The sequence below is a fragment of the Enterobacter sp. RHBSTW-01064 genome, assembly GCF_014103035.1.
Taxonomy (GTDB): Bacteria; Pseudomonadota; Gammaproteobacteria; order Enterobacterales; family Enterobacteriaceae; genus Enterobacter; species Enterobacter mori.
The window spans coordinates 229,684-278,004 of record NZ_JABXOU010000007.1 but is presented as its reverse complement, the minus strand read 5'-3'; the positions used below and the strand labels follow the sequence as shown (position 1 = coordinate 278,004).

The following is a 48,321-nucleotide window of genomic DNA, read 5'->3' as shown; positions in this document are numbered from 1 at the left end:
CCCACAGGGAGAGGGAGAAAACCGCGCTACTTTTTGCGCGAGAGCTTGAACGCCACAAACAGGAACACCACCCACACCGGCAGCAGCATCGCTGACAGGCGCATCTCATCCATGGTGCACATCAGCACCAGAATCAGCCCCAGGAACGCGATGCAGATATAGTTCCCCGCCGGGTAGAGCAGCGCTTTAAACTGCGTCTCGCGTCCCTTGCGGCGCATCGCCGCGCGGAAGCGCAGGTGCGCCAGGCAGATCATGATCCAGTTCAGCAGCAGCGTCGCGACAACCAGCGCCATCAGAAGGCCAAAGGCCTGTTTCGGCAACAGGTAGTTGATCAGCACCACCAGAGAGGTAATCGCGCCGGAAAGGAACAGCGAGTTGACCGGCACGCCGCGACGGCTGACGCGGGTGAGGAACTTCGGCGCGTTGCCCTGCACCGAGAGGCCAAACAGCATACGGCTGTTGGAGTAAACCCCGCTGTTATAGACCGACAGCGACGCCACGAGAATGACGAAGTTCAGCGCCGAGGCTACCACGTTGCTGTTCAGATCGTGGAAAATCATCACGAACGGACTGCTATCGGATTTCACCTCCACCCACGGATAGAGCGCCAGCAACACCACCAGCGAACCGATATAGAACAGGAGAATACGGTACACCACCTGGTTGACCGCTTTCGGAATGCTTTTTTGCGGGTCGCGCGCTTCAGCCGCGGTGATACCAATCAGCTCCAGCCCGCCGAAGGAGAACATGATCACCGCCAGTGAGAGGATCAGCCCTTTCCAGCCGGTTGCCAGGAAGCCGCCGTGCTGCCACAGGTTGTCGATTGTGGCCCGCTCGCCGCCGTGACCGGAGAACAGCAGCCACAGGCCAAAGCCGATCATGCCGATAATCGCCAGCACCTTGATCAGCGCAAACCAGAACTCGGTTTCGCCATACAGGCGCACGTTGACGAGGTTAACGGCGTTGATAATGATGAAGAAGGCTGCTGCCCAGATCCACGTCGGCACGTCCGGCAGCCAGTACTGCATGTAGATGCCCGCGGCGGTCAGCTCTGCCATCCCGACCAGCACGAACATGACCCAGTAGTTCCAGCCGGACAGGAAGCCTGCAAACGGGCCCCAGTATTTATAAGCAAAGTGCGCGAAGGAGCCTGAAACCGGCTCTTCAACGACCATCTCGCCAAGCTGGCGCATGATCAGGAAGGCGATAATCCCGGCGATAGCGTAACCCAGCAGAACCGCCGGGCCCGCCATCTGAATGGCGGGGCCGATGCCGAGAAACAGCCCGGTACCGATCGCGCCGCCAAGGGCAATTAACTGAATATGTCGATTTTGCAAACCACGTTGCAGCGTCGGATTCTGATCCGACGAAGCTTCAGCGCTACCATGGCCTGAAGCGGATGACGCGTCTTTCACGCCCTACCCCTGTCTCTTTTTTAGAAGGGGCACGTTTTAACACTTCATGCTGGAGGTAGCAAGTTTAACGCCGGGCCACTGCATGCCCCCGGCAGATAAAGGTCACGACCCGATGATCCCACCGTCCGCTTTGACGATCACCACCGTTGACGATCGCGGACGCCCGTTCGGGCTGGCGTCTGGCCAGTTGGAAACGGCGCGCGGATTGGCCGGATCGGTAATATCATCCCCACCCTCCCCCGGATGCTGAATGTTAATGAACAGCGTTCGGTTGTCCGGCGTAAACGCAATGCCGGTGATTTCACACCCGCGCGGTCCGGTCAGGAAACGGCGGTATTCATTGGTTCCAGGAATGGTGGCGACCATCTGGTTATTGCCCATCCCCTCGTACGCTTTCTTATTGATGGTGCTGGAAGAGACGTCGGTTTGGATCCACAGGACGCCCTGGTGATCGAACGACAGGCCATCCGGGCTGCCGAATTCCGCGCCCTGCATGGAGCCTTTGGCCTTCGGATCGTCGCCGTCGGTGCGCCCGGCCATGACCAGAATATCCCATTTAAAGCGTGCGGCGGCAGGATCGGCCCCGTCTTCATGCCAGTGCATAATATGACCAAACACGTTGTTGGCGCGCGGGTTGGCGGCATCGACCGGCGCCTTGCCCTCCTTGCCGCGATCGCTGTTGTTGGTAAGCGTACAGTAGACGCTGCCGCTGGCGTGCGGATCGACGGCTATCCACTCGGGGCGATCCATTTTCGTCGCCCCCACCACATCAGCCGCCAGTCGGGTTTTAATCAGCAGGTCGCCCTGGCTTTCAAATCCGTTGCTTTTATCCAGGCCGTTTTGCCCGAAGATCAGCGGCAGCCAGTCGCCGGTCCCCTCCTCGTTGAACCTGGCGACGTACAGCGTGCCGGACGTCAGCAGCTGCATATTGGCTTCACGGTTCGCAGGATCGTATTTGTTGTCCGAGACAAATTTGTAGATGTACTCAAACTTCTGATCGTCACCCATATAAACCACCACGCGCTTATCGGCGGCGAGCGTGACGGCCGCCCCCTCATGCTTGAAGCGGCCAAGCGCGGTGTGTTTGCGTGGCGTGGAGGTCGGGTCGTAGGGATCAATCTCCACGACCCAGCCAAAACGGTTAGGTTCATTAGGGGTTTTATCGACGCTGAACCGGTCATCCACTTCGTTCCAGCGGTAGGACTCGTCGCTGTCGCTGATGCCGTAGCGTTTTTCCAGCGGGTTAAGATCGGCCTTTTTGACAAAAATATCCGACCAGTTCTCCTCGCAGGTGAGATAGGTACCCCACGGCGTATGGCCGTTAGCACAGTTTTGCATGGTGCCCAGCACGCGTTCCCCCTGCGGGTCGGCGGCGGTTTTCACTAAGGGCTGATGCCGCGCCGGGCCGGTAAGCTGCATCGGAGTATTGACGGTTATACGGCGGGCGAGAGAGGACGGGCGAACCACCTGCCACTCACTGCCCGTTTTTTTCACTTCCACCACCGACACGCCCATCGCGTTCTGCCCCTTGCGGACTTTGTCGAGGTTCCAGTTCGCGGTGCCGTCCGTAAACAGCATTCCGTTGTCGATGTATTCATGGTTCAGCGCCAGCAGCCCATGCTCCGGGTTTTGCGCTCCCTGCGGCAGGCTAAACCACGCCATCCCGTCGTGGTGCATGCCCGCCTGCACCGCCTGCTCGTCCGTGGTGTTGCTGGCGTCCGGCTTAAAGGCTGGCATGTTGTTTTTAATTCCCGTCGGGTCACCCCAGCGATAAAACGGGCGAGCAATATAGCCTTCCGGCACCCTTACCGTATCTTCCGTGGAAACGGGGATGCTGCTAAACCCAAGCGACACCGCTTTCGCCAGCGAGGAAGGCTTCGATACCGCGGCAATGGCGCTTTCGGGTTTGATCAGAAAGGGGAATGAAACGGCAGCCCCCGCGACGGCGCCCATCTGCAAAAAACGGCGGCGGGAAAGGAACACCTCGGCAACCTCGGAGAAAACCGGGTTGGCGCTGCGGTTAGCGATATCGTCGCGATGTTCTTTTTTGAAAACGGATTTGAGGGGTCTGCCCATAGCGGCTTCCTGTCATTGGCCAATTGGTAAGGATGTGGCGACCAGTGTAAGAAGCTTTTGTTACAATTTTATAACACGATAACGGAAGGATGGGGCATCCATGCCCCGGATAACGAGGTGGAACGCTTAGAACTCGTAGCCAACCGAGACCTTAAAGGTCCGCGGTTCGCCCTGAGTGATGTAGGTGCCGGAATCGTCTACGCTGGCCCAGTAGTTCTCGTTGGTCACGTTGTCGATGCCCGCGCGCACGGTCATCTGGTTTGCATTGTGGTTTACCGCGAAGCGATAGCGCATGCCCAGATCCAGCGTGGTGTAGCTGTCCAGCTTTTTGGTGTTTGCCAGGTCAGCGTACTGCGTGCCGGAGTGGTTCACGCGGGCGGTCGCTGTCAAACCGTCAACGGGCTTGATGTCGTATTCCGCGCCCAGCACGGCGTAGAAATTCGGAATACCGATCGCATCGTTACCCTGATTGACGCCGTTTTTGGTTTTGGTCAGCTCGGCCTGCAGCCAAGTGGCGCTGGCGTTCAGACGCATTCCCAGCATCGGCTCGCCGAAGACGTTCAGCTCAACGCCACGGTTACGCTGCTCGGCGTCCAGGCCGTAGTGGCCGCTGTCGTCGAGGATTGCCGACGGCATTTTGATTTCGAACAGCGCAAGCGATCCGCCCACGCGGCCGAAGTCCGCCTTCACGCCCACTTCGTTCTGTTTAGAGTGCACGATACCGGTGCTCTGGCCGTAGTTGGTGGCGGTGTTAGGTGCGGTTTCGCCCGGCTGCAGCGCTTCGGTGTGGTTGGCGTAGAGGGAAATTTCCTCCCAGGGCTTGTAGACCACGCCGTAGGTGGGCATCCAGCGGCTGCCGTCGAAACCATCCGCCGCGTTTTCCGCACCGGTGATTTTGTTGTAGCCGCGGATGACCACCTTCTGATGGCGCGCCCCGACGGTGAACAGCAGCTTGTCGTCCAGTACGCCCAGCGTATCGCTCAGCAGCCAGCCCTGGGTGCGGGTGCGCCCGCTGGTCAGCGGATCGCTGTATTTCCCGCCAGAGCCGTTGAAGTTAGTGCTGTCCGGCATATCAACGCCGGTGTTGTGATAGATGTTGGTGGTCGGGTTATCCGCCGCCGCCGACATTTTCCACGCGATTTTTTCGTTTTTGGTCATCGCTGAATACCCGACGTTGACCTTGTGCGAGACAAAACCGGTGTCAAAGTTACCGCGAATGCCCGCCATCCCGCTGACGGAATCGCTGATGCGGTTGGTGTCGAGGCGGCTGACCGTGGCCTTGCCGCTCTTGTCCACCAGCTTCGGCGCGCTGTAGATCCCTTCCTCGCGCGCGTGCTGCGCGCCCAGACCGGTATAGGCGGTCCAGCCATCGGTGATGTCGTACTCGCTGCGCCACATCCCGAATTCGTTTTCGATATTGCTGTAGGCCCACTTCTGCGAGAAATTGCGGTCATTTTTCGGCGGCTCAGGGACGAAATCCACCCCTGAAATATTGACGCTGGTAGGGCTGCCGTGGAAGGTTTTCTTCTGATAGCCCATGTCAAGCGAGGTGCGGAAGCGGTCGCCTTTGTAGTCCAGGCCGGTGGAAAGCAGCGTGGTGCGGCGGCGGTCATTCGGTACGCCGGTTTCCCCTTCGCGATGGACGAGATTCACGCGCGCGCCAAACTGATCGTTATCACCAAAGCGACGGCCCGCGTCCAGCGTGGTGCCAATCTGGGAATCCGAGGTGTAGTCGACGCCCACTTTTGCCTGCGGCGTCTCGCCCGCATGTTTCGGCTCAAGGTTGATCATCCCGCCCACGCCGGAGCTTGCCGCACCGTTCATCAGCGAGTTGGCCCCTTTGAAGATCTCAATGCGGTCGACCATCTGGGCATCCACCACCTGACGCGGAAGCACACCTGACAGGCCGCCAAAGGTCATGTCATCGCCGTCGAACTTCAGGCCACGAATACGGAACGTTTCGGCGCTGTTGCCGTAGCCCTGAACATATTGCACGCCCGCGTCGTTGGCGACGACATCGGCAATGGTCTTAGCCTGCTGATCTTCCACCAGCTTCGAGGTGTAGCTGATGATGTTGAACGGCACGTCCATGGCGTTCTGCTGACCGAGCATCCCCATGCGTCCGCCATTTGCCACCTGCCCGTCGAGGAAGGCAGGCACCAGCTGGTCACCGCCGGGGGTGAAATCACTCTCCGCCGCAGCCTGGACGATGAGGGTGTCCTCTTTTTTCTCATCCGCCGCCAGAGCGGAATGGGTCACTGCGCCAATGGCAAGCGCCAGCAGCGTTTTATGCATTGTGGTGTTGTTCATAATTAACTCGTTTAAATGTGCGCGCAAAAATGACCCGTGGTCGGGCCTTAGAATGGTGTAAATGCAATGCAAATGAGAACTATACGCATTATCCATGCGTTATCAAGTGTAACCGCGCATTTCTGGTCGCGAAAAGAGGTTAATCAGAATGGAGGGATGATGACGAGGAGCAGGACGAGAACAGCCACCCCGCATTGGGGGTGGCTGCAATAACATTATTTTTTCTTGTAGATATCGGCGGTGCCGTGAATTTTGTTGTTGGTATTACCGGACGTCAGTACCAGCACATCAGCGCCTTGTTTGTCTGCTTTCTCAATCAGCTCTTTCTTCGCATCATCAATCGATACTTCATTTGAAGTATTAACAGTACCGATTTTTTCATACTGTGATTCTACTTTCTCAAATTCATTTTTCGTCAGCAGTTCTGCAGCAAAGGCATTAGTGGTAAACAGAAACGCGGTTCCCAACAAAATAGCAGTCGTTTTTTTCATAACCTTTTTTCCTTGAGATTAATCAGCAACTACGAAATCCTCACACACGATGATGAGGTGTATTGAGCATGGTAGAGAATCTCAGGAAATTCCACACGTACAGGAAAATTCTTCTATAACAACCCATTGCATGAAATAACTAACGAATATTAAGAATATTCAAAAACGCGTGCGACGCCCGCAATATCAATGCGCACCGCCGTGCCGGGGTTCCACCCAGCCTGACTGACCGTTTTCAGAACAACAGGCTCCTGTCGCCCGGCTAAGGCAAGGGTGAGCGTGGACAAATGGCCCGTGAAATCGACCTCAATAATCGAGATCGGGCTTTCATGCGGGGCACATGCCGTTACGCGCAGCTGTTCCGGGCGCATCATCACTCTGCCCTCTCCTGTCGCACGGGCATTGTCCGTGGGCACTTCACCCAGCGCGCACATCGCGTACCCGCTGGAGAGCTGGGCAGGCAGGATCACCGCATCGCCAAGAAACAGCGCGGTCTCTTCATCAACGGGCCGGGAGTATACCTCGTAAGGCGTACCCACCTGACTGAAGCGCCCGCCGCGCATCACGGCAACCTGGGTGGCAAAGGACAAGGCTTCGTTTTGGTCGTGCGTCACCAGAATGGAGGCCACGCCAGCTTCCGCCAGCAGGTCGGCGGTCGCTTTGCGCGTCATGGCGCGCAGCCCGGTATCCAGCGCAGAAAAGGGTTCGTCGAGCAGCATGACTGACGGACGCTGGGCCAGCGCGCGGGCCAGCGCAACGCGCTGCTGCTGTCCGCCGGAAATCTCATGCGGCCAGTGCGTTGCCAGCTGCCTGTCCAGAGAGACTTTCTCCATCAGCGCGCCCACCCGCTGACGTTTTTCATCCCGCGTGCCGTCCAGCCCCCAGGCGATGTTGTCAGCCACATTAAGGTGCGGGAACAGCGCCCCTTCCTGCGGGACAAAACCGATCCCACGCAGATGGGCGGGCACAAAATTGTGTTCATCAAACAGCGTGCGTCCCTGCATGACAATGCGCCCGCTGTCCGGCGTTTCGAATCCGGCAAGAATACGCAGCAGCGTGGTTTTTCCCGACCCTGACGGCCCGACAATCGCCGTTCGGCTCCCCGGTGCAACGCTCAGATTCACATTATCAAGCACCCGCGTATCGGAAAACGATTTCGAAATGGACGTTAATTCAAGCATGTCATAGCCCTGCAATTTTTTTAGACTGCATATAAAGAATGGCGGTTAGCGGCAGTGAGATAAGGATCATCAGCATGGCGTAAGGGGCCGCAGCCACATAATCGATCTCGCTGGTGAGAGCCCAGAAGCCGGTGGAGAGCGTACGCGTTCCCAGTGGCGACAGCAGCAGCGTTGCGGTCAGTTCATTGCTGACGCCGAGGAAAACCAGCGCCGCGCCCGCCGCCGCACCCGGTGCGGCCAGCCGCAGGGTGACGCGCCATAATGCTTCAGCGGGCGTGCTGCCAAGGCTGCGCGCCACGTTTTCCAGCTCAACCGGCGCCTGCGCAATGCCGGCCCGGAGGTTAACGAGCGCGCGGGGCATAAACAGCAGCAGGTAGGCGAGGAAAAGCGTCACTTCCGTCTGATAAATCGGACGGGCATAGTGGATAGTCACCGTGACCAGCGCCAGCGCGGTCACAATACCCGGCAGCGAGCTGGTAATATAAATGCACCCTTCCAGCATACGGAAAATACGGTGTGGATAACGGATCCCGAGCCACGCGATGGGGATCACGCACGCCGTCGTCAGCAGCGCTCCGCCCACGCCGAGCATCAGCGTCTGGCGCAGCGAGTGCCAGAGATCGGCGCTCATCCAGTTTTCCACACCACCCAGCCAGATCCAGCGACACAACACGATTAAGGGTACGCCCAGCGCCAGCAGCACCAGCGTCAGAAAAAGCAGCTGTCCCAGCCACGCCATAGCAGGCTCAAGCGGCCAGCGCTTCTGCTCGCGCGCGGCGCCTGCGCCAATCCGCGCATAGCGTGTTTTTCCGCGCGTGACGCCTTCAAGCATCAGGATAGCCAGACAGCATAAGGCCAGCACGCCCGCCAGCATGTTCGCGGCCGGGCCGCTGAACGTAGACTGGAACTGGTCATAAATGGCCGTGGTGAAGGTGTCGAAGCGGATCATGACGTACAGGCCATACTCCGCCAGCAGGTGCAGCGCCACCAGCAGCGCGCCGCCGCAGATTGCCAGTTTAAGCTGAGGCAGCACCACGCGGAAAAAGACCCGCCAGGGAGGCGATCCGAGCGAAGCGGCGACATCTTCAAGCGTGGGATCGAGACGGCGCAGCACCGCGGCAACCGGCATGTAGATAAACGGATAGTAGGCCAGTACAGAGAGGAACACCCCCGCAGAGAGGCCATGCATGCCCGGTACCACGCTTACCCAGGCATAGCTTTGCACAAACGCAGGGATCGCCAGCGGGGCCACCGCCAGCGCCGACCATACACCTCGTCCCGCAAGCATCGTGCGCTCCGTCAGCCAGGCTATCGCCACGCCCAACACAATGCACAGCGGAACCGCTAACGCCATCAGCCACAGCGTGTTGCTGAGCAGCTCAGCCACCCGCGGGCGGAACACCAGCGTCTTAATCGTTTCCCAGCCGGTCTCAATGCCGATGGCAATGATAAAGCCCAAAGGCAGAAGCGCCAGTAATGAAAACAAGACAGCTAACGCAACCATCGGCAGCGCGGGACGCCTGCGAACAGGCTTCCGCACGCGGTTTTTACCGATGTCGAGACTCAAACCAGACATAAGACATTCACTTTGCGTTCAGGATCACAGCAGGCCAGCTTGCGTCATCAGCTCGATAACTTTCTTACTGTTGAGCGTGGAAGGTTCCACTTTTGGCGCATCCAGATCCTTCAGCGGAACCAGTTTCGGGTTGGACGCGGCATTCACGCCGACGGCATATTCAAAGGCGTTGTTGGTACGCAGGCTTTCCTGACCTTCTTTGCCGGTGATGTATTTGATGAAGGCCTGCGCCTGCGCTTTATGCTTGCTGGATGCCAGCACGCCACCGCCAGAGAGGCTGACAAATGCGCCCGGATCCTGGTGTTTGAAATAGTAGAGCTGGGTATTTTTGCTGTTTTCACCCGTTTTGGACTGATCGACAAAACGGTAGTAGTGATAGATCACGCCGCCATCAATCTGGCCCGCGTTGACCGCTTTCATCACGGTGCTGTTACCTTTGTAAGCAACGAAATTGGTTTTCATCGCCTTGAGCCAGTCCAGCGTGGCCTGCTCGCCATTCAGCGCCAGCATTGCGCTAACGATCGCCTGGAAATCCGCGCCTGACGGAGACGCGGCCCAGCGCCCTTTCCACTCAGGTTTCGCCAGATCCATCAGCGATGCTGGCAGCTGTGTCTCATTTAATTTTTGCGGGTTATAGACAAACACGGTGCTTCGCGCGGCGATGCCTATCCAGCGACCGTGCGCTGGACGAAATTCCGCGGGTACCTGCTTTAACGTATCGGCATCTAAAGGCGCAAATAATTTAGCGTTATCAACCAATACCATGGACGGCGAGTTTTCCGTCAGAAATACGTCCGCAGGCGATGCGCTGCCTTCCTGAACCAGCTGGTTGCCCAGCTCGCTGTCACCGCCGTTTCGCAGAGTAACTTTAATTCCCGTTTCTTTCGTAAAGCCATCAACCCATGACTGCACCAGGTTTTCATGCTGTGCGTTATACACAACGATACCCTGATTATTATCAGCAGCAACTGATTGTGTAGAAAGGAAAAGTGATGAAGACAACAAGGCAAGCGAGAAGCATGACAGCAGGCGAGAATTCATGAACATATCCTTAATAGACCGACGAGATTCACCCATGAAGGGGTTGTGCGACAGGATTAAAGCATACAAAAACGCTAATGATAATTAGTATCAATCCAGTTTAGTCGTAAAAGTGGAAAATATCTTCACGCCGGGGTTTAAGGTGATAAAAATCTAATTTAGAAAGCGAGCTGGATATAAGATTAAGAAAACCTTAAGGCGGGAAATAACAGGTTTTAATTAGCTTTCTATTTATTATTCCGTTAATTAAAGGAACCCATCAGGGATAAGAAACAATAGGTACAGGGCTCAGGAAAGAGAAGAGGGTTGAGCGTGAAAACAGACGAAAATGAACATGCTGGAAAGACAGTAATGCGGAATGGTACGCCCTGTAGGATTCGAACCTACGACCTACGGCTTAGAAGGCCGTTGCTCTATCCAACTGAGCTAAGGGCGCACGGAGAAGCGTGAACTTCGCGGTGGTGAAACGCGTGGAATTATACGGTCAATGACAGGTGAGTCAATGCCTTTTCCCCGATCTGTATCGATAACGGCTAGCTGATTGTAAATACGGCTGTTTTTTCAACATTTTCACTACATCCCACGTAGAATTTACCGCTGCGAAAAGGCTTAGCTGCTTTTAAGTAACGCCTGCTGTTTTCCTGTAGGCCACCTCGTCACACTGGTGCAAGGTATCCCGGCCGCCTGGAGGCTGACAGACAACAGGACAATGGAGTGACAGCGCAAAACCTGACCTATACGCCTCCCCGGCTAAAGCACATTTCTCATGATATCACCGGCATCAAACTTGAGCCCATCGTTGCCCTCGCCTCTTCACACAGGATCGGCGTTGAGGTGCTCAGCGTTCTGTCACCCACGCTGCAAAGTGAAGATTTTTTCCGCGAACAATCGGCAGAACAGTCGCTTATGCTGCTGGAAGTGCAGCTCCGTGTGCTAAAAAACGCGCTCGCCTGTCACAATATTTTCATCAATCTGCCGATAACCGTACTCATGGTGCCAGAACTTTTTCAGCGTCTGCTGCAACTGCGAAGCCCACCGTTGAATATTGAGATTGTCGACCCTGTCGACTTTTTCACACTCTCCGATACACAGCGGCAGGTGGTGGCCCAGCGCCTGAAGCAGCTGACCATGAAGGGTCACCGCATCTGGCTGGATGACGTTGACGATAGCGTTGTCCAGCCCTTCTTATCCTGGCCGCTGCCACTCAGCGGCATAAAGATCGATAAAGAAACCTTCTGGCGTATGCGCGCCACCCCTGCGCTGGGGGAACTGGTTTCCCGCTGTTTTCGGCTTGCCGGGAAGGTGCTTATCGAAGGTATTGAGACTGAACGGGATCGTTCCTGCGCACGCCAGGCAGGGGCACAACTCGGCCAGGGGTATTACTGGCCATCCTGGACATGGCCGGAGGATTAAACAGCCATCTCCAGGAGGGAGGCCATGGGAATGACAGTGCGCCGTTACCGTCGGCGTCGTACAGGAAGTGACGCACTGGGATTTACACGCTCGCCTTTTGCTCCCCCCTTCTTTGACCGACTCGAATTTTTGAGCCAGTCCACCAACCTGACCCATAAAACTGACGCCCCGTTTATCATTCTGGTCACGGAAGATCATTACCTGCGCACCGGAATGCTGAACGGGAATTTCCCGCTAAGCTGTTGCTCTGACTATCCAGTGCTGGAAGATGCCTTAAGCGCGTTGAATCAGTGGCCATCCGCGCGTCTGGTGGTCGATATCGACAGCCGCGCCACGGCTCTGATCGACAAACTGGATCAGCTAAGACGATATAGTCTCTACCCGCCTTTTCTTACCCCTCATCTGCTTGTCAGGGCAGATGATTACGATACCCGCCTGTTCTGCAAAGCGGCGGGGCCCTTTCATGTGCTTGAACGTCAGTTGCCCGCTGCGGCACTGCAGCAGTACCTGCTGGAAACAAAGCCGCCGCAAGGCTCGGTGAAAGAGTGGTTCACGCGCAGTGAATGGCCCATTTTACAAGAGCTGTCTCGTGGCAAAACGTTACGTCAGATTGCTCTGATTCAAAACCACCCCTATAGCCGCATTATCTATCGTCTCGGCTGCATTTTGACCAAGCTGGGGTTAAACCACCGCCAGGAATTGCTGCACCTTCTTAATAATCTCTCAGACTGCACGTTTTGACTTAGGCATTAACCCGTTCATTCCTAAAGACCTTTAAGAAATAACTTACCGATAATGTTAATTTTTTGTTTTAATTTAACAATTTCATCGAATTTGCAACTATTCCTAAATTATCCTCTTGAACCACGTGAAATATCACTGAAAATGCCTATCTCAGCACTTTCCACCATCCGTTAAGCGATGAGGGAGTCCGTTAAAAAGATGATAATGATGTAAAAACAAGCGACTGATCTGTACGGGTCAGGTGCGGTAAGCGCAGGTTACAGCATATCCTGCTGTTCAATTTTAGGTTTATCTTGCGGGCCACTCCTGGCTTTCAGATGAAGATGCCACGCCCGATCCCGCCTATTTTTTGCGCTTGCCGTGCACGCGCCGCACCACTTTCCCCACCTCGTTTTGTTAACAAACAATTAACATAAAGTGATATATGTCATTTTTTGTTATTACATAAAGATGAAAAAATGTGGTAAATGGAATAGCAGGACATTTGCGCTAAATTTAAAATAATAGCGATTCAGATCCAGAAGATAATACAAAGCAATGGACCAGGATTAATTTACAGGGTTTTCGGAGAAAACTTACACGGTATAATAAGATGCGTTGCAAATATGAATAAGAAAAACCTTTTTGCCACACCAGCCAAATGAGATAACCGCGCTGAGGCATTAATTTACTCGCTACGTTAACAAGGATGCTTTCGCTCTTTCCAGGGAATTACTACCGTATAAGGATCACCATCTATATCCTTCCGGCATTTCGAGAGTTTGAACAAAACTCCGCATAACGCTTTTAACAATCTGAGGCATTAAAAATGAAACCGGCATCCGTTATCATTATGGACGAACACCCTATTGTCAGAATGTCGATAGAAGTCCTGCTACAGAAAAATAAAAATATCATCGTCAAACTCAAGTCTGGCGATAGCCATGAAGTGCTTGATTGTATTCGCAATCACCCCATCGACCTGGTTATCCTGGACATCGAACTGACGGGAACCGATGGGTTTTCATTACTCAAGAGAATCAGAAACCTAAACAAAGACATCAAGGTTCTGTTCCTCTCGTCAAAATCAGAGTCGTTTTACGCAGGACGCGCCATTCGCGCAGGGGCCAATGGCTTTGTCAGTAAGCGAAAAGATTTGGGTGAGATCTACAACGCGGTGGAAATGATACTGATGGGCTATTCTTTTTTCCCGTCAGAAACGCTGAACTTTATAAATCATCTGGGCTCCGGGAAAGGTATCACGCCGGATATGCCATTATCGAATCGCGAAGTCACGGTGTTACGCTATCTGGCGAATGGATTATCCAATAAGGAGATTGCCGAGCAGTTGCTATTAAGCAACAAAACCATTAGCGCGCACAAATCCAATATTTATTCCAAGCTCGGCGTCCAGAGCATTGTAGAATTAATAGATTACGCGAAAGCACACGAACTGCTATAAACTGAATTCACTCCCCGCAACTTAAGTGAGTTGCAGGGAGTGCGGTCAGCGCTAATTATAATTGATCATAAACGTGGCATCCGCATCTGCCCGTCCCGGCTGAGGGTTATCCGCTGTGGCAATATAATTGGCATAGAACGACAGTACCGCATTACCTTCTGCATCGACCGTCACCGGCTGGCTGGCCTGCTGAAGATCCAGCCGTGTTTTATCCGCATCGCGGATCTCCACGGCAACCTGACCCGCCGTACTGCCATCATTGAGCGCCAGCAAACCGCTGTCGCTGCCGTCTGCTTTTCCCGAAAACGTAATGGAGGCTGCGCCAGGAGGACAGCCGGTCAGCTTCAGCGTAAACGGCATGGGCTGCGTGCGGCTCCCCGTGGTTCTTAGCTGTTTCGTCGGCCAGGTGCCGAGCGTGACGACCTTATCGCTGTCATTGCCTTCGGCCACGCAGGTGAAATCGACGATGTTGCCGGACATCTCAATATTGATTTCCCCCAACGCCGTGGCCGCCTGAGCGCCAGCGTGAAGCATCATCAGTACTCCCGCAGCAATGTACCTGCTCCAGTGTCCCATTGCTCCTCCTTAATCGTAATCCACGCGAAGATAGCCGCGCGAGGTGAAACGGCCCTCGGCAGGCTTGTTGCCCGTCACGCTCACAGGCCAGACCCGAATGCCGACCTGTGCCTGAGCGCTGTCATCCAGGCGGAACGGAATTTTGCTGGTGAGCGTGTTAGGCGTCAGCGGCGTGCCGCTTTCGTTAGCGACCACAAACCCCAGATCGGGATTATTAGAAACCAGCGCATTACCGGACACTTTCTCCGCTTCGATACGCATCGTCAGATACGCATTGGCTTCAACGTTTGTGCATTTAATGGCAATGGTTTTGCTTTGAGGCGTAACCTTCTGCGGTCGATTTCCGGCACCGGCCTGGCTAAACAACGACGCACCAATATCGCCAAAATCAAACTCCACGACCTGGCCTGCGTTGATCGCACAGCTTTGCGGCACCTGAATCGTTCCGCTGTAGCTGATGGTATAGACCGGCGTATTAAGCGGATCGGCGGTTGTCGTCGTGACATAGACCCTGAACATGGTCTGCTGCGGGATCACCACCATATTGATAAAGCGCCGCGTTACCCTCAGACGGAAAACCAGCTTGGAATCGGTTACCGGAAAAGCCTTGTTATTCGGTACGTTGGGGTGCTGCCCCATCTGAATATAATTCGCGGGAGGGTAGAACGTGCCCGCAAAGTCATCGTGGATCTGCATGGCGCCGTCGAGGTACTCATTCAGCTTCACATATTTATAGCTGTCGATCACCGTGGTAATGGGCAAGTCGGTGACATAGCTGCGCATGGTGGATTTACCGGTTGTCCCGCGGGGACAAATGGCATTCACCCCCACCAGTCCAGATTTTTGCGCCAGGGTGACAATCTCCCCCGGCCTGTTGTTAGAGCTGTTAAACACGTTGGAGAGATCGTAGGAAATATCCTTCGCCACGCCGGTGGAGTTCTGGCACACCGTGGCCCATGCGGGCAGTGCGCTGCACAACACTGCCGCGCCAACTATGCTACGGATAATGGTCATGATTGGGTTCCTGTTAGCGTTCACAGCGTGCCCCCGCCAGCGTAATGGCCTGGTTCAGGCTTTCCGGTGGTAAGTGATAGCTTGCACGGCACTGGGACTGTTTTCCGTCGCCCCACTGGATAAGTAGCTCACCTTCCAGCGGCAGCCCGCTGAGGTAAATCTGCCCGTCATCCCCCACCATGCTGGTGACACCGCTTTGCGTTTCACGTACCACCGCGCCAAACGGCACGGGCTGGTCGCCGCGCTTGACGGTCAGCAGGGCGCGCACGCCAATACGGGTATCGAAGCTGGCGCGCACCAGCGCCCCTTTGGTCGGCACCACGCTGCTCACGTTATTTTCGATGTCGGTGTTGTTGCTCATGGTATTGGTGTCCAACGCCACGCGGTTGTAGCGGTAGACGGTGGCATACGGCATCACCGCGTAGCCTCGCCAGTCGGTTTTCACCCCGATCTGGTTTTCAATACTGACGCCTGATGCCCCCGGCGCTTTGATCAGCACGTTGGTGTCGCCCAGCGGCTGGCTGAAGGTCACCCCGTCTGAATGCCCCACTACGCCGCCGGAAAGCTGCCAGTTGAGATCGTGCTGGTCGCGGGCGTAGTTGTAGCCCACGCCCAGCGTGCCGTAGGTCGCCTGCCAGTTGGCGCTGGCGCTGCCGCTTGCACCGTTATTGCTGGCGTGCCCCTGCGTGACGCTGTAGTTCAGGTTGCGGTCTTCGAGCAGCGTTCCGCTCACACCGGTCTGCCAGCTGGTATCGCCGTCGCTGTTACGGCTGGCAGAAGCGGTAGCGTAGGCTCTGTCGATGGCGCTATCGCGGCGATAGCCGTGACGGGTAAACAGGCTGAACGGCACGGAGACGTTAAACGACGCAATTCGGTCCGTACCGTCGATCCCAACGGCCTTGTTCCACGACCAGGACACGGAGTAGTTGATCCCCTTCACGCCGCCCGCATAGCCCAGCTGATACCAGACGTTAGATTCGCTGGTGCCCCAATAGCTCTGCTGGCTACCGGAGAGATAAACCGAGCCGTAATCCCCCAGCGACTGGGAAATGTTGAGCTGGAAGCGCCCCTTTTTGTTCCACGTCAGGTTGTGATAACTCTGCACGTCCGGCACGCCGTCATCGTCCTGACCTTCGCCATACTGGTAGCCTTCCATTGAGCGCCACGCCACATCGTCCAGTGTGTAGAACCCTTTGGTAGAGTAGCGATAGCCCAGCAGCTGGAAGTTGGTGCCGAAGCCGTTAAGGGATTTTGCGTAGAGGAAGCGCAGGGACTGCCCTTCATGGCGGCTGTCATCCGCGAGCTGGCTGCGGGCATGGGTGAGATCGAGCGAGACCGCCCCCCAGTCTCCGAGGTTTTTCCCGGCCCCGAGGGCAATCGCGGTATAGCGTGACGCCAGCTGCGTGCCGCCGTACAGCGTATAGCCGTCGGCCAGGCCGGTAATGAGCGTTCCCTGAGCGAAGAACGGCGTGTCCTGCTCGCTGTTGCCGCTGCGGTAATCCCCTGCCACCAGGTCATATTTCCAGCGTCCTTCACGCTGCAGCAACGGCACGGTGGAGTAAGGCACGGTGTAACGCTGCTGGCTGCCGTCCTTCTCTTCTACCGTTACCTCAAGATCGCCGCTTGATGAGGTTGGGTTAAGGTCGGTAATGGCAAACGCCCCAGGCTGGACATAGCTCTGGTAAATGACATAACCGTTCTGGCGGATCGCTACCTTGGCTGGCGTGCGGGCAATACCGCGCACGGTAGGCGCGTAGCCCTGCATGCTGTCCGGGTACATGCTGTCGGAGGAAAAGAGCCGCCCGCCCCGAAAGCCGACGCTGTCGAAAACATCGTTACCGGTATTGCTGTCGCCCAGCACCAGCTCGCTTTTCAGCGGAATGACGGTGCGCTGAGCCCAGGTGCCAATATTCTGCCAGTTGCTGTGACGCTGACCGTTACTTTGGGTGTAACGCCACGCGCCGTTATTGCGTAATCGCCAGGCACCATAGTTCAGCCCGCTCTGCAGGTTCAGGTAATAGCTGTCGTCATCGCTGCCGCGGTTGCCGGTAAAGCTGTAATTCAACAGGGCGGCGGGAATGCCTTCATCCCACTGTTCAGGCGGAATGTAGCCCCGGGCGCTGTTTTGCATGGCCACCTGCGGCAGGCTCACGTTCAGGCGCAGTGACGCAAAGTTGAAGGCCGTTTCGCTGCCGGGAATAGCCGTCGTCATCGGAACGCAGGTCTCCCCCTGCACGTTTGCCAGTTCCGGGAACGCCGCAATGTTGACGCCGAAACGGTCGAGCATCGCGCGCGTAATGCACGGCGCTAACCCGCCCGCGACGGGTGGCGTGTTTTCGGCTTGTTCAAAACGCACGTCCTGCGTGCCGATAAACTCATCGTTGCGCCAGATGTCCACGCGATAGACGCCCGGTGCCTGCTGGTGTCCTTGTTCAAAACGCGACAAATCCGCCACGCTGGCGGCGTCGTCGGACAAAAAAGCCGGGTTGAAGTAGCTTTCGCTCCAGCCGGCGTGCGGCCAGAGCGTTGTCATCAATGCCAGTGCAACCGGGCAGTAACGCCATTGAGTGTTCATCGCCCTGACTCTGCTCACAGATTGACGCTACGCGCCGGAGTAATAGCGCCGTAATCATTGACGCTCTGCCAGGAGAGCGTGCCGCTGGCTGCGGTTGGCAGCACCTGCTGTGCGGAGTTTTTCGGCGCGATCATCAGGTTTTCCAGCGCCTGACCGCCAAGCTTCAGGTTGACCAGCGTGACGTAGTAGGGCGAAGCATTGCTCACCTTCAGGTGGTTCCCGACGCGCTCAAAGCGCAGCTGGGAGAGCGCCTCTTCCGGCGGCATCGACAGGTTAGCCGGGCGCACAAACAGCTTGATGCGTGACAGAATGGCCAGCTGCAGCACGTTATTGTTCTCTGTTTTCGCCTTACTCACTGACGGAATTGCCTTCACGTTCATGTAAAAAAGAGATTCGCGATCGGCGGGCAGCGTCGGCCCGGCATAAATAATGCGCAGTGTGTTTTCGCTGTCCGGCTCGCTCACAAACAGCGGCGGCGTGACGGCAAAGGTTTTTTCTTTTTGCCCGCTGGCGTTTTCAATCCACGCGTTAATTAAATAACGCTCCTGCTTGTTACTGTTGGTGATCGCCAGCGATGTCTGTTTTGCATCTGCCGGATAAATCACGCGTGTCGCGCCCAGCGCAATTCCGCCGGATGCATTTGCACAGGCAGAAACCATCATCAAAATAAAAGATAAAAACAGTCCGGGTTTAATCAGGGTGTTCATCACAACCGTACCTTTAATAATGTGTTCGCAGGCGTCAGGGATAAATCAACGTAAACCAGACATCCGACTGAATATTGCCTGGCACGAGGTGTTCGGAAATCGCCCGGTAGCGAGCGCTGAAATGAAACGCCAGCTCGCGGGTATCAATGGGCAGCCAGCTGACCGCCGTGGCGTTCGGGATAATCTGACGTTGTTGTTCGTCGAAAAGCGCCAGACCAACGCCGCTGCTGACAGGAGCTTCACCTGGCCGCGATGTCGCCAGGAAAACCTGCGGATCTTCTGCAGGGGTTGCGCCCTGAAACTGGATCCCCACGGTACGAGAAACGTCCACGCTGCAGTCGAGCAGCCGTACGGTGAAAGGCACGTTTACCGTGGAAAAACTGCCGACGCCGGAAAATGAGTTGGTGCGGTACTGCCCCATATCCACGCGCATATTCTGGCTATCAGGCGCCACGGCGCAGCCGCCGTTGACCAGTTCCCCTCTCAGGTGAACCTTGCCGCCGTCGATTACCACGGTATGTGCGTTTACCGCTGAGGCAATCGCAAGGGCAAAAAACAGTATCCCAGTCCTTGTCATCCTTCGTTCCCGGCATTAGCGATTAAAAGACCTCCTCCCTGAGGTCGACCACATCCCTGTACTCAGGCATTACTCGTATTTCATCACGAAGGTTGCGTCAGCGTTCGCCTGGCCTGGCTCGGTGGTCGCAGCAGTGGCTTTATAGCGCGCGGTGAAGTTCAGGGTGTTCGTGCCTTCAATCAGGTTCTGCGCGGCAGAGAAGGTGGCACCGTCTGGGGTCAGGACGCTGGATTTGCTGTCGAGGATCTCGATACCCACGCCTTTCGCGGTGTTGTCGTTGTTGCCAGAGGTGACCGCCAGCAGGGTTTTATCCGTCGCGTCGATCTGACCGGTGAATGCCACCGCAGCGGTTTTCGCAACCAGCGGATCGCAATCGTTCAGTTCGATGGTGAACGGAATATTGGAGGTGGTGTCACCCACTTTGGTGAATTTCGCGGTACGGTACTGACCGAGATTAACCGTCTGCTCGGAAGAATCAGTATTTACTGAACACGCAGCATTCACTAATTCACCTTTGAAATGCACGGTACCGCCATTAACGGAAACAGGCGTTGTGGTATCTTCTGCATGAGCGGCACCCGCGACCAGGGCCAAAGTTGCAATAACAGTAGAAGCAATGTTGCTGAGTTTCATGTCTATTCCTTTAAAATGTAAATAACCCTTCCCGCGGATAATCGGGAATAAGAAATACGTTCAATTGATTAATTGAAAGCTTATTTCGGAGGAGACAAAGTAGCTCAGGAAACTATTTTAAAATATGTCAAAACACTGCCATTTTACCAGGTCACATCCTATTCCCGCCTAGGAAATTGACCATACCTTCCACAAGGTTTTGCGGCCCCGTGATGAAATCTCGCAAAGGGTGACTGACAGCGGCGCTCGCTTCTGACAAAATATAGGCAATCCCCCCTTTCAAACGTTACAGACGGAATCTTCTCTCTGATGGCAGCAAAGATTATTGACGGTAAAACGATTGCGCAGCAGGTGCGCTCTGAGGTCGCTGAAAAAGTGAAGGCGCGTAAAGCCGCCGGAAAACGCGCCCCCGGGCTGGCCGTTGTGCTGGTTGGCAGCAACCCGGCATCGCAGATTTATGTCGGCAGCAAACGCAAAGCGTGTGAAGAGGTGGGGTTCGTCTCCCGCTCTTACGATTTGCCTGAAACCACCAGCGAAGCGGAACTGCTGGAACTTATTGACACCCTGAATGCCGATAACGAGATCGACGGCATTCTGGTACAGCTGCCGCTGCCTGCGGGCATCGACAACGTGAAGGTGCTGGAACGTATCGCACCGGATAAAGACGTGGACGGTTTCCATCCGTACAACGTGGGTCGCCTGTGCCAGCGCGCGCCGCGTCTGCGCCCGTGTACGCCGCGCGGGATTGTGACGCTGCTGGAGCGTTATAACATCGACACCTACGGTCTGAACGCCGTGGTGATTGGTGCCTCTAACATCGTGGGCCGTCCGATGAGCATGGAGCTGCTGCTGGCCGGCTGCACCACCACCGTGACCCACCGCTTCACCAAAAACCTGCGTCACCACGTCGAAAATGCCGATCTGCTGATCGTCGCGGTCGGCAAGCCGGGCTTTATTCCGGGCGAGTGGATTAAAGAGGGTGCGATTGTTGTGGACGTGGGCATCAACCGTCTGGAAAACGGCAAAGTGGTCGGCGACGTGGTGTACGAAGATGCCGCGGCGCGTGCCTCATACATTACGCCGGTCCCGGGCGGCGTGGGCCCGATGACCGTTGCAACACTGATTCAGAATACTTTGCAGGCATGCGAAGAGTACCACGACGTAGAGGAAGCATAAGATGGCCACATTTTCATTAGGCAAACACCCGCACGTAGAGCTGTGCGATCTGCTCAAGCTGGAAGGCTGGAGCGAAAGCGGTGCGCAGGCCAAAATCGTTATCGCCGACGGGCGAGTGAAAGTCGACGGTGCGGTGGAAACCCGCAAGCGCTGCAAGATTGTCGCGGGTCAGACCGTGAGCTTTGAAGGTCAGAGCGTGACCGTTACGGCCTGAGCCGTTTGATGCCCGGTGGCGCTGCGCTTACCGGGCCTACGTACTCTCTCCGTTTGTAGGCCGGGTAAGGCGAAGCCGCCACCCGGCAATTTCACTCACCATCCCCTCACACCCATCACGGTTATTTATCGATCAACTTCAAATAATCACTATTTCATCTGTTGAAAGGTGAGATTTCAGTTGCGCGTTTTTCACTCTTTCCCCACGATAAGTAGAACGTTCTACTAAAACGTTCTACTTACAATAACAGCGCCAAAAAAGCGCTACTCGGGGGAAATCAGCATGAGTCTGATATCAGGGTTTGTTAAATCGCTGTCTAAGTTATCGATGATTGGTCGCGCCTTAATGCTGCCAATTTCACTGCTTCCCGCTGCGGGCCTGCTTCTGGCCTTCGGCGATAAGTTCCACCTGCCGCTGATGATGAACGCAGGCGGGGTTATCTTTGATAACCTGCCGATGCTGTTTGCCATCGGCTCTGCCGTGGGTCTGGCGTCGGAGTCCGGCATCGCGGCGCTCTCTGCGGCAGTCTCGGTGTTTGTCACCAATATCACCATCAGCACCGTGTTGAGCATCACGCCGGAAATGGCCTCTCAGGGCGGGAAATACGCCATGGTGGTCGGCATCCCGACGCTGCAGATGGGCGTCTTCGGCGGCCTGATCTGCGGTATTCTCGCGGCCTGGTGCTATAACCGCTTCCACACCATGCAGCTGCCGGAGTTCCTCGGCTTCTTCTCCGGTAAACGTTTTGTGGCGATTGCGACGGCGTTACTGTCGTTCCTGCTCGGTCTGCTGCTGCCGTACGTGTGGCAGCATATCCAGGCCGGTATCGACGCCCTTTCCGTGGTGGTGAACGGCGATAACCAGGCGGCCTCGACCTTTATCTTCGGGCTCGTGGAGCGCGCGCTGATCCCGCTCGGCCTGCACCATATCTGGTATCCCTCCTTCTGGTATTCGTTCGGGGATTACACTACCCAGGCGGGCCAGGTGATCCACGGTGACCAGACCATCTGGTTCAAGATGCTGGAAGAAGGGGTGAAATCCTTCAGCAGCGACACCTACCAGAACGCAGGCAAGTTCATGCAGGGCGAGTTCCCGCTGATGCTGTTTGCGCTGCCCGCGGCGTGCCTGGCGATGTACCACGAAGCGCACACGAAGAATAAGAAAATCGCGGCCGGTATTCTGTTCTCTGCGGCGCTGACCTGCTTCCTGACGGGTATTACGGAACCGGTTGAGTTCACCTTTATCTTCGTGGCGCCGATCCTGTACGTCTTCAACGCCATCATGGCGGGCCTGGCGTACATGACCATGTACCTGCTGCATGCGCACATCGCCAAGTCGTTCTCGGCAGGCTTTATCGACTACCTGTCTTTCGGGATCCTGCCGTCGTTTAACGGCTACCAGACCAACTTCCTGAGCGCCGTTATCATCGGTATCCCAATGGGGCTGATTTACTACTTTACCTTCCGCTTTGTGATCCGCCGTTTCGACGTGAAAACGCCGGGCCGTACCGAAGTGACCGCCAGTGCGAATGACAAGTCCGATTCCGAACTTGCCACCGAAATCATCAGCCTGCTGGGGGGCGCGCAGAATATCGATTCGGTTGGCTCCTGTATCACCCGCCTGCGTCTGGAAGTGGCAAAAAGCGACGCGGTAGATAAAGACGGTCTTAACGGACTCGGTGCGCGCGGCGTGGTCTTCGTCGGCGATAACGGTATACAGGTGATTTTCGGTGCCAGAGCACAGTTTATCGCCCAGACTATGTCCACCATGATCGGCAAATAATAAGATGCCTGAAAGACACGTCTCCTGTACGCTGGAAGACGTGTCTTATCTGGCTGATTATCGGTAAATTTCAGGGAGCGGTTTTGAAGAAAGTCAGCATCATTGATGTCGCAAAGCACGCGGGCGTGTCGGTCTCTACCGTCTCGCTGGTGCTACGCCAGAAAGGGAAAATCTCAGAGGCGACGATCGGGAAGGTCAATGCCGCCATCACGACGCTCGGCTATGTTCATAACGTCGCCGCTGCCAACCTTCGCGCCAACACCTCCAACCTCATCGGCCTGATCCTGCGCGACTTCAGCGACAGCTTTTCCATCAAGGTGATGGCAAGCATTGTTCAGGAACTGGAGAAGCAGGGATACATGGTTTTTCTCGGCCAGCCGCTGAACGACCGGGAACATCTGGAACGTACCCTGCTGTCGTTTAAGCAGCAGGGTGTCGCAGGCGTCATTTATCTCGCGTCTGACACCCGCAACTCTGCTCTGCCGGAGCAGATCCGCCAGTGTCCGCTGCCGCTGGTAGTGGTCTCGCAGTCCCTGCTCGATGAAAAATGCAATCTGGTGATGCGCGACAACCGCCAGGCGGCGAACCTGGCCGCGCGCTATCTTATCGAGCGCGGACACCGCACGATCGCCTATATTGGCGGACGCGAGGGCTGCCTTATCCGCGAGCAGCGCCTGCTCGGTTTTCGCAGCGCGATGACGCAAAGCGGACTGGTCTGGCGCGATGACTATTCACCGGCCTGCAGCGACGACACGCAGGCCGCCGCGATGGCGACTCGCCAACTGCTGGAAAAAAATAACGCCATCACCGCCCTGCTCTGCCATTCGCCGGATGCCATGATCGGCTCTATCTCCGGCATTCATCAGGTGGGTCGCACCGTGGGGAAAGATGTGTTCTTAACTCAGCAGGTGGCGCTGATCGGTTTTGAAGATATGCTTCACGTTAACCTCACATCACCGTCATTCACCTACGTCTCCTCGGCCAGTGACGAAACCGGGCGTCAGGCGGCGGGGCTGATAATCCGCAAGCTGAAAGAGCCGGACTTGCAAACCCAGCGCATTACCCTCTCCGGACAGCTTATCGCGCGCGAATCGGCGTAAAATCAGAATTTAGCACAGGTTTGTAAACGCGAATTCGCTGCTATATTTCCATGATTTGCCATGGATAATCGCAATGCCTACCGTTATTACGCACGCTGCTGTTCCGCTCTGCCTGGGCTTAGGTCTGGGAACTAAAGTCATCCCTCCCCGCCTGCTGTTTGCCGGTATCGTGCTCGCCATGCTGCCCGACGCTGACGTGCTGGCGTTCAAATTCGGCGTCGCCTACGGGAATATTTTTGGCCATCGCGGCTTTACCCACTCCCTGCTGTTCGCCTTTGTGGTGCCAGTACTTTGCGTGCTGATTGGCCGACGATGGTTCCGGGCCAGCCTGACGCGCTGCTGGCTGTTTTTAACGGTGTCATTGCTGTCGCACAGCCTGCTGGATTCGATCACCACCGGCGGGAAAGGCGTCGGCTGGCTGTGGCCGTGGTCGGATGAACGTTTCTTTGCGCCGTGGCAGGTGATCAAGGTCGCGCCGTTTGCGCTGTCGCGCTACACCACGCCGTACGGGCATCAGGTAATCATTTCAGAACTGCTGTGGGTGTGGCTGCCGGGGGCAGTGCTGATGGGGTTGCTGTGGTGGAGACGGCGGTAAAAGAAAGCCGGGTGGCGGCTACGCCTTACCCGGCCTACGGTCGTGATTTTGTAGGCCCGGTAAGCGTAAGCGCCACCGGGCGTTACAGACTTACTTACGGCGCCAGGTCGTCCCCTGCGGGCCGTCTTCCAGAATGATGCCCATCTCGGTCAGACGGTTACGCGCCGCATCGGCCGCCGCCCAGTCTTTCGCCTGACGCGCTTCCAGACGCGCCTTAATCAGCGCTTCAATCTCCGCCACTTCGCCGTCGTCCGCCTGCGCGCCGCTCTGCAGGAACGCGTCCGGCTCCTGCTCCAGCAGGCCGAGCACGGAAGAGAGCTTACGCAGATGGGACGCCAGCGCATTCGCCGCGGCCATATCTTCTGACTTCAGGCGGTTCACTTCGCGCGCCATGTCGAACAGCACGGAGTAGGCTTCCGGGGTGTTGAAGTCGTCGTTCATCACCTCAACGAAGCGCGCTTCGAACGCCTCACCGCCTGCCGCAGGAACAGACCTGTCGGTACCGCGCAGCGCGGTGTACAGACGCTCCAGCGCCGAGCGCGCCTGTTTCAGGTTCTCTTCGCTGTAGTTCAGCTGGCTGCGATAGTGGCCGGACATCAGGAAGTAGCGCACGGTTTCCGCGTCGTAGTACTTCAGCACGTCGCGCACGGTGAAGAAGTTGCCCAGCGATTTCGACATCTTCTCGCGGTCAACCATTACCATCCCGGAGTGCATCCAGTAGTTAACGTACTCGCCGCCGTGGGCGCAGGTGGACTGCGCGATTTCGTTTTCGTGGTGCGGGAACATCAGGTCTGAACCGCCGCCGTGAATGTCGAAATGTTTGCCCAGCTGTTTGCAGTTCATTGCCGAACATTCAATGTGCCAGCCCGGACGGCCTTCGCCCCACGGGGATGGCCAGCTTGGTTCACCCTCTTTGGACATTTTCCACAGCACGAAGTCCATCGGGTTACGCTTCACGTCAACCACGTCAACGCGCGCGCCGGCCTGGAGCTGGTCCAGATCCTGACGGGAAAGCGCGCCGTAGGTTGGGTCCGTCGGCACGGAGAACATCACGTCGCCGTTTTCTGCCACATAGGCGTGACCGCGCGCGATCAGCTTCTCGGTGATGTCGATAATTTCATGAATATGGTGGGTCGCGCGCGGCTCGCTGTCCGGACGCAGAATGTTTAAGGCGTCGAAATCTTTGTGCATTTCAACGATCATACGATCCACCAGCGCAACGAAGCTTTCGCCGTTTTCATTAGCGCGCTTGATGATTTTGTCGTCGATATCGGTGATGTTACGCACATATTTCAGCGTATAGCCCAGGAAGCGCAGGTAGCGGGACACCACGTCGAAAGCGACGAAGGTACGGCCATGGCCGATGTGACAGAGATCGTAAACCGTAATACCACACACGTACATGCCGACTTCCCCGGCATGGATAGGTTTAAATTCCTCTTTTTGGCGCGTCATTGTATTAAAGATTTTTAACATCGAAGATTCCATGTAAACACGTGTGTGGACGAAAACCGGGTATTCTACCCGTAATTCAAACCCGAAGCAGCACACAATGCAAGGTGATCGCATCCTGTGGTTATGCTATAACAAGCCCCTATAGATGACCCGAACGCGGGTCGACGTACCACAATAACGGAACAGGATGCAAAAATGGTTACTTTCCACACTAATCATGGCGATATCGTAATCAAGACCTTTGATGACAAAGCGCCTGAAACAGTTAAAAACTTCCTGGACTACTGCCGCGAAGGTTTCTACAACAACACCATTTTCCACCGCGTGATCAACGGCTTTATGATCCAGGGCGGCGGTTTTGAACCTGGCATGAACCAGAAAGAGACCAAAGAAGCGATCAAAAACGAAGCGAACAACGGTCTGAAAAACACCCGCGGTACGCTGGCGATGGCCCGTACTCAGGCACCACACTCTGCAACCGCGCAGTTCTTCATCAACGTGGCTGACAACGACTTCCTGAACTTCTCCGGCGAAAGCCTGCAGGGTTGGGGCTACTGCGTCTTCGCAGAAGTGGTTGAAGGTATGGACGTGGTTGACAAGATCAAAGCCGTCTCTACTGGCCGCAGCGGTATGCACCAGGACGTTCCTAAAGAAGACGTTGTGATTACAAGCGTGACCGTCAGCGAGTAATTCGTGGCGACACTCTTTATTGCGGATTTGCATCTGCAAACGGAAGAACCGGCGATCACCGCCGGTTTTCTGCGTTTTTTACGCGGTGAAGCGAAAAGCGCCGACGCACTGTACATCCTGGGCGATCTGTTTGAAGCCTGGATTGGCGACGACGATCCTAACCCGCTGCATCGTGAAATGGCCTCGGCCATTAAAACGCTGGTGGATTCCGGCGTCCCCTGCTACTTCATTCACGGCAACCGTGATTTCCTGATTGGCCAGCGCTACGCCCGCGAAAGCGGCATGACGCTGCTGCCGGAAGAGCAGGTGCTCGACCTGTATGGCCGCAACGTCCTGATCATGCACGGCGACACGCTCTGCACTGACGACACCGGCTACCTGGCGTTTCGCGCTAAGGTCCATACACCGTGGATCCAGACGCTATTCCTCGCCCTGCCGCTGTTTATCCGCAACCGCATCGCCGCAAGAATGCGCGCGGGCAGCAAGGCCGCCAACAGCAGCAAATCCATGACCATCATGGACGTGAACCCGCAGGCGGTCGTTAACGTGATGGAGAAGCATCACGTCCAGTGGCTTATCCACGGCCATACCCATCGTCCTGACGTGCATTCCCTTACCGCCAACGGCGAACCCGCCCATCGCGTGGTATTAGGTGCCTGGCACACTGAGGGATCGATGGTCAAAGTCACCCCAGAAGGTGTCGAACTGATCGCGTTTCCGTTTTAATCTTTTCTCGTCGTTTCGCTTATTTCTCAGCCACGCAACCGTTTTCCTTGCCCGTATAACATGCTATTCTCTGTGCCCTCGAAAGCAGAGTGTTTCGCACCACAGGAGTTTTAAGACGCATGTCTTCCCGCAATAATCCGGCGCGTGTCGCCATCGTGATGGGGTCCAAAAGCGACTGGGCTACCATGCAGTTCGCCGCCGAAATCTTTGAAATCCTGAATGTTCCGCACCACGTCGAAGTGGTCTCCGCGCACCGTACCCCGGACAAACTGTTCAGCTTCGCCGAAAGCGCCGAAGAGAACGGCTACGAGGTGATTATTGCCGGTGCGGGCGGCGCAGCACATCTGCCAGGCATGATTGCCTCCAAAACCCTGGTGCCGGTTCTGGGCGTCCCGGTACAAAGCGCCGCGTTAAGCGGTGTGGATAGCCTCTACTCCATCGTCCAGATGCCGCGCGGTATTCCGGTCGGCACGCTGGCGATTGGCAAAGCGGGTGCGGCAAACGCAGCCCTGCTTGCAGCCCAAATCCTGGCGACTCACGATAAAGACCTGCACCAGCGTCTGGCCGAATGGCGTAAAGCCCAGACAGACGAGGTGCTGGATAACCCGGACCCGCGGGGTGCGGCATGAAGCAGGTTTGCGTCCTCGGTAACGGCCAGTTAGGCCGCATGCTGCGTCAGGCCGGTGAGCCGCTGGGTATTGCCGTCTGGCCCGTCGGGCTGGATGCTGAACCTGAAGCCGTACCGTTCCACCAGAGCGTGATCACCGCCGAGATCGAACGTTGGCCGGAAACCGCGCTGACCCGCGAGCTGGCGCGTCATAACGCCTTCGTTAACCGCGACGTGTTCCCTGTCATCGCCGACCGTCTGACGCAAAAGCAGCTGTTCGACAAGCTCGGCCTGGCAACCGCACCGTGGCAGCTCCTGTCCGATAAAAGCGAGTGGAATGACGTCTTCGCGATGCTGGGCGAGCTGGCGATCGTGAAGCGCCGCGTGGGCGGTTACGACGGCCGCGGCCAGTGGCGTTTACGCGCAGACGACACCGCCGAGCTGCCGGACGACTGCTACGGCGAGTGCATCGTTGAGCAGGGCATTAACTTCAGCGGTGAAGTGTCCCTGGTGGGCGCGCGCGGGCACGACGGGCATACCGTCTTTTATCCGCTCACACATAACCTGCATCAGGACGGCATTCTGCGCACCAGCGTCGCCTTCCCGCACGCCAATGCTGACCAGCAGGCGCAGGCGGAAGAGATGCTCTCAGCCATCATGCACGAACTGGGCTATGTCGGCGTGATGGCGATGGAGTGCTTTATCACCCCGTCCGGCCTGCTGATTAACGAGCTGGCACCGCGCGTGCACAACAGCGGCCACTGGACGCAAAACGGCGCGTCCATCAGCCAGTTCGAGTTGCACCTGCGCGCGATCACCAACCTGCCGCTGCCGCAGCCGGTGGTGAACAGCCCGTCGGTGATGATCAACCTGATCGGCACCGATCTGAACTACGACTGGCTGAAGCTACCGCTGGTGCATCTGCACTGGTATGACAAAGAGGTTCGCGCAGGCCGTAAGGTCGGTCACCTGAACCTGAACGACAGTGATACCGATCGCCTGAGCGCCACGCTGGAAGCGATGATCCCTCTCCTGCCGCCGGAATACGCGAGCGGAATTGTCTGGGCACAGTCAAAGCTCAAGTAAGACATCTACGCCGGGGAGTTGACCTTCCCCTTCCCCGGCGTACAATCCCCGCCCATTGCTGCTGAGTTTTCTTCTGGAATAACCATGAACGATGGAACGGACTATCGCGCGATCCTCGCGTCTGATACCCCTTTAATCGACGTTCGCGCGCCGATCGAATTCGCCCAGGGCGCGATGCCTGCGGCGTTTAACCTGCCTTTAATGAACGATGACGAGCGCGCCGCCGTTGGCACCTGCTATAAGCGCCAAGGCCCCGAGGCCGCGCTGGCGCTCGGCCACAGCCTTGTTAAAGGCGAGACGCGTGAGGCACGTATCAACGCCTGGCGCGAGGCCAGCCTTGCCCATCCTGAGGGCTATCTCTGCTGCGCGCGCGGCGGCCAGCGCTCGCATATCTCACAGGCCTGGCTGAAAGAGGCGGGTGTCGACTACCCGCTGATCCGCGGCGGCTATAAGGCCCTGCGTCAGACGGCGATTCAGGTGACCCTCGAGCAGTCACAAAAGCCGATGGTGCTTATCGGCGGCTGCACCGGAAACGGTAAAACCCTGCTGGTGAAGCAGCACGCGCAGGGTATCGATCTGGAAGGGCTGGCGCACCACCGCGGTTCGTCGTTTGGCCGCACGCTCACGCCGCAGCTTTCCCAGGCCAGCTTTGAAAACCATCTTGCGGTTGAGCTGTTGAAAAAAGACGCCTCTCGCTGGGTGCTGGAAGACGAGGGCCGGATGATTGGCTCCAACCACCTGCCGGAGTGCCTGCGCGATCGCATGGCTGAAGCCCCTATCGTTGTCGTCGAAGACCCGTTTGAAATTCGTCTTGAGCGCCTGCGCGAAGAGTATTTCGACCATATGTGGGCGGATTTTTCTGCTGCCTACGGTGAAGAAGCGGGCTGGAAGGCGTACAGCGAGTACCTGCATCACGGCCTGTTCGCCATTCGCCGCCGTCTGGGGCTGCAGCGGTATGCAGAATTCACCGCGCTGTTAGATTCCGCGCTGCTGGAACAGCAACGCTCTGGCAGCACGAACGCGCACTTCAGCTGGCTTGCGCCGCTGCTGAAGGACTATTACGACCCGATGTACGGCTATCAGCTGGAGAAGAAAGCGGAGAAGATTGTGTATCGCGGGACGTACGGCGAGGTCGCTGACTGGCTTAATCGCTAAAACAAAGCCGGGTGGCGGCTACGCCTTACCCGGCCTACGTATGCTTTTGTAGCCCCGGTAAGCGCAGCGCCACCGGGGAACAGACGGCTTAGAAGTCGTAGCGCAGACGCACCAGGTTCATGTCGCCCAGGTTGTCGGTGCTGGAGGTGAACACGTGTTCGTAATCCACGCGGAAACCGTAGTCCAGCTGGAAGCTGATACCCACGCCGTTGTCGATGCGCTGGTAGTTGCGGCCGTTCACGTACTCAATGCGGTCGCCCATGAAGTAAGGCTGGATGGATTTAACCGCATACTGACCGATTGGGAACTTATAGCCCGCAAAGTATTCAATACCCCATGCATCACCGGCGAAGTAGTCGTTAACCGACACTTTTTTGGTGGTCAGGAAGTTCTGGTACCAGCCGCCGCCTGCGGAGAAGGTCCAATTGTTCGGGGTCCAGCTCAGCGCGGTACCGAGAATGTTCTGGTCGTAGGTTTTGCTGTCGCCGTTGTCCGGGTTACGCATGTCCGCACGGGTGTAGTTCCACGCGGCGCCCCAGGTCAGATCGGTGGTCAGGTGATAATCCAGACCCAGTGAACCGCCGCCTTTACGCTTGTAGCGCAGGCCGTTGCCCGGCAGGTATTCGCTGTCTTCAAACAGGTATGATGCGTAGATGTCGGCATCGCCCACGGTTTTCTTATATTTCAGCATCTGGCGTGAACGATAAGAACCGTCGTAATCGCCGTTGATACCGTTACCCGGAGCCTGGCCGATCATGTCGTAGTCCCAGATATCGGTTTTCGCGCCAACCACATCATAGTAAACGCTGTTCTGTTGACCGAAGGTCAGCGTACCCCAGGTGTCGCTCTTCAGACCGGTGTAGAGCATACGACGGGACGTGTCGTGCGCACCATCGGCGTAGTGGTTATCCCAGTTGAACTGCGCTGGAATGTTCACACCCAGCTCGTAGTAGCTGATCCAGCTGATGTCATCAAACAGATAGTAATCTGCTGCGAAACGGAAACGGGTGCCGCCGTCAAAACCGTTACGCTTGTAGCTGTTTTTACCGTCGTCGCCGGTCATGTTCTGGAACTGAGGACGAATACTGCCGCCAACGGTGAAGTTCAGACGGCTCAGCGGGTTACCTGCCTGTGGGTCTTGCTTAAGAACGGTGATTTCCGCCTGAGAAGCGAAGGACGTCAATGCCACTGCCGCGCCGATCGTTGCCGCCAGCGCTGATTTTTTTATAGTCATTATTTTTCCTTAATAGACACGCTGCTAAATATTTAGCGGGTGAATATTAACTGGAAATAAACGGGCTGTGTCGGCGGGTTTTTAATGTTTTGTGCTACTAAACAGGTGGTTATTATCGCTTTGTGCTATTAAGCGATTACGCACCAACATATAAACCGGTGCGCAATCATCACAGAAGTGAACTAACTGGCAAACTGGCGGAACAGCGCTTTGCCTTTTAATAACCGCGTGCCAAGCCAGCCGCCACAGAGTGAAAGCAGCACTGCGCCGCAGAGGGGCAGCGTCAACCACAGCCGCCAGTCAGGCTCCCACGGGAAGTCGAACACCTTTGTCTGGAGCACCGCCAGCGCGGTCTCCGCGCCTATCGCCGCCACCAGACCGGCCACCAGCCCCAGCAGAGCAAATTCACTCCAGAGCGTGGCGCGCAGCAGCCGCTTGCTTGCCCCCAGCGTGCGGTAAACCACCAGCTCCTGATGCCGCTGGCGCATGCCCACCTGCACCTGCGCCAGCAACAGCAGCACGCCGCAGATCGTCACCAGCACCACCATCACCTCCAGCGCACGGCTCACCTGCTCCAGCACCTGCCCCACCTGCTTCAGGATCGCGCCGATGTCCAGCAGGCTCACCGTCGGGAACTCCCGGTTAAGCTGGGTCAGCATGCCGTTGCCGTTCTCCCAGCGGAAGCTGGTCAGCCAGCTCTGCGGCTGGCCGTCCAGCGCCCCTGCCGGGAAGATGAAGAAGAAGTTTGGCCGCAGGCTCTCCCAGTCCACCTTGCGCAGGCTGGTCACTTTGGCGCTGAAGTCCTGCGTATCGCCGGTAAAGGTCACGCTGTCCCCGAGCTTCACGTTCAGGCGCGTCGCCAGCCCCTCTTCCATCGACACCTCCCCCGCTTTTGGCGGCCAGGTTCCGGCGGTAATCGGGTTATGGTCAGGACGTTTATCCTGCCAGGTCAGGTTCAGCTCGCGGTTAAGCGACTCATCTTTATTTCCTTCTGTCGGCTGGCCGTTGATCTGCGTCAGGCGCGCGCGAACGATGGGATAGAACGACTCAGGAATAATGTGGTGCTCCGACAGGAAGCCCTTCAGCGGCGTCACCTGTTCCGGAGCAATATTGATCAGGAAATAGTTCGGGCTTTCCGGCGGAAGCTGCTGCTGCCAGCGATCCAGCAGATCGCCGCGCAGCACTAAAAGCAGCGCAAGAAGCATAAACGACAGCGAAAACGCCGACAGCTGGCTGAGCGTGGACCACGGCTGATGCAGCAGACGGTTGACCGCCAGCCGCACGGGCAGCGATTTCACCGTCAGCTTTCTCAGCACGTTGAGCAACAGCCAGCCGAGCACGCCGCACAGCAGCGCCAGCACCATGGCCCCCGCCAGTACCGCCCACAGCAGCGTGCTGCCCCCCATCAGCCAGGCCAGCAGCCCAACCGCCACGGCAAAAATGATCGGCAGATAAAACTTCAGCGGCCAGACGCTGGCAACCACGTCCTGACGCAGCACCCGCAGTGGCTGCGTCGCGAGCAGTAGCCGGTACGGGCGTAGCCCTACCAGCAGCGAAATCACCGTCATCGCGCCGATTGCCCATAGCCACGGCCAGAGGCTGGCGGGCGGCAGCGCGGCAGGGAGTACCGGCTTTAGCAGCACCATCAGCAGCTTCTCAAACAGCAGCCCGATGGCCCCGCCGGTAATGGCCGACAGTGCCAGCACCATCAGCCACTGGCCGACGATCAGCTTGCGCAGCTGCGCCCGGCCTGCGCCGAGGGTTTTGAGGATCGCCACCAGGTCGTAGCGGCTGCGGCAGTAGTGCCCCATCGCCACGGCAACTGCCGCAATGGCCAGCAGCAGGGTTAACAGCGCCGAGAGCAACAGGAACTGCTGAGAACGTTCAAGAGATTTGCCGAGCGCCCCTTCATCCTGCTCCAGCCCGTACCAGCGATGCTCCGGCTTGAGCTGCGGCAGGAGCCATTTTTCATACGCATCAAGCTGCGCAGGCGTGCCGCCAAACTTGTAGCGCCAGGTGACGCGGCTGCCCGGCTGCACGGCGTTGGTTTTCGCCACGTCAGCGGTATTCATCATCAAACGTGGCGCAAGCTGGAACGGGTTAAAGCCGGAGTCCGGCTCCTGCACCACTTCTCCCGCAATCCTGAACGTCGCGTCGCCGACGTCGATGCTGTCACCCGTTTTCAGGTTCAGTAGCGCCATCAGACGCGGTGCCAGCAGGACCGTGCCAGGCGCGGGTTTTAATCCCGCCGGGCGGGTCTCCAGCTCACCGTACATCGGGTAGATATCATCGACGGCTTTAACGCTGGCCAGCTGCGGCGTGTCGCCTGCGAAGGTCATGGTCTGGAAGCTTATCTGCTCGCCCACCTTCAGCCCAATTTTGCGCGCTTCTTCAATCCAGCCAGGCGGAACCGCGCGCGAACTTTGCAGCGCCCTGTCCCCCGCCATAAATTCCCGGCTTTGCTGGCTGAGCCCTTTTTCCATTCGGTCACTGACGCTGCCCAGCGCCAGCACGCAGGCCACCGCCAGGCTTAACGCCAGCCAGACAATCAGCAGCGAGGGCGAGCGCCACTCGCGCCAGAACCAGCGGGCAATCATGCTTCCTCCTGAAGAATACCGTTCACCAGGCGCAGGCGGCGGTCGCAGCGCGCGGCCAGCTGCGGATCGTGCGTCACCAGAATCAGCGTGGTGCCGTGCTCGCGGTTGAGCGAAAACAGCAGATCGGCAATCTTGTCTCCGGTTTTACGGTCAAGGTTACCGGTGGGTTCATCGGCAAACAGCACTTCCGGGCGACCGTTAAACGCGCGTGCCAGCGCCACGCGCTGCTGCTCGCCGCCCGAAAGCTGCGCCGGAAGGTGGTCAAGGCGTTTGCCCAGCCCCAGCTGTTCCAGCAGGGCTTTGGCGTGTTCGCGACTTTCACGCGTATTTTCACCGCGCAGCAGCCCTGGCAGTTCCACGTTTTCCAGCGCGTTCAGCGTCGGGATCAGCATGAAGGACTGGAAGACAAAGCCGATATGGCGAGCGCGCAGCGCGGCACGCGCCTCTTCATCCAGCTGGTGCAGCGGCTGCCCGACCAGGTGGACCTCCCCACTGCTGCCGTCGTCCAGCCCGGCCAGAATCGCCAGCAGCGTGGACTTGCCGGAGCCGGATTCACCGATCAGCGCGATGGTTTCGGCGCGTTTGACAACGAGTTCAACTCCGGTGAGGATGGACAGCTCGTGTTCTCCCTGACCGACGGACTTCTTAAGACGATGAACTTCAACACTGTTTTCCGCTGGCATTTGCCCTTCCTTTTTTTGATTCTGATGACCTTCCGCGCGGCGGCTGCGGACACGTTACTGATTCTGGGCGACAGCCTGAGCGCAGGCTATCGCATGGCGGCCAGCGCGGCCTGGCCTGCGTTACTCAATGACAAATGGCAGACCCAAACGTCCGTCGTCAACGGCAGCATCAGCGGCGATACCTCCCAGCAGGGGCTTTCGCGCCTTCCCGCACTGCTCAAACAGCATCAGCCGCGCTGGGTGCTGGTCGAACTAGGGGGTAATGATGGTCTGCGCGGCTTCCAGCCTCAGCAAACCGAGCAAACCCTGCGTACCATTTTGCAGGAGATCAAAACGGCGAACGCCCAGCCGCTGCTGATGCAAATTCGCCTGCCGGCTAACTACGGCCGTCGGTATAATGAAGCCTTTAGCGCGATCTACCCTAAGCTTGCCAAAGAGTTTGATATTCCCCTGCTGCCATTTTTCATGGAAGAGGTCTATCTGAAACCCCAATGGATGCAAGACGACGGTATTCATCCCAATCGCGATGCACAGCCGTTTATTGCCGACTGGATGGCAACCCGGCTGGCTCCTTTAGTTAAACATGACTCGTAATTCAGCGGAGTTCCTGACAGGTAAAGTTATGCAAAAATCGGTCTTAATAACAGGATGTTCCAGCGGAATTGGCTTCGAAAGCGCGCTCGAGTTGAAGCGTCAGGGATTTCGGGTGCTGGCGGCCTGCCGCAAACCTGAAGATGTTGAACGCATGAACGGCATGGGCTTCACTGGCGTGTTGCTGGATCTGGACTCACCGGAAAGCGTAGAACGCGCGGCGGATGAGGTCATCGCCCTGACCGATAACCGTCTGTTCGGCCTGTTCAATAATGCGGGCTTCGGCGTGTACGGCCCGCTGGAGACCATCACGCGCGAACAGCTTGAACAACAGTTTTCCGCGAACTTTTTCGGCGTACATCAGCTCACCATGCGCCTGCTTCCCGCCATGCTCCCGCACGGTGAAGGACGCATCGTCATGACCTCCTCGGTAATGGGGCTGATTTCCACCCCGGGCCGCGGTGCCTACGCTGCCAGCAAATATGCGCTGGAGGCCTGGTCCGATGCCCTGCGCATGGAGCTGCGCCACAGCGGTATTAAGGTCAGCCTGATTGAACCCGGCCCGATCCGCACCCGCTTCACCGAAAACGTTAACCAGACTCAGTCGGACAAACCGGTCGAAAACCCCGGCATTGCCGCACGCTTTACGTTAGGTCCTGAAGCGGTTGTCGCCAAAGTGCGCCATGCTTTTGAGAGCGATAACCCCAAACTGCGTTATCCGGTCACGCTGGTGACCCATGCCGTTGGCTGGCTAAAACGCCTTCTGCCGGGCCGGATGATGGACAAAATTTTACACGGCTGAGTTGAAGCGTCGCCGCTCATCCCCATGTAAAGAACAAACCGACAAAAGAGAAAGCCGCATGTCCGTACAGAATATCGTCAATATTACTGAAGCAAACCTGCAACAGACGCTGGAACAGTCGATGACCAAACCGGTGCTGTTCTACTTCTGGTCTGAACGCAGCCAACACTGTCTGCAGCTGACGCCGGTACTGGAGAGCCTTGCCGCGCAATACAATGGTCAGTTCATTCTCGCTAAGCTGGACTGTGACGCCGAGCCGATGGTGGCGTCTCAGTTTGGCCTGCGCGCCATTCCAACCGTCTATCTGTTCCAGAATGGACAGCCTGTTGATGGCTTCCAGGGGCCGCAGCCGGAAGAGGCGATCCGCGCCCTGCTGGATAAAGTACTGCCGCGCGAAGAAGAGCTGAAAGCGCAGGAAGGCATGGCGCTGATGCAGGAAGGCAAATACGACGAAGCGCTGCCGCTGCTCAAAGACGCGTGGCAACTGTCGAATCAGAACAGCCAGATCGGCCTGCTGCTGGCGGAAACGCAGATCGCCCTGCACCGTTCAGAAGACGCGGAAGCCGTGCTGAAGACTATCCCGATGCAGGATCAGGATACCCGCTATCAGGGACTGGTTGCGCAGATCGAACTGCTGAAACAGGCGGCGGACACCCCGGAAATTCAGCAACTGCAGCAGCAGGTTGCCGACAACCCGGCCGATGCCGCGCTGGCAAGCCAGCTGGCGCTGCAGCTGCACCAGGTGGGGCGTAACGAAGAGGCGCTGGAGCTGCTGTTCAGCCATCTGCAAAAAGATCTGGCCGCCGCAGACGGCCAGGCGCGTAAGATGTTCCAGGAGATCCTGGCCGCGCTCGGCACCGGTGACGCACTGGCGTCGAAGTATCGTCGTCAGCTGTACGCGTTGCTCTACTAACAAAAAAATGCCCGGTGGCGCTAACGCTTACCGGGCCTACAAAAGACGGTTTATTCCGACCTTTTCAACTGCGTCACCACCAGTTGGTGACGCGAGTTGTAAAACTTCCGGTAGGTTAAATAGCAGGCAATAATGGTCGACAGGCTTGCCGTAGAGAGCAGCATAAAGGTCACCATAATCTGATACTTAATCGCTTTTACCGGATCGATCCCCGCAAATATCAGCCCCGACATCATCCCCGGCAGACTCACCAGCCCCACGGTTTTGGCTGAATCTACCGTTGGGATCAGCGATGAGCGAATGCTCTCACGAATCAGCCGCGCCGAGGCTACTTTAGGCGTCGCCCCCAGGCTTAATTTCTCCTGTAGCTGCTGCTGTTCACTGCTGAAACGCTGTCCGAGGTTGTTGTAACACAGCCCCACGGCAACCATGGCGTTCCCCGCAATCATGCCGGAAATCGGGATCACCTGCATTGGTGTGAATTCAATGGAACCCGACAGCACCAGAACCGCCAGCGTGAGCGCCGTACCGGTCGTGATGGCGATAAACGAAGAGACGAACGCTTTATCGATATACTTGCTGCGCTTTTGCGCATTCCACGCGGCATTGAAGCAGATAAACAGCACCATCAGCAGGGTCAGTACCGCATGGTTGACGTTGAAAATGTACTTCAGCACATAGCCAACGATAATGAGCTGAATCACCGCGCGGCAGATACTCCACAGAATGTCTTTTTCCAGCCCCAGCTTTTCCCGGTAGCTGACCACAATCGCAATCAATACCAGCACCATCGAAAACGCCAGCGATTCATTGGTAATATTATGCTCACCCACGGTTGGCCTCCTGCATTTTTCCGCCCTGTGGCTGAAGCGTGATGACATCATCCGCATGGCTTATTTCGTTTGAATCATGCGTTACCCACAGCACGGCAATATTCTGCTCGCGGGCGTAGCGATGAATAATGTCGTTGACGTTGCGTTTGTTCGCGTCATCCAGCGCGCTGGTGATCTCGTCGAGCAGCAACACCTTCGGCAAGAACTGCAGATTACGGATCAGCGACACGCGCTGCTTTTCCCCGCCGGACAAGGTATTAATGGATTTCGTCAGGGTGTCCTGCGGCAGCCCAAACCGCGCTAAATCGGCGATAAATTTGTCAGGCTCTGGGGTTTTGCTGCGGATTTGCCACGGGAAAATCAGGTTATCGTAAACCGTATCGCCAAAAAGCGTTGGCGTTTGCACGCAATAAGAGACTTGCTGCCGATAGCTCTCCGGCGAAAGCGTCGCGATATTTTTTCCTTCAAAGATAATGGTGCCTTCCGTCGAACTGAGCAGCGAGGCCACAATTTTTAATAACGTGCTTTTACCGCAGCCCGAGGGACCGGTGATGAGTTTGAATTCACCCGGCGAGAGGCAAAAGTTGACGTTTTTAAGAATAGTATTTTCCCCCACCGTAAAGCCCACATCCCTGATCTGCAATATATCGCTTTGATTGTTCATATTCTTCCTTTTGATTGCCACATAAAGACTTAACAAAGACTCAATGTAAACATTGATTTATTTTCTCATTCCCCAAATTTCTCTCCAGTAACGTTAACCCAACTACATTCAGGAGTAAAAAATCGCCATAAATCACATTTACGAGCATAAAAAGCGCAATTTTCATTCGAAACAGTAAGTCTTCATAAAGATTTAAAATGATTAAATGATGACTTATCGAACACTAGTTAATGATTTAAATCAAAACCACACACTTTTACACACTCTAGAATCATTCAAAAATAAGACACAAGAATGTCTGAAAGCCTCAATAAAAGCCTACGAGAACTCATTCACTTTGAATCGTCAGAATACATTTCTGATGTGAATCAACACAACATTACCGTCTGGAAATTAAAGATGAAAACCACCGTTAAATTTTTGGCCTCTGCCGTTGCTCTTTGCATTGTGCCAGCAGCCAGTGCAATCACTCTGGAACAAGCCGAGGCCAATTTGAAAATGGCGAGCGTAGCTTCCCGTTTTGCGGAAAAGACTTACCGAAGCGCTTTAAGTAACGAACATACAACTGACGTCGCGATGAACAATGCGATGGATACGTACGGCGTTCTTTCAAAAGAAGCCGCTGCGGCAGCAACGGCACACAGCGATGCGATAGATCAAATCCAGAAGGCGCGTCAGGCGGCAAAGGATAGCAGGGCAACACTTGCAGCTGCGCGCCTTGCATTCAAAAATCTCACGCCAACACCGGTTCCAGCTTCACAGACGGTTCCTCAGAAGATATCTCCACCGATGAAAACCCCGGTCGCCATCCCGCAGGCCACGCCGCAGAAGCTGATCTCCACCGCCATTCCGCAGCCAGTGATAGCCCCGGTTGCCATCCCGCAGGCGATCCCGCAGAAGCTGGTCTCCACCGCCATTCCGCAGCCGATGAAAGCCCCGGTTGCCATCCCGCAGGCGATCCCGCAGAAGCTGGTCTCCACCGCCATTCCGCAGCCGATGAAGGCCCCGGTTGCTGTCCCGCAGGCCACGCCGCAGAAGCTGGTCTCCACTGCCATTCCGCAGCCAATGAAGGCCCCGGTTGCCATCCCGCAGGCCACGCCGCAGAAGCTGGTTTCCACCGCCATTCCGCAGCCAATGAAAACCCCGGTTGCGATCCCGCAGGCCACGCCGCAGAAGCTGGTCTCCACCGCCATTCCGCAGCCCATGAAAGCCCCGGTCGCAATTCCGCAGGCCACGCCGCAGAAGCTGGTTTCCACCGCCATTCCGCAGCCAGTGAAAACCCCGGTTGTTGTCCCGCAGGCGATCCCGCAGAAGCTGGTCTCCACTGCCATTCCGCAGCCCATGAAAGCCCCGGTTGCTGTCCCGCAGGCCACGCCGCAGAAGCTGGTCTCCACCGCCATTCCGCAGCCGATGAACACCCCGGGACCGATCTCTCAAAATGTCCCGAATAAAAAAAATGTACTCACTGCCGCACCAACAAATATGACGACACAAATTGTGGTGACGAAAACGCAGCCAACAACCCTTTCTCCAGGTCTGCCGAAAAATGCTGTAATCAATCCGCAAACGCCGTACAAGAGTAGCGTGACTATTATCGACCCAACCACGCAGCCTACGTCGGGCATTGTCATGATCAGCAAAGCTGACAATACAGCAAAGCAAACCGCTACAGCTGTCGCACCAAAGAGTACCACCACCAGCCAGACCGCTGGCTCAACCTACAATGTAGTCGCTATCAATCAGGTTAATAGCTACTACGTTAGCCAGGCAAATAGCCGTCAGGTTGCGGATAATAGTCAGCGTATCGACAACAATAGTCAGCGGATCCAGAGCAATAGCCAACGAATTGATGGCAACAGCAAAGCCATCGATCGTAACGCAAAAGAGATTGATGATACTCGCGACGAGCTGAAGCGTGGCCTGAACAACGCGGCAGCGATGTCGAGCCTCCACTACCATTCCGACAACTCATGGGCATTATCTACCGGAACCGCTAATGGCGACGGTGCAGCACTGGCGGGCGGGCTTCAAAAAGGCCTGACAAGCCACGTTGCCGTGAATATGCAGGCATCCACCTCTTTCGACAGTGGATGGATGGCAGGCGCCGGCATTTCGGGAGATTTCTAATTCCAGTAGAAGATATCTTTTGGAAATGTTGAAAAACTAACCTGCACACATTTTCGTATTGATCTCTACACCAAAGCCGCCGCTCAGGCGGCTTTTTTATTGCTGCTAACACTCATAGTTAAATGTACTTGAAGTATTCACTTACTCAGAATGGGAAGCAGACACTTCTTTACATAAATCAGTCACTGTAATGTCAACTGTTTTTGACATGTTGACATTGAAAGTAATATAAATCTTCCATTTGTGATCTTGCCTGAGTTACCGCACCCTGAGCTAATAGCCTCTTGCAATGAGTGGTGTTAGAATTTTTCGCAGACAAATTGTCACGCTTATAACTATAGGAAGTATGCAACATGACACACATCTTTTATGAGTTCCCTTCGCTGAAGCCAGGTGTTCCTGATGTAGAAACATTAATGGAAGTCATCAATTCTTCAGAACTCACAAGTTTTGTCATCGGTGCAGAAGTTGTCGACTTTGTTAAGAAAGCCCTCATCGTAAATACCACCATCGGCAGCTTCAAAAATTGCTATTTCGCCTTCGACAACGGGACACAGTTCCTGGAGTTTGATGGCAAAGGAAAGTCGAAACGTTTTAACGAAATCCCTGAATGGTTCGTCTCTCCAGCCGAATTTTCTCGCACGCAGTGGCTCATCAACCACGATCTGGCTGATGTGAAAGCCACCCAATTTATCGATGTGCTGATGTCCTACCCCCTAAAAGAGCGCCGCGCGCACTGTAATCTGCTATTCGGGCTGGAACTGGAAAAAGTCAATGCGATGCCTGCCACGGCCCCTTCAGCAAGTAAAATTGGTAACAAGAACGGGAAAACGACCAAACCGCGCGTGATGGACCTTGGCTCGTTCGAGCTGTTCAGCCAGTTCTTTGAGCGGATGAAAACTGCCGTTCTTGCTAATGAATTCCCGACATTACAGGTGCTGACCGGAATGGATAACCTGTCAAAAGCCCCACATGCCTTAAAACAGGGGATTAGAACCTGGTTTAAAGCTATCGCAGGCGATCTCCCGCCAAACAACAAGCGTGTTGAAGCAGGTAATTCAGTGCTCTTCTGCGCCCCGATACGCGAACAAATACAGCAAATAGAAGCTATCGGGTTGGAAAACTACTATCAGGGATTATCAAAAGCCATCGCCGAGGCCAGTGATAGCTTTATTGCCGATTTCACCTACTCCCATTCCGTAAATTAATCCTTCAAGCCCTGCCATCCTGCAGGGCTTACCTCAATAATCCGTCTCCCACCTCTTTACAGGGGCGAATTTCCCCCTGATAGCCGATATACTTACGGACAATAAAGACGCAGTTTTCTCATCACAGCATTCAAAACAGGAGGTTTTATGCTCATCGTTGTTCCTGTCCTTATTTTTGTTGCGCTGGTCATTGTCGGCGCAGGCGTCAAAATTGTGCCTCAGGGTTATCAGTGGACCGTAGAACGCTTCGGCCGCTATACCAATACGCTGCAGCCGGGCCTGAGCCTGATTGTTCCCTTCATGGACCGCATTGGTCGTAAGATCAACATGATGGAGCAGGTGCTGGATATTCCTTCTCAGGAGATCATCTCTAAAGACAACGCCAACGTCACCATCGACGCCGTCTGCTTTATTCAGGTGATTGATGCGCCTAAAGCGGCTTATGAAGTGAGCAACCTGGAGCTGGCGATCGTCAACCTGACGATGACCAACATCCGTACCGTGCTCGGCTCCATGGAGTTGGACGAAATGCTCTCTCAGCGCGACAGCATCAATACCCGCCTGCTGCACATTGTCGATGAAGCGACGAATCCGTGGGGGATCAAAGTCACCCGTATTGAGATCCGCGACGTGCGCCCACCGGCTGAACTGATCGCCTCCATGAACGCCCAGATGAAAGCCGAACGAACCAAGCGAGCCTACATTCTGGAAGCCGAAGGGGTGCGTCAGGCCGAGATCCTCAAAGCGGAAGGGGAAAAACAGTCGCAGATCCTGAAAGCCGAGGGCGATCGTCAGTCCGCATTTTTACAGGCGGAAGCGCGCGAACGTTCGGCAGAAGCGGAAGCCCGTGCGACGCAGATGGTGTCCGAGGCGATTGCCGCCGGTGATATCCAGGCCGTGAACTACTTCGTCGCGCAAAAATATACCGATGCGCTGAAAGAGATCGGCTCCGCGAACAACAGTAAAGTGGTGATGATGCCGCTGGATGCCAGCAGCCTGATGGGGTCGATTGCCGGTATTGCCGAGCTGATCAAAGACAGTGGAAACGAGCGTAAAAAATGATTGAGCTGATCGTTGCACATCCTCATGCCTTCTGGCTAAGCCTTGGGGGCTTACTGCTGGCGGCGGAGATGCTGGGCGGCAACGGCTACCTGCTCTGGAGCGGCGTTGCCGCAGTCATTACCGGGCTGGTCGTCTGGCTGCTGCCTGTCGGCTGGGAGTGGCAGGGTGCACTGTTTGCAGTGCTCACGCTGGTGGCCGCGTGGCTGTGGTGGCGCTGGCTGAATCGGCAGGTGAAAGATCAGAAACCGGCAGACGCCCACCTTAATCAGCGCGGGCAGCAGATTGTCGGCAAGCGTTTTACGCTCGACAGCGCACTGGTGAACGGGCGCGGGCACATGCGGGTGGGCGACAGCTCGTGGCCGGTGGTGGCCGACGATGACCTCAGCGCCGGTACTCAGGTCGAGGTCATTGCGGTGGAAGGCATTACCCTGCGGGTGAAAGCCTGTTAAGCATGCGCCTTACGGTGACAGCAGCCAGCAAGGTTGTCGATAATCGGGCAATCGGCGCTGTCATCGCCCGGGCATGAGTCCGCCAGCCCCAGAAGCTGTTCGCGCATCGCCTGCAGTTCTACAATGTGGCGTTCAATCTCCGCCACTTTTTCTAGCGTGCGCTTTTTCACATCGGCGCTGTGGCGCTTCGGATCGTTAAACAGGTTAACCAGCTCGCCGCACTCTTCCAGATTAAACCCCACCTGTCTTGCCTGGCGCAGCAGCGTCAGTTCATCAAGATGCAGCTGCGTGTAGCTGCGGTAGCCGTTTTCACTGCGCAGCGGCGGCGTGACCAGCCCTTTCTCTTCGTAAAAGCGAATCGCTTTGCTGGTTAAGCCGGTTTTTTTCGCAACGTCACTGATATTCACATTTCCCCCTTGACCTTCCCCTTGATGGAAGGTTTAACCTTGATAACAGTTAGCGAAAAGCAGAGTGAAGGTCAACAATTGACCAGAACATTATACGGGAGTTTTGTTATGTCTCACACTATCGACCTGACACTGGACGGCCTCTCCTGCGGCCACTGTGTCAAACGCGTTAAAGAAAGCCTGGAACAGCGTCCTGACGTTGAAAGCGCTGACGTGACTATCGATCATGCCGCCGTGATCGGCAGCGCCAGCGCGGATGCGCTGATCGATACCATCAAGCAGGCCGGTTACGGGGCGGAGTTAAGCCACCCAAAGGCTAAACCGCTGGCAGAGTCATCATCCCCGTCGGAAGCACTGACAGCGGCCACTCCTGAGCTTCCGGTAGCGGATGATATTGATGACAGCCAACAGCTGCTGATCAACGGCATGAGCTGCGCCAGCTGCGTCTCCCGGGTACAAAATGCATTGCAGGCCGTACCGGGCGTCGCACAGGCACGGGTAAACCTCGCGGAGCGCACTGCGCTGGTGATGGGCAGCGCCTCCGCCGCAGATTTAGTCCAGGCCGTAGAGAAAGCGGGCTACGGCGCGGAAGCGATTGAAGATGACATCAAACGCCGCGAGCGCCAGCAGGAAACGGCTGTCGCCACCATGAAACGCTTCCGCTGGCAGGCCATCGTTGCGCTGCTGGTGGGTATCCCAGTGATGGTGTGGGACATGATCGGTGACAACATGATGGTCACCGACGACAACCGTACGCTGTGGCTGGGGATTGGTGCGATCACGCTCGCCGTGATGGTCTTTGCAGGCGGACATTTCTATACCAGCGCCTGGAAGAGCCTGAAAAACCGCACCGCGACGATGGATACGCTGGTAGCGCTCGGGACCGGCGCAGCGTGGCTCTATTCAATGAGCGTGAACGTCTGGCCGCAGTGGTTCCCGATGGAAGCGCGGCATCTCTATTATGAAGCGAGCGCGATGATTATCGGCCTGATTAACTTAGGCCACATGCTCGAAGCCCGCGCCCGTCAGCGCTCCTCGAAGGCGCTGGAAAGATTGCTTGATTTAACCCCGCCGACGGCACGCGTGGTGACCGACGAGGGTGAAAAAAGCGTCCCGCTGGCTGACGTGCAGCCCGGCATGACGCTGCGCCTGACGACGGGCGATCGCGTTCCGGTTGACGGCGCAATTCTCCAGGGCGAAGCCTGGTTCGATGAAGCCATGCTGACCGGGGAACCGATCCCGCAGCAAAAATCCCAGGACGATAACGTGCACGCAGGCACGGTCGTCCAGGACGGCAGCGTGCTGTTCCGCGCCAGCGCGGTCGGCAGCCACACCACGCTGTCGCGTATTATCCGCATGGTGCGCCAGGCACAGAGCAGTAAGCCCGAAATCGGCAAACTTGCCGATAAAATCTCCGCCGTTTTTGTTCCGGTGGTGGTCTGTATTGCCCTGCTGAGCGCGGCAATCTGGTATTTCTTTGGGCCAGCACCGCAAATCGTCTATACCCTGGTGATTGCCACCACGGTGCTTATCATCGCCTGTCCGTGTGCCCTTGGCCTGGCGACGCCGATGTCGATCATCTCCGGCGTCGGACGTGCCGCCGAGTTTGGCGTGCTGGTGCGTGATGCCGATGCCCTGCAGCGTGCAAGCACCCTGGACACGCTGGTCTTTGACAAAACCGGTACGCTGACCGAAGGGAAACCGCAGATCGTGGCGGTGCATACTCTTGGCTTCTCAGAGGCTGACGCGCTGCGTCTCGCCGCCGCGCTGGAGCAAGGGTCCAGCCACCCGCTGGCCCGCGCCATTCTCGATAAAGCCAGTGACGCTACCCTGCCGCAGGTCAGTAACTTCCGCACCCTGCGCGGGCTCGGGGTGAGCGGCGAAGCCGACGGCCACACGTTGCTGCTGGGGAATCAGGCGCTGCTCAATGAAAACGGAATTGATACTTCATCGCTGGAAGACGAACTGATTGCTCAGGCATCACAGGGCGCAACGCCCGTACTGCTCGCAGTAGACGGTAAAGCCGTCGCCCTGTTGTCGGTGCGCGATCCCCTGCGCCAGGACAGCGTGGATGCCTTAAAACGTCTGCACCGTGCGGGCTATCGTCTGGTGATGCTGACCGGGGATAACCCAACAACGGCCAACGCCATCGCCAAAGAGGCGGGTATTGATGACGTCATTGCAGGCGTACTGCCGGACGGAAAAGCGGATGCCATCAAGAACCTGCAAAGTCAGGGCCGTCAGGTGGCCATGATCGGTGACGGTATTAACGACGCACCGGCGCTGGCGCAAGCAGAAGTGGGTATTGCCATGGGCGGCGGGAGCGATGTCGCGATTGAAACGGCGGCCATTACCCTGATGCGCCACAGCCTGATGGGCGTTGCGGATGCGCTGGCGATTTCGAAGGCCACGTTGCGCAACATGAAGCAGAACCTGCTCGGGGCATTTATTTATAACGTCTTCGGCATTCCGATTGCCGCCGGGATTTTATGGCCGCTGACGGGCGCGCTGCTGAACCCGGTGGTTGCCGGGGCGGCAATGGCGCTCTCCTCCATTACCGTGGTGAGCAACGCCAACCGTCTGCTGCGGTTTAAACCGAAAGATTGAACCTTGTTCTCGTACGCGCTAGCATGATCCTTTCGGTCATGGAGCGCGTATGAGTCTGTTTAATCGTATAAAAGCATCGTTTCGCGCCCTCTTTCCCCGACGTTATGCCTGGCCCGGTATGGATATCTCACTTCCGGGCGGGCAACACCTGCACCTTGTAGGAAGCATCCATATGGGCACGCAGGATATGTCCCCGCTGCCCGCTGGCCTGATAAAACTGCTGAAGAATGCCGACGCGCTGGTCGTCGAGGCGGATATTTCGGGTCATGAATCCCCCTTTGCGGGTCTGGAGAGCGATCGTCCTCTTGCGGAGCGTCTCAGCGAAGCCCAGCTTACCGAACTGACGCGGCTCGCGGATGAAACCGGTGTATCGCTCGCCATGCTGGACACCCTTCCGCTCTGGCAAATTGCCATGGTGTTGCAGGCAACGCAGGCGCAGCGTCTGGGCTTGCGCGGTGATTACGGCATTGATTATCAGCTGCTGAATACGGCAAGAGCGCGCAATCTCCCGATCATTGAACTGGAAGGCACGGACAGCCAGATCGGTCTGCTGCGGCAGCTTCCCGATGACGGTCTGATCCTTCTGGATGACACCCTGACCCACTGGCACACCAATGCCCGTCTGCTGCAAACCATGATTGGCTGGTGGCTGGATGCGCCGCCGACGGACAGTAAGCTTGTGCTGCCGTCAACGTTCAGTGAATCGCTGTATGATGTGCTGATGAACGCGCGCAATCAGGCGTGGCGAGAAACGCTGCATGCCCTGCCTGCCGGGCGGTATGTCGTCGCGGTCGGCGCGCTGCATTTGTATGGGGAAGGGAATCTGCCGTCGCTGCTGAAATAAAAAAAATGGCCAATATTTCTATTGGCCCGTCAAAGAGGAATTTCATCGTTTTTATTATACCGAAGGAGACCTTCGGCTGAGCCGATTGTCGCTCAAAGTGACCATCACTGCCAATACTATTGCGCAAGATGGTGCTATTTTTTAGACAAACGTCAGGCGTATGCTGTTGGCATAAAATGTCTGTCGTAAGAAGGATAGCTATGACTCCCGCCGTTAAATTACTCGAAAAAAACAAAATCTCTTTCCGGATCCATACTTACGATCACGATCCGAATGAAACCAATTTTGGTGATGAAGTGGTGCGCAAGCTGGGGCTGAACGCTGACCAGGTCTATAAAACGCTGCTGGTCGCGGTGAACGGTGATATGAAACATCTCGCCGTGGCGGTAACGCCCGTCGCCGGGCAGCTGGATCTGAAAAAGGTCGCCAAAGCGCTGGGGGCAAAAAAGGTCGATATGGCGGATCCGATGGTTGCGCAACGCACTACCGGATATCTGGTGGGCGGGATCAGCCCGCTCGGGCAGAAAAAACGGCTGCCGACGCTGATCGATGCACCTTCGCAGGAATTTGAGACGATCTATATTTCGGGCGGCAAGCGCGGGCTGGATATCGAACTGGCCGCGGGCGATCTGGCGAAAATGCTGGACGCGAAGTTTGCGGATATTGCGCGCCGGGAGTAGACGAAAAAGCCGGGTGGCGGCTACGAGGTAAAAGCAAAACGGTAACAGGCGTTACCGTTTTTTGTGTTCGCGCCCTCTCCCGGTGGGAGAGGGTTGGGGTGAGGGCATCAGGCCGCACAGCACTACTGCCAGCTCACCTCACCTTTCGGCTCATACGCATTCACGTCAATCGGTGAATTCTGCTCGATGAACTGCTTCAGCACTTCCGCGTCGATAAAGCCGGTATTCACATAGCCCGGTTTATTATCAATATGCGGATAGCCG

The 48,321-nt window shown here is 56.4% G+C and carries 44 protein-coding genes and 1 tRNA gene (1 of these 45 only partly in view); 23 read left to right on the top strand and 22 right to left on the bottom strand.

The genetic code is table 11. From position 1 onward, the window contains the following. Positions 1–26: 26 nt before the first annotated feature. The 8 genes from pheP to HV355_RS20155 all read right to left on the bottom strand — a co-directional run bounded on the left by pheP (position 27) and on the right by HV355_RS20155 (position 10,526). The gene (gene pheP, locus HV355_RS20190; RefSeq protein ID WP_120159065.1) at positions 27–1,415 is read right to left on the bottom strand and encodes a phenylalanine transporter; all 1,389 of its coding nucleotides are present in this window, start codon (positions 1,413–1,415) and stop codon (positions 27–29) included. A 102-nt stretch (positions 1,416–1,517) separates the two neighbouring features. After that, positions 1,518–3,491 (bottom strand): PhoX family phosphatase, encoded by a 1,974-nt coding sequence (locus HV355_RS20185; protein ID WP_182403172.1) that lies wholly within the window; start codon positions 3,489–3,491, stop codon positions 1,518–1,520. A gap of 126 nt (positions 3,492–3,617) precedes the next feature. Beyond that, positions 3,618–5,801, bottom strand: a complete 2,184-nt coding sequence (locus tag HV355_RS20180; protein WP_182403170.1) for a TonB-dependent siderophore receptor — start codon at positions 5,799–5,801, stop codon at positions 3,618–3,620. 215 nt (positions 5,802–6,016) lie between these two features. Further along, entirely contained in the window at positions 6,017–6,292 is a 276-nt protein-coding gene (gene yahO / locus HV355_RS20175) for a DUF1471 family periplasmic protein YahO (protein WP_010428286.1), read from the bottom strand. Positions 6,293–6,441: 149 nt separating this feature from the next. Beyond that, positions 6,442–7,473 (bottom strand): ABC transporter ATP-binding protein, encoded by a 1,032-nt coding sequence (locus tag HV355_RS20170; RefSeq protein ID WP_182403168.1) that lies wholly within the window; start codon positions 7,471–7,473, stop codon positions 6,442–6,444. A 1-nt stretch (position 7,474) separates the two neighbouring features. Beyond that, positions 7,475–9,049, bottom strand: coding sequence for an iron ABC transporter permease (locus tag HV355_RS20165; RefSeq protein ID WP_182403167.1), 1,575 nt, complete (start codon positions 9,047–9,049; stop codon positions 7,475–7,477). Positions 9,050–9,073: 24 nt separating this feature from the next. Beyond that, the gene (locus tag HV355_RS20160; RefSeq protein ID WP_182403165.1) at positions 9,074–10,090 is read right to left on the bottom strand and encodes an iron ABC transporter substrate-binding protein; all 1,017 of its coding nucleotides are present in this window, start codon (positions 10,088–10,090) and stop codon (positions 9,074–9,076) included. Between the two features lie 359 nt (positions 10,091–10,449). Then, positions 10,450–10,526: transfer RNA gene (locus HV355_RS20155), tRNA-Arg, on the bottom strand. A 278-nt stretch (positions 10,527–10,804) separates the two neighbouring features. Here HV355_RS20155 and HV355_RS20150 point away from each other — a divergent pair. From HV355_RS20150 to fimZ, 3 genes are all read left to right on the top strand, one after another. Continuing rightward, entirely contained in the window at positions 10,805–11,503 is a 699-nt protein-coding gene (locus tag HV355_RS20150; RefSeq protein ID WP_120159059.1) for an EAL domain-containing protein, read from the top strand. A 24-nt stretch (positions 11,504–11,527) separates the two neighbouring features. Beyond that, positions 11,528–12,244 (top strand): response regulator transcription factor, encoded by a 717-nt coding sequence (locus tag HV355_RS20145; protein ID WP_109081090.1) that lies wholly within the window; start codon positions 11,528–11,530, stop codon positions 12,242–12,244. 811 nt (positions 12,245–13,055) lie between these two features. After that, positions 13,056–13,688, top strand: a complete 633-nt coding sequence (gene fimZ, locus HV355_RS20140) for a fimbria biosynthesis transcriptional regulator FimZ (RefSeq protein WP_010428271.1) — start codon at positions 13,056–13,058, stop codon at positions 13,686–13,688. A gap of 51 nt (positions 13,689–13,739) precedes the next feature. On the opposite strand, the gene sfmF is transcribed toward fimZ, so the two are convergent. The 6 genes from sfmF to fimA form a co-directional block, all read right to left on the bottom strand. Next, positions 13,740–14,264, bottom strand: a complete 525-nt coding sequence (gene sfmF / locus HV355_RS20135; protein WP_010428269.1) for a fimbria assembly protein — start codon at positions 14,262–14,264, stop codon at positions 13,740–13,742. Positions 14,265–14,273: 9 nt separating this feature from the next. Then, positions 14,274–15,278, bottom strand: coding sequence for a type 1 fimbria D-mannose specific adhesin FimH (gene fimH, locus HV355_RS20130; protein ID WP_182403163.1), 1,005 nt, complete (start codon positions 15,276–15,278; stop codon positions 14,274–14,276). Positions 15,279–15,291: 13 nt separating this feature from the next. Continuing rightward, on the bottom strand, positions 15,292–17,853 hold the full coding sequence (locus HV355_RS20125; protein WP_182403161.1) for a fimbrial biogenesis usher protein: 2,562 nt from the start codon (positions 17,851–17,853) through the stop codon (positions 15,292–15,294). 14 nt (positions 17,854–17,867) lie between these two features. Then, positions 17,868–18,560, bottom strand: a complete 693-nt coding sequence (fimC, locus tag HV355_RS20120) for a type 1 fimbria chaperone FimC (protein ID WP_182403159.1) — start codon at positions 18,558–18,560, stop codon at positions 17,868–17,870. Positions 18,561–18,594: 34 nt separating this feature from the next. After that, positions 18,595–19,137, bottom strand: coding sequence for a type 1 fimbrial protein subunit FimI (gene fimI, locus HV355_RS20115; protein WP_010428261.1), 543 nt, complete (start codon positions 19,135–19,137; stop codon positions 18,595–18,597). A gap of 69 nt (positions 19,138–19,206) precedes the next feature. Then, on the bottom strand, positions 19,207–19,770 hold the full coding sequence (gene fimA, locus HV355_RS20110; RefSeq protein WP_089599404.1) for a type 1 fimbrial major subunit FimA: 564 nt from the start codon (positions 19,768–19,770) through the stop codon (positions 19,207–19,209). A 309-nt stretch (positions 19,771–20,079) separates the two neighbouring features. Between fimA and folD the strand changes: the two genes are divergently transcribed. The 5 genes from folD (at position 20,080) to HV355_RS20085 (ending at position 24,637) form a co-directional block, all read left to right on the top strand. Then, the gene (folD, locus tag HV355_RS20105) at positions 20,080–20,946 is read left to right on the top strand and encodes a bifunctional methylenetetrahydrofolate dehydrogenase/methenyltetrahydrofolate cyclohydrolase FolD (protein ID WP_126815785.1); all 867 of its coding nucleotides are present in this window, start codon (positions 20,080–20,082) and stop codon (positions 20,944–20,946) included. Between the two features lies 1 nt (position 20,947). Beyond that, on the top strand, positions 20,948–21,160 hold the full coding sequence (gene ybcJ / locus HV355_RS20100; RefSeq protein WP_010428256.1) for a ribosome-associated protein YbcJ: 213 nt from the start codon (positions 20,948–20,950) through the stop codon (positions 21,158–21,160). Positions 21,161–21,442: 282 nt separating this feature from the next. Continuing rightward, on the top strand, positions 21,443–22,942 hold the full coding sequence (locus HV355_RS20095) for a PTS transporter subunit EIIC (protein WP_089599406.1): 1,500 nt from the start codon (positions 21,443–21,445) through the stop codon (positions 22,940–22,942). Between the two features lie 83 nt (positions 22,943–23,025). Beyond that, complete coding sequence (malI, locus tag HV355_RS20090) at positions 23,026–24,042, top strand: Mal regulon transcriptional regulator MalI (protein ID WP_182403157.1); 1,017 nt, start codon at positions 23,026–23,028, stop codon at positions 24,040–24,042. 73 nt (positions 24,043–24,115) lie between these two features. Then, complete coding sequence (locus HV355_RS20085; protein ID WP_108415751.1) at positions 24,116–24,637, top strand: metal-dependent hydrolase; 522 nt, start codon at positions 24,116–24,118, stop codon at positions 24,635–24,637. 90 nt (positions 24,638–24,727) lie between these two features. Here the strand turns inward: HV355_RS20085 and cysS are convergent, their stop codons facing one another. Further along, positions 24,728–26,113, bottom strand: a complete 1,386-nt coding sequence (gene cysS, locus HV355_RS20080; protein WP_126815782.1) for a cysteine--tRNA ligase — start codon at positions 26,111–26,113, stop codon at positions 24,728–24,730. A 174-nt stretch (positions 26,114–26,287) separates the two neighbouring features. Between cysS and ppiB the strand changes: the two genes are divergently transcribed. The 5 genes from ppiB (at position 26,288) to mnmH (ending at position 30,356) form a co-directional block, all read left to right on the top strand. Further along, positions 26,288–26,782: a peptidylprolyl isomerase B gene (gene ppiB, locus HV355_RS20075; RefSeq protein WP_010428247.1), complete on the top strand. Its 495-nt coding sequence runs from the start codon at positions 26,288–26,290 to the stop codon at positions 26,780–26,782. 3 nt (positions 26,783–26,785) lie between these two features. After that, a complete protein-coding gene (gene lpxH / locus HV355_RS20070; protein WP_182403155.1) occupies positions 26,786–27,508 on the top strand; it encodes a UDP-2,3-diacylglucosamine diphosphatase in 723 nt (240 codons plus the stop codon). Between the two features lie 119 nt (positions 27,509–27,627). Next, positions 27,628–28,137 carry a 5-(carboxyamino)imidazole ribonucleotide mutase gene (purE, locus tag HV355_RS20065; RefSeq protein ID WP_182403154.1) on the top strand — a complete coding sequence of 170 codons (510 nt, stop codon included), beginning with the start codon at positions 27,628–27,630 and terminating at the stop codon, positions 28,135–28,137. Next, positions 28,134–29,201, top strand: coding sequence for a 5-(carboxyamino)imidazole ribonucleotide synthase (gene purK, locus HV355_RS20060; protein ID WP_182403152.1), 1,068 nt, complete (start codon positions 28,134–28,136; stop codon positions 29,199–29,201). The genes purE and purK overlap by 4 nt, the downstream gene beginning before the upstream one ends. Positions 29,202–29,285: 84 nt before the next feature. Continuing rightward, on the top strand, positions 29,286–30,356 hold the full coding sequence (mnmH, locus tag HV355_RS20055; RefSeq protein ID WP_182403150.1) for a tRNA 2-selenouridine(34) synthase MnmH: 1,071 nt from the start codon (positions 29,286–29,288) through the stop codon (positions 30,354–30,356). Positions 30,357–30,444: 88 nt separating this feature from the next. Here mnmH and HV355_RS20050 read toward each other — a convergent pair whose 3' ends face one another. From HV355_RS20050 to ybbA, 3 genes are all read right to left on the bottom strand, one after another. Next, on the bottom strand, positions 30,445–31,590 hold the full coding sequence (locus HV355_RS20050; RefSeq protein ID WP_148400327.1) for a porin: 1,146 nt from the start codon (positions 31,588–31,590) through the stop codon (positions 30,445–30,447). Positions 31,591–31,772: 182 nt separating this feature from the next. Beyond that, a complete protein-coding gene (gene ybbP, locus HV355_RS20045) occupies positions 31,773–34,187 on the bottom strand; it encodes a putative ABC transporter permease subunit YbbP (RefSeq protein WP_182403148.1) in 2,415 nt (804 codons plus the stop codon). Then, complete coding sequence (ybbA, locus tag HV355_RS20040) at positions 34,184–34,870, bottom strand: putative ABC transporter ATP-binding protein YbbA (protein ID WP_010428235.1); 687 nt, start codon at positions 34,868–34,870, stop codon at positions 34,184–34,186. The genes ybbP and ybbA overlap by 4 nt, the downstream gene beginning before the upstream one ends. On the opposite strand from ybbA, the gene tesA reads away from it, so the two are divergent. Genes tesA through HV355_RS20025 form a run of 3 tightly spaced genes read left to right on the top strand, consistent with a single transcriptional unit; the run spans position 34,841 to position 37,176 of the window. Next, positions 34,841–35,464, top strand: coding sequence for a multifunctional acyl-CoA thioesterase I/protease I/lysophospholipase L1 (gene tesA / locus HV355_RS20035; protein WP_010428232.1), 624 nt, complete (start codon positions 34,841–34,843; stop codon positions 35,462–35,464). The genes ybbA and tesA overlap by 30 nt on opposite strands. Then, entirely contained in the window at positions 35,454–36,263 is an 810-nt protein-coding gene (locus HV355_RS20030; protein ID WP_085928900.1) for an SDR family oxidoreductase, read from the top strand. Before tesA ends, HV355_RS20030 begins: the two co-directional genes overlap by 11 nt. 58 nt (positions 36,264–36,321) lie before the next feature. After that, positions 36,322–37,176 carry a co-chaperone YbbN gene (locus HV355_RS20025; RefSeq protein ID WP_108415744.1) on the top strand — a complete coding sequence of 285 codons (855 nt, stop codon included), beginning with the start codon at positions 36,322–36,324 and terminating at the stop codon, positions 37,174–37,176. Positions 37,177–37,226: 50 nt separating this feature from the next. Here the strand turns inward: HV355_RS20025 and fetB are convergent, their stop codons facing one another. Both fetB and fetA read right to left on the bottom strand, forming a co-directional pair. Then, the gene (gene fetB / locus HV355_RS20020; RefSeq protein ID WP_010428226.1) at positions 37,227–38,009 is read right to left on the bottom strand and encodes an iron export ABC transporter permease subunit FetB; all 783 of its coding nucleotides are present in this window, start codon (positions 38,007–38,009) and stop codon (positions 37,227–37,229) included. Beyond that, positions 38,002–38,673: an iron ABC transporter ATP-binding protein FetA gene (fetA, locus tag HV355_RS20015; protein ID WP_148400326.1), complete on the bottom strand. Its 672-nt coding sequence runs from the start codon at positions 38,671–38,673 to the stop codon at positions 38,002–38,004. The genes fetB and fetA overlap by 8 nt, the downstream gene beginning before the upstream one ends. A 399-nt stretch (positions 38,674–39,072) precedes the next feature. Here fetA and HV355_RS20010 point away from each other — a divergent pair, with 399 nt between their 5' ends. The 4 genes from HV355_RS20010 to HV355_RS19995 all read left to right on the top strand — a co-directional run bounded on the left by HV355_RS20010 (position 39,073) and on the right by HV355_RS19995 (position 43,519). Continuing rightward, positions 39,073–40,800, top strand: a complete 1,728-nt coding sequence (locus tag HV355_RS20010) for a hypothetical protein (protein WP_182403145.1) — start codon at positions 39,073–39,075, stop codon at positions 40,798–40,800. Positions 40,801–41,153: 353 nt separating this feature from the next. Beyond that, on the top strand, positions 41,154–42,008 hold the full coding sequence (locus HV355_RS20005) for a hypothetical protein (RefSeq protein ID WP_108415740.1): 855 nt from the start codon (positions 41,154–41,156) through the stop codon (positions 42,006–42,008). A 147-nt stretch (positions 42,009–42,155) separates the two neighbouring features. Next, positions 42,156–43,070 carry an SPFH domain-containing protein gene (locus HV355_RS20000; protein WP_042715719.1) on the top strand — a complete coding sequence of 305 codons (915 nt, stop codon included), beginning with the start codon at positions 42,156–42,158 and terminating at the stop codon, positions 43,068–43,070. Beyond that, positions 43,067–43,519 (top strand): NfeD family protein, encoded by a 453-nt coding sequence (locus HV355_RS19995; protein WP_042715721.1) that lies wholly within the window; start codon positions 43,067–43,069, stop codon positions 43,517–43,519. Before HV355_RS20000 ends, HV355_RS19995 begins: the two co-directional genes overlap by 4 nt. On the opposite strand, the gene cueR is transcribed toward HV355_RS19995, so the two are convergent. After that, positions 43,516–43,926, bottom strand: coding sequence for a Cu(I)-responsive transcriptional regulator (gene cueR / locus HV355_RS19990; protein WP_010428217.1), 411 nt, complete (start codon positions 43,924–43,926; stop codon positions 43,516–43,518). The genes HV355_RS19995 and cueR overlap by 4 nt on opposite strands. 108 nt (positions 43,927–44,034) lie before the next feature. Between cueR and copA the strand changes: the two genes are divergently transcribed. The 3 genes from copA (at position 44,035) to ybaK (ending at position 48,057) form a co-directional block, all read left to right on the top strand. Continuing rightward, the gene (copA, locus tag HV355_RS19985; protein ID WP_182403143.1) at positions 44,035–46,533 is read left to right on the top strand and encodes a copper-exporting P-type ATPase CopA; all 2,499 of its coding nucleotides are present in this window, start codon (positions 44,035–44,037) and stop codon (positions 46,531–46,533) included. A 49-nt stretch (positions 46,534–46,582) separates the two neighbouring features. After that, positions 46,583–47,377 carry a TraB/GumN family protein gene (locus HV355_RS19980; protein ID WP_010428208.1) on the top strand — a complete coding sequence of 265 codons (795 nt, stop codon included), beginning with the start codon at positions 46,583–46,585 and terminating at the stop codon, positions 47,375–47,377. A gap of 200 nt (positions 47,378–47,577) precedes the next feature. Then, positions 47,578–48,057: a Cys-tRNA(Pro)/Cys-tRNA(Cys) deacylase YbaK gene (gene ybaK, locus HV355_RS19975; protein WP_006809837.1), complete on the top strand. Its 480-nt coding sequence runs from the start codon at positions 47,578–47,580 to the stop codon at positions 48,055–48,057. Between the two features lie 122 nt (positions 48,058–48,179). Here ybaK and ushA read toward each other — a convergent pair whose 3' ends face one another. Then, positions 48,180–48,321, bottom strand: partial view of a bifunctional UDP-sugar hydrolase/5'-nucleotidase UshA gene (ushA, locus tag HV355_RS19970; protein ID WP_010428206.1) — the end only. 1,511 nt of this gene lie beyond the right edge of the window; the window shows 142 of its 1,653 coding nt (coding positions 1,512–1,653); the start codon falls outside the window, past its right edge; it ends in the stop codon at positions 48,180–48,182.

Excerpts from the sequence above, each read along its gene's own strand:
- HV355_RS20185 (WP_182403172.1), bottom strand. The coding sequence starts at position 3,491 with ATGGGCAGACCCCTCAAATCCGTTTTCAAAAAAGAACATCGCGACGAT.
- HV355_RS20180 (WP_182403170.1), bottom strand. The coding sequence starts at position 5,801 with ATGAACAACACCACAATGCATAAAACGCTGCTGGCGCTTGCCATTGGC.
- yahO (WP_010428286.1), bottom strand. The coding sequence starts at position 6,292 with ATGAAAAAAACGACTGCTATTTTGTTGGGAACCGCGTTTCTGTTTACC.
- HV355_RS20170 (WP_182403168.1), bottom strand. The coding sequence starts at position 7,473 with ATGCTTGAATTAACGTCCATTTCGAAATCGTTTTCCGATACGCGGGTG.
- HV355_RS20165 (WP_182403167.1), bottom strand. The coding sequence starts at position 9,049 with ATGTCTGGTTTGAGTCTCGACATCGGTAAAAACCGCGTGCGGAAGCCT.
- HV355_RS20160 (WP_182403165.1), bottom strand. The coding sequence starts at position 10,090 with ATGAATTCTCGCCTGCTGTCATGCTTCTCGCTTGCCTTGTTGTCTTCA.
- HV355_RS20145 (WP_109081090.1), top strand. The coding sequence starts at position 11,528 with ATGGGAATGACAGTGCGCCGTTACCGTCGGCGTCGTACAGGAAGTGAC.
- fimZ (WP_010428271.1), top strand. The coding sequence starts at position 13,056 with ATGAAACCGGCATCCGTTATCATTATGGACGAACACCCTATTGTCAGA.
- sfmF (WP_010428269.1), bottom strand. The coding sequence starts at position 14,264 with ATGGGACACTGGAGCAGGTACATTGCTGCGGGAGTACTGATGATGCTT.
- fimH (WP_182403163.1), bottom strand. The coding sequence starts at position 15,278 with ATGACCATTATCCGTAGCATAGTTGGCGCGGCAGTGTTGTGCAGCGCA.
- HV355_RS20125 (WP_182403161.1), bottom strand. The coding sequence starts at position 17,853 with ATGAACACTCAATGGCGTTACTGCCCGGTTGCACTGGCATTGATGACA.
- fimC (WP_182403159.1), bottom strand. The coding sequence starts at position 18,560 with ATGAACACCCTGATTAAACCCGGACTGTTTTTATCTTTTATTTTGATG.
- fimI (WP_010428261.1), bottom strand. The coding sequence starts at position 19,137 with ATGACAAGGACTGGGATACTGTTTTTTGCCCTTGCGATTGCCTCAGCG.
- fimA (WP_089599404.1), bottom strand. The coding sequence starts at position 19,770 with ATGAAACTCAGCAACATTGCTTCTACTGTTATTGCAACTTTGGCCCTG.
- folD (WP_126815785.1), top strand. The coding sequence starts at position 20,080 with ATGGCAGCAAAGATTATTGACGGTAAAACGATTGCGCAGCAGGTGCGC.
- ybcJ (WP_010428256.1), top strand. The coding sequence starts at position 20,948 with ATGGCCACATTTTCATTAGGCAAACACCCGCACGTAGAGCTGTGCGAT.
- HV355_RS20095 (WP_089599406.1), top strand. The coding sequence starts at position 21,443 with ATGAGTCTGATATCAGGGTTTGTTAAATCGCTGTCTAAGTTATCGATG.
- HV355_RS20085 (WP_108415751.1), top strand. The coding sequence starts at position 24,116 with ATGCCTACCGTTATTACGCACGCTGCTGTTCCGCTCTGCCTGGGCTTA.
- cysS (WP_126815782.1), bottom strand. The coding sequence starts at position 26,113 with ATGTTAAAAATCTTTAATACAATGACGCGCCAAAAAGAGGAATTTAAA.
- ppiB (WP_010428247.1), top strand. The coding sequence starts at position 26,288 with ATGGTTACTTTCCACACTAATCATGGCGATATCGTAATCAAGACCTTT.
- purE (WP_182403154.1), top strand. The coding sequence starts at position 27,628 with ATGTCTTCCCGCAATAATCCGGCGCGTGTCGCCATCGTGATGGGGTCC.
- purK (WP_182403152.1), top strand. The coding sequence starts at position 28,134 with ATGAAGCAGGTTTGCGTCCTCGGTAACGGCCAGTTAGGCCGCATGCTG.
- mnmH (WP_182403150.1), top strand. The coding sequence starts at position 29,286 with ATGAACGATGGAACGGACTATCGCGCGATCCTCGCGTCTGATACCCCT.
- HV355_RS20050 (WP_148400327.1), bottom strand. The coding sequence starts at position 31,590 with ATGACTATAAAAAAATCAGCGCTGGCGGCAACGATCGGCGCGGCAGTG.
- ybbP (WP_182403148.1), bottom strand. The coding sequence starts at position 34,187 with ATGATTGCCCGCTGGTTCTGGCGCGAGTGGCGCTCGCCCTCGCTGCTG.
- tesA (WP_010428232.1), top strand. The coding sequence starts at position 34,841 with ATGAACTTCAACACTGTTTTCCGCTGGCATTTGCCCTTCCTTTTTTTG.
- ybbA (WP_010428235.1), bottom strand. The coding sequence starts at position 34,870 with ATGCCAGCGGAAAACAGTGTTGAAGTTCATCGTCTTAAGAAGTCCGTC.
- HV355_RS20030 (WP_085928900.1), top strand. The coding sequence starts at position 35,454 with ATGACTCGTAATTCAGCGGAGTTCCTGACAGGTAAAGTTATGCAAAAA.
- HV355_RS20025 (WP_108415744.1), top strand. The coding sequence starts at position 36,322 with ATGTCCGTACAGAATATCGTCAATATTACTGAAGCAAACCTGCAACAG.
- fetA (WP_148400326.1), bottom strand. The coding sequence starts at position 38,673 with ATGAACAATCAAAGCGATATATTGCAGATCAGGGATGTGGGCTTTACG.
- HV355_RS20010 (WP_182403145.1), top strand. The coding sequence starts at position 39,073 with ATGAAAACCACCGTTAAATTTTTGGCCTCTGCCGTTGCTCTTTGCATT.
- HV355_RS20005 (WP_108415740.1), top strand. The coding sequence starts at position 41,154 with ATGACACACATCTTTTATGAGTTCCCTTCGCTGAAGCCAGGTGTTCCT.
- HV355_RS20000 (WP_042715719.1), top strand. The coding sequence starts at position 42,156 with ATGCTCATCGTTGTTCCTGTCCTTATTTTTGTTGCGCTGGTCATTGTC.
- HV355_RS19995 (WP_042715721.1), top strand. The coding sequence starts at position 43,067 with ATGATTGAGCTGATCGTTGCACATCCTCATGCCTTCTGGCTAAGCCTT.
- copA (WP_182403143.1), top strand. The coding sequence starts at position 44,035 with ATGTCTCACACTATCGACCTGACACTGGACGGCCTCTCCTGCGGCCAC.
- HV355_RS19980 (WP_010428208.1), top strand. The coding sequence starts at position 46,583 with ATGAGTCTGTTTAATCGTATAAAAGCATCGTTTCGCGCCCTCTTTCCC.
- ybaK (WP_006809837.1), top strand. The coding sequence starts at position 47,578 with ATGACTCCCGCCGTTAAATTACTCGAAAAAAACAAAATCTCTTTCCGG.